Annotated in this window: 55 protein-coding genes (1 of these 55 running past the window's edge); 33 read left to right on the top strand and 22 right to left on the bottom strand. The window is 62.9% G+C overall.

Going from position 1 to position 56,135, the window contains the following annotated elements:
- Positions 1-1,260: the 3' portion of an MFS transporter gene (locus tag B0E42_RS03715; protein ID WP_077505729.1), read on the top strand. The gene continues 45 nt to the left of window position 1, outside the view; 1,260 of the gene's 1,305 nt are visible here — the last part of the coding sequence; the start codon falls outside the window, past its left edge; the stop codon is at positions 1,258-1,260.
- 48 nt (positions 1,261-1,308) lie between these two features.
- On the top strand, positions 1,309-2,478 hold the full coding sequence (locus B0E42_RS03710; protein WP_077505727.1) for a spermidine synthase: 1,170 nt from the start codon (positions 1,309-1,311) through the stop codon (positions 2,476-2,478).
- Positions 2,479-2,505: 27 nt separating this feature from the next.
- Here B0E42_RS03710 and B0E42_RS03705 read toward each other — a convergent pair whose 3' ends face one another.
- The 7 genes from B0E42_RS03705 to norR form a co-directional block, all read right to left on the bottom strand.
- Complete coding sequence (locus tag B0E42_RS03705) at positions 2,506-2,976, bottom strand: SCP2 domain-containing protein (protein WP_077505725.1); 471 nt, start codon at positions 2,974-2,976, stop codon at positions 2,506-2,508.
- A complete protein-coding gene (locus tag B0E42_RS03700; protein ID WP_077505723.1) occupies positions 2,970-3,860 on the bottom strand; it encodes a U32 family peptidase in 891 nt (296 codons plus the stop codon). Before B0E42_RS03700 ends, B0E42_RS03705 begins: the two co-directional genes overlap by 7 nt.
- A gap of 11 nt (positions 3,861-3,871) precedes the next feature.
- The gene (locus tag B0E42_RS03695) at positions 3,872-4,867 is read right to left on the bottom strand and encodes a peptidase U32 family protein (RefSeq protein ID WP_024616166.1); all 996 of its coding nucleotides are present in this window, start codon (positions 4,865-4,867) and stop codon (positions 3,872-3,874) included.
- A gap of 80 nt (positions 4,868-4,947) precedes the next feature.
- Complete coding sequence (gene glp / locus B0E42_RS03690; RefSeq protein WP_077505721.1) at positions 4,948-6,183, bottom strand: gephyrin-like molybdotransferase Glp; 1,236 nt, start codon at positions 6,181-6,183, stop codon at positions 4,948-4,950.
- Positions 6,180-6,734: a molybdenum cofactor biosynthesis protein B gene (gene moaB, locus B0E42_RS03685; protein ID WP_018613453.1), complete on the bottom strand. Its 555-nt coding sequence runs from the start codon at positions 6,732-6,734 to the stop codon at positions 6,180-6,182. Before moaB ends, glp begins: the two co-directional genes overlap by 4 nt.
- 228 nt (positions 6,735-6,962) lie before the next feature.
- Positions 6,963-7,610, bottom strand: coding sequence for a pyridoxamine 5'-phosphate oxidase (gene pdxH / locus B0E42_RS03680; RefSeq protein WP_053179498.1), 648 nt, complete (start codon positions 7,608-7,610; stop codon positions 6,963-6,965).
- Positions 7,611-7,825: 215 nt separating this feature from the next.
- Positions 7,826-9,358: a nitric oxide reductase transcriptional regulator NorR gene (gene norR, locus B0E42_RS03675; RefSeq protein WP_018613457.1), complete on the bottom strand. Its 1,533-nt coding sequence runs from the start codon at positions 9,356-9,358 to the stop codon at positions 7,826-7,828.
- A gap of 159 nt (positions 9,359-9,517) precedes the next feature.
- Between norR and ytfE the strand changes: the two genes are divergently transcribed.
- On the top strand, positions 9,518-10,192 hold the full coding sequence (ytfE, locus tag B0E42_RS03670; protein WP_077505719.1) for an iron-sulfur cluster repair protein YtfE: 675 nt from the start codon (positions 9,518-9,520) through the stop codon (positions 10,190-10,192).
- A 186-nt stretch (positions 10,193-10,378) separates the two neighbouring features.
- On the opposite strand, the gene B0E42_RS03665 is transcribed toward ytfE, so the two are convergent.
- Complete coding sequence (locus B0E42_RS03665) at positions 10,379-10,816, bottom strand: hypothetical protein (protein ID WP_053188061.1); 438 nt, start codon at positions 10,814-10,816, stop codon at positions 10,379-10,381.
- 25 nt (positions 10,817-10,841) lie between these two features.
- Positions 10,842-12,032 (bottom strand): NnrS family protein, encoded by a 1,191-nt coding sequence (locus tag B0E42_RS03660; protein ID WP_053179492.1) that lies wholly within the window; start codon positions 12,030-12,032, stop codon positions 10,842-10,844.
- A 555-nt stretch (positions 12,033-12,587) separates the two neighbouring features.
- Between B0E42_RS03660 and B0E42_RS03650 the strand changes: the two genes are divergently transcribed.
- Both B0E42_RS03650 and B0E42_RS03645 read left to right on the top strand, forming a co-directional pair.
- Positions 12,588-13,271, top strand: a complete 684-nt coding sequence (locus B0E42_RS03650; protein WP_003202487.1) for a Crp/Fnr family transcriptional regulator — start codon at positions 12,588-12,590, stop codon at positions 13,269-13,271.
- On the top strand, positions 13,268-13,468 hold the full coding sequence (locus tag B0E42_RS03645; RefSeq protein ID WP_077505714.1) for a protein DnrP: 201 nt from the start codon (positions 13,268-13,270) through the stop codon (positions 13,466-13,468). Before B0E42_RS03650 ends, B0E42_RS03645 begins: the two co-directional genes overlap by 4 nt.
- Before the next feature lie 5 nt (positions 13,469-13,473).
- On the opposite strand, the gene B0E42_RS03640 is transcribed toward B0E42_RS03645, so the two are convergent.
- From B0E42_RS03640 to B0E42_RS03615, 6 genes are all read right to left on the bottom strand, one after another.
- Positions 13,474-15,312: a nitric oxide reductase activation protein NorD gene (locus B0E42_RS03640; RefSeq protein WP_077505712.1), complete on the bottom strand. Its 1,839-nt coding sequence runs from the start codon at positions 15,310-15,312 to the stop codon at positions 13,474-13,476.
- A gap of 177 nt (positions 15,313-15,489) precedes the next feature.
- Positions 15,490-16,917, bottom strand: a complete 1,428-nt coding sequence (locus B0E42_RS03635; RefSeq protein WP_024616176.1) for a cbb3-type cytochrome c oxidase subunit I — start codon at positions 16,915-16,917, stop codon at positions 15,490-15,492.
- A 3-nt stretch (positions 16,918-16,920) separates the two neighbouring features.
- On the bottom strand, positions 16,921-17,361 hold the full coding sequence (locus tag B0E42_RS03630) for a cytochrome c (protein WP_003202495.1): 441 nt from the start codon (positions 17,359-17,361) through the stop codon (positions 16,921-16,923).
- Positions 17,362-17,589: 228 nt separating this feature from the next.
- Positions 17,590-17,835, bottom strand: a complete 246-nt coding sequence (locus tag B0E42_RS03625; protein WP_018613481.1) for a cytochrome C oxidase subunit IV family protein — start codon at positions 17,833-17,835, stop codon at positions 17,590-17,592.
- Between the two features lie 12 nt (positions 17,836-17,847).
- The gene (locus B0E42_RS03620; protein ID WP_077505710.1) at positions 17,848-18,432 is read right to left on the bottom strand and encodes a cytochrome c oxidase subunit 3 family protein; all 585 of its coding nucleotides are present in this window, start codon (positions 18,430-18,432) and stop codon (positions 17,848-17,850) included.
- Entirely contained in the window at positions 18,416-19,219 is an 804-nt protein-coding gene (locus B0E42_RS03615) for a CbbQ/NirQ/NorQ/GpvN family protein (protein ID WP_018613485.1), read from the bottom strand. Before B0E42_RS03615 ends, B0E42_RS03620 begins: the two co-directional genes overlap by 17 nt.
- A 198-nt stretch (positions 19,220-19,417) precedes the next feature.
- On the opposite strand from B0E42_RS03615, the gene B0E42_RS03610 reads away from it, so the two are divergent.
- The 11 genes from B0E42_RS03610 (at position 19,418) to B0E42_RS03560 (ending at position 29,130) form a co-directional block, all read left to right on the top strand.
- Complete coding sequence (locus B0E42_RS03610) at positions 19,418-21,097, top strand: cytochrome D1 domain-containing protein (RefSeq protein WP_077505709.1); 1,680 nt, start codon at positions 19,418-19,420, stop codon at positions 21,095-21,097.
- Between the two features lie 24 nt (positions 21,098-21,121).
- The gene (locus B0E42_RS03605) at positions 21,122-21,430 is read left to right on the top strand and encodes a c-type cytochrome (RefSeq protein WP_018613488.1); all 309 of its coding nucleotides are present in this window, start codon (positions 21,122-21,124) and stop codon (positions 21,428-21,430) included.
- A gap of 185 nt (positions 21,431-21,615) precedes the next feature.
- Positions 21,616-21,945, top strand: a complete 330-nt coding sequence (locus tag B0E42_RS03600; protein WP_024616180.1) for a cytochrome c — start codon at positions 21,616-21,618, stop codon at positions 21,943-21,945.
- The gene (locus B0E42_RS03595) at positions 21,942-23,120 is read left to right on the top strand and encodes a cytochrome D1 domain-containing protein (protein WP_077505707.1); all 1,179 of its coding nucleotides are present in this window, start codon (positions 21,942-21,944) and stop codon (positions 23,118-23,120) included. Before B0E42_RS03600 ends, B0E42_RS03595 begins: the two co-directional genes overlap by 4 nt.
- A 2-nt stretch (positions 23,121-23,122) precedes the next feature.
- Entirely contained in the window at positions 23,123-23,581 is a 459-nt protein-coding gene (locus tag B0E42_RS03590; RefSeq protein ID WP_018613493.1) for an Lrp/AsnC family transcriptional regulator, read from the top strand.
- On the top strand, positions 23,578-24,090 hold the full coding sequence (locus tag B0E42_RS03585; RefSeq protein WP_014339153.1) for an Lrp/AsnC family transcriptional regulator: 513 nt from the start codon (positions 23,578-23,580) through the stop codon (positions 24,088-24,090). Before B0E42_RS03590 ends, B0E42_RS03585 begins: the two co-directional genes overlap by 4 nt.
- Positions 24,083-24,526 (top strand): Lrp/AsnC family transcriptional regulator, encoded by a 444-nt coding sequence (locus tag B0E42_RS03580; protein WP_018613495.1) that lies wholly within the window; start codon positions 24,083-24,085, stop codon positions 24,524-24,526. The genes B0E42_RS03585 and B0E42_RS03580 overlap by 8 nt, the downstream gene beginning before the upstream one ends.
- Positions 24,501-25,070 carry an Lrp/AsnC family transcriptional regulator gene (locus tag B0E42_RS03575; protein ID WP_077505705.1) on the top strand — a complete coding sequence of 190 codons (570 nt, stop codon included), beginning with the start codon at positions 24,501-24,503 and terminating at the stop codon, positions 25,068-25,070. Before B0E42_RS03580 ends, B0E42_RS03575 begins: the two co-directional genes overlap by 26 nt.
- Before the next feature lie 505 nt (positions 25,071-25,575).
- The gene (nirJ, locus tag B0E42_RS03570; protein WP_077505703.1) at positions 25,576-26,754 is read left to right on the top strand and encodes a heme d1 biosynthesis radical SAM protein NirJ; all 1,179 of its coding nucleotides are present in this window, start codon (positions 25,576-25,578) and stop codon (positions 26,752-26,754) included.
- A 40-nt stretch (positions 26,755-26,794) separates the two neighbouring features.
- Positions 26,795-27,637, top strand: coding sequence for a uroporphyrinogen-III C-methyltransferase (gene cobA, locus B0E42_RS03565; protein WP_077505701.1), 843 nt, complete (start codon positions 26,795-26,797; stop codon positions 27,635-27,637).
- On the top strand, positions 27,634-29,130 hold the full coding sequence (locus B0E42_RS03560; RefSeq protein WP_077505699.1) for a nitrite reductase: 1,497 nt from the start codon (positions 27,634-27,636) through the stop codon (positions 29,128-29,130). The genes cobA and B0E42_RS03560 overlap by 4 nt, the downstream gene beginning before the upstream one ends.
- A gap of 237 nt (positions 29,131-29,367) precedes the next feature.
- Here the strand turns inward: B0E42_RS03560 and B0E42_RS03555 are convergent, their stop codons facing one another.
- The 3 genes from B0E42_RS03555 to B0E42_RS03540 form a co-directional block, all read right to left on the bottom strand.
- Positions 29,368-30,552 (bottom strand): porin, encoded by a 1,185-nt coding sequence (locus tag B0E42_RS03555; protein ID WP_053188023.1) that lies wholly within the window; start codon positions 30,550-30,552, stop codon positions 29,368-29,370.
- 383 nt (positions 30,553-30,935) lie between these two features.
- Positions 30,936-32,210: a glucarate dehydratase family protein gene (locus B0E42_RS03545; protein WP_077505697.1), complete on the bottom strand. Its 1,275-nt coding sequence runs from the start codon at positions 32,208-32,210 to the stop codon at positions 30,936-30,938.
- Positions 32,207-33,622: an MFS transporter gene (locus B0E42_RS03540; RefSeq protein WP_077505695.1), complete on the bottom strand. Its 1,416-nt coding sequence runs from the start codon at positions 33,620-33,622 to the stop codon at positions 32,207-32,209. Before B0E42_RS03540 ends, B0E42_RS03545 begins: the two co-directional genes overlap by 4 nt.
- A 90-nt stretch (positions 33,623-33,712) precedes the next feature.
- Here B0E42_RS03540 and B0E42_RS03535 point away from each other — a divergent pair, with 90 nt between their 5' ends.
- Positions 33,713-34,609, top strand: a complete 897-nt coding sequence (locus B0E42_RS03535) for a LysR substrate-binding domain-containing protein (RefSeq protein ID WP_077505693.1) — start codon at positions 33,713-33,715, stop codon at positions 34,607-34,609.
- A 120-nt stretch (positions 34,610-34,729) separates the two neighbouring features.
- Here B0E42_RS03535 and B0E42_RS03530 read toward each other — a convergent pair whose 3' ends face one another.
- Positions 34,730-35,092, bottom strand: coding sequence for a DUF6124 family protein (locus B0E42_RS03530; RefSeq protein ID WP_053119601.1), 363 nt, complete (start codon positions 35,090-35,092; stop codon positions 34,730-34,732).
- Between the two features lie 898 nt (positions 35,093-35,990).
- Here B0E42_RS03530 and B0E42_RS03525 point away from each other — a divergent pair.
- Complete coding sequence (locus tag B0E42_RS03525; RefSeq protein ID WP_003202535.1) at positions 35,991-36,425, top strand: nuclear transport factor 2 family protein; 435 nt, start codon at positions 35,991-35,993, stop codon at positions 36,423-36,425.
- A gap of 195 nt (positions 36,426-36,620) precedes the next feature.
- Here the strand turns inward: B0E42_RS03525 and B0E42_RS03520 are convergent, their stop codons facing one another.
- Positions 36,621-37,544, bottom strand: coding sequence for a LysR family transcriptional regulator (locus tag B0E42_RS03520; protein WP_018609616.1), 924 nt, complete (start codon positions 37,542-37,544; stop codon positions 36,621-36,623).
- Between the two features lie 128 nt (positions 37,545-37,672).
- Between B0E42_RS03520 and B0E42_RS03515 the strand changes: the two genes are divergently transcribed.
- Together B0E42_RS03515 and B0E42_RS03510 are read left to right on the top strand one after the other, a co-directional pair.
- Entirely contained in the window at positions 37,673-37,879 is a 207-nt protein-coding gene (locus tag B0E42_RS03515) for a 4-oxalocrotonate tautomerase family protein (RefSeq protein ID WP_003202537.1), read from the top strand.
- Between the two features lie 305 nt (positions 37,880-38,184).
- Positions 38,185-38,919: an SDR family NAD(P)-dependent oxidoreductase gene (locus B0E42_RS03510; protein WP_077505691.1), complete on the top strand. Its 735-nt coding sequence runs from the start codon at positions 38,185-38,187 to the stop codon at positions 38,917-38,919.
- A 66-nt stretch (positions 38,920-38,985) separates the two neighbouring features.
- Here the strand turns inward: B0E42_RS03510 and B0E42_RS03505 are convergent, their stop codons facing one another.
- Entirely contained in the window at positions 38,986-41,133 is a 2,148-nt protein-coding gene (locus tag B0E42_RS03505) for a TonB-dependent siderophore receptor (RefSeq protein WP_077505689.1), read from the bottom strand.
- A gap of 260 nt (positions 41,134-41,393) precedes the next feature.
- Complete coding sequence (locus B0E42_RS03500; protein ID WP_077505687.1) at positions 41,394-42,785, bottom strand: PLP-dependent aminotransferase family protein; 1,392 nt, start codon at positions 42,783-42,785, stop codon at positions 41,394-41,396.
- A 137-nt stretch (positions 42,786-42,922) separates the two neighbouring features.
- Here B0E42_RS03500 and B0E42_RS03495 point away from each other — a divergent pair, with 137 nt between their 5' ends.
- The 13 genes from B0E42_RS03495 (at position 42,923) to B0E42_RS03435 (ending at position 55,926) form a co-directional block, all read left to right on the top strand.
- Entirely contained in the window at positions 42,923-44,089 is a 1,167-nt protein-coding gene (locus B0E42_RS03495) for an MFS transporter (protein WP_077505685.1), read from the top strand.
- A 240-nt stretch (positions 44,090-44,329) separates the two neighbouring features.
- Positions 44,330-45,001, top strand: a complete 672-nt coding sequence (locus tag B0E42_RS03490; protein ID WP_077505683.1) for a GntR family transcriptional regulator — start codon at positions 44,330-44,332, stop codon at positions 44,999-45,001.
- Positions 45,002-45,113: 112 nt separating this feature from the next.
- Entirely contained in the window at positions 45,114-46,046 is a 933-nt protein-coding gene (locus B0E42_RS03485; RefSeq protein ID WP_077505681.1) for a 4-hydroxyproline epimerase, read from the top strand.
- Positions 46,043-47,158 (top strand): FAD-binding oxidoreductase, encoded by a 1,116-nt coding sequence (locus tag B0E42_RS03480; protein WP_077505679.1) that lies wholly within the window; start codon positions 46,043-46,045, stop codon positions 47,156-47,158. Before B0E42_RS03485 ends, B0E42_RS03480 begins: the two co-directional genes overlap by 4 nt.
- A gap of 191 nt (positions 47,159-47,349) precedes the next feature.
- Entirely contained in the window at positions 47,350-47,586 is a 237-nt protein-coding gene (locus B0E42_RS03475) for a 2Fe-2S iron-sulfur cluster-binding protein (RefSeq protein WP_014339133.1), read from the top strand.
- Positions 47,583-48,839 (top strand): FAD/NAD(P)-binding oxidoreductase, encoded by a 1,257-nt coding sequence (locus tag B0E42_RS03470; RefSeq protein ID WP_077505677.1) that lies wholly within the window; start codon positions 47,583-47,585, stop codon positions 48,837-48,839. Before B0E42_RS03475 ends, B0E42_RS03470 begins: the two co-directional genes overlap by 4 nt.
- A 292-nt stretch (positions 48,840-49,131) precedes the next feature.
- The gene (locus B0E42_RS03465) at positions 49,132-49,881 is read left to right on the top strand and encodes an AraC family transcriptional regulator (RefSeq protein WP_024616201.1); all 750 of its coding nucleotides are present in this window, start codon (positions 49,132-49,134) and stop codon (positions 49,879-49,881) included.
- 234 nt (positions 49,882-50,115) lie between these two features.
- Positions 50,116-50,934: a transporter substrate-binding domain-containing protein gene (locus B0E42_RS03460; protein WP_057452165.1), complete on the top strand. Its 819-nt coding sequence runs from the start codon at positions 50,116-50,118 to the stop codon at positions 50,932-50,934.
- A 10-nt stretch (positions 50,935-50,944) separates the two neighbouring features.
- On the top strand, positions 50,945-52,723 hold the full coding sequence (locus B0E42_RS03455; RefSeq protein ID WP_077505675.1) for an aconitase X: 1,779 nt from the start codon (positions 50,945-50,947) through the stop codon (positions 52,721-52,723).
- On the top strand, positions 52,716-53,381 hold the full coding sequence (locus B0E42_RS03450; protein WP_053179440.1) for an amino acid ABC transporter permease: 666 nt from the start codon (positions 52,716-52,718) through the stop codon (positions 53,379-53,381). Before B0E42_RS03455 ends, B0E42_RS03450 begins: the two co-directional genes overlap by 8 nt.
- Before the next feature lie 12 nt (positions 53,382-53,393).
- The gene (locus B0E42_RS03445; protein WP_003202560.1) at positions 53,394-54,044 is read left to right on the top strand and encodes an amino acid ABC transporter permease; all 651 of its coding nucleotides are present in this window, start codon (positions 53,394-53,396) and stop codon (positions 54,042-54,044) included.
- Positions 54,037-54,759, top strand: coding sequence for an amino acid ABC transporter ATP-binding protein (locus tag B0E42_RS03440; RefSeq protein ID WP_077505673.1), 723 nt, complete (start codon positions 54,037-54,039; stop codon positions 54,757-54,759). Before B0E42_RS03445 ends, B0E42_RS03440 begins: the two co-directional genes overlap by 8 nt.
- A 138-nt stretch (positions 54,760-54,897) precedes the next feature.
- Positions 54,898-55,926: a proline racemase family protein gene (locus tag B0E42_RS03435; protein WP_077505671.1), complete on the top strand. Its 1,029-nt coding sequence runs from the start codon at positions 54,898-54,900 to the stop codon at positions 55,924-55,926.
- Positions 55,927-56,135: the final 209 nt, after the last annotated feature.

Below are 56,135 nucleotides of genomic sequence, written 5' to 3'. Positions count from 1 at the left end.
GACCGGCGTCTTCTGAAAGTGCAATTCAGCTTTTTGTTGATGGTTTTGGGCGGGCGGTGCAATCAACTGGCGGTGGCCTGGTGGGCCTTGCAGGAAACAGGCTCTGCGCTCTATTTCGCCAACATGATTGCCTGTTCCATCGCGACGGAGGTGTTAGCCAAACCCCTGCTGGGATGGCTGGGGGACAAGTACAACAAAATCCTGATCATCAAGCTGGCCTCATGGATCAGCCTGCTGACAGCGCTGTTGATGGTGGTACTGTCCGCCACGGGGTCGTTCAACCCCTGGACGGTGGGCGCGCTGATGATGATCAGCAGTGCGATCGTCGGCGTACGCGACCCTCTCCAGGCTTCGATCATTCCTTTGTTTGCAGACGACGATAAAGTCTCCCTGGCCTTTCGGACCAAAAGCGTGATGTCGTCCTTTTCCATTCTGCTGGGACCGGTACTGGCCAGCGGGTTGATTTACGGATTCGGTATCACGTTCGCCTTTGCCGCCGATTTTTTTGCAATTCTCATCGCCGGGGCGTTGATCGCGACCATCCCGAGCCCCATCGGCGCCACTGACCAAGGCGAAAAAGCCCCGGGTGCCAGCGGCTTTAGCATGATCTATTCCGGCTTCAAAGTAGTTTACGGAGTGAAAGTCGAATTTTACCTGGCCATCATTGCAATGCTGATCAACTTTGCCCTGTTTCCGTTCTTCACCATCCTGATCCCATTGTATGTAAAGGACGTCATCCAATACCCGGTCACTTACATCGGTCTTCTGGATTCGTGCTTCGGACTGGGCATTCTGGCGGGCAGTTACAAGATCATCGGCTGGTTATCCGACCGGGTCCCCCGTGATATGTGTGTGTCCGCAGGTTTCGCATTGCTGGGGTGCAACCTTGTAGTGGTCGGGACCGTTTCATCGTCGTTCATCGTGCCCGCGGCCTTTTTCTGCGGCGGCGTCGGCCTGATGTTGATTAACATCCCCACTTCCGCTGTGAGGTTGCTGGCAACGCCAAAGCTCCATCGCAACCGGATTTTTGCAACGGTTTCATTTCTGTCTGCGGCGGCCAGCCCCTTGGGCAGTTTCGCGATGAACACCCTGATCGCCTCTTTGGGGGTTGCACTGACAATCACGCTGCTGGGCGCCATGGTACTGCTGTTGTCTTTGCTGGTCTTTCTGGTACCCGACTTTAAAACTTTCATGCGTTCCCAGGATACGCAGCTCAATGATGCCTATCTGGACAAATACCCTAAAGCGTTTGCGCACTGACGCGCCTCGCCGTACCCCAGCCTCTTACAAACGGAGTTGCCTTTCAATATGCTGGAATTCAAGGATCGACCTGAATCTGCTCGACATGAACAGATCTTCTGCGGCCAATATTATGACGACATGGGCTGTACCGGTTTTCTGGGCGACCCGTCCAAGGATCGAATCTCGGTGCTGATGCTGGGGCTTTCGGACGGTGTGGCGCTGGCGCCGATCGCAGCCAGCACCAGAGTGGCCAGTCTGTTGGCCGTTGATCTGGACGAGACCTCACTTGTGCGCAGCCTCGACAACCGGAACCGACTTTCAACGCATATCGACTTTGACAGCGTGGTCGCCGATGCCGCGCACTTCCTGGTCGTCACCCCCGACCGGTACGACGTCATTATTGTCGACCTCTACACCCAGAGCGGTTATGCCCCGATCGTGTTTGATCATGGATTCCACCAACTATTGAAGAGCCGCCTCAACCCTCTTGGTCACGTGGTGTTCAACGGTTTTGGCGTTCCCATGAACCTGGATCCGTTCAACGGCCCTACGCCCCAGGCTTGGCTCGCCCACTGCCTGAACGACAGCTGGGGCGATATTCATCACCTGCCCCATCGACGCAATGCGACGTTCATTATCGGCCCACCGCCATCAACCACACCGCGCACCGCACCTACTGCGGAGGTTTTATGCGCCAGTGACCGGCTCTTTATGGACATCATGAGCCTTCGCCTGCGCTACCTGACACCCACGGTTATCCGTCACGCTCCGATTGCGCCCCCTGCGCTGGACTTCGTCGGGATTGATCTGGAGGTGCAAAAACGCTGGATGGACTCGTTACCGGCCTTGTCTGCGCTGCTTCCGGCCTCACTGAAGCTGAGCAAGCCCAACGATCTTCGAGTGTTACTGGATAACCCGGACGCTTGCCAAGCGCTGCAAGAGCGATTATTGAAGGACAACTCGTCGCTGCGTACCACCCTGGCGTTACTGATAGCAGGCGAAGTCAATTTCTCGGACCGCGATATGTCATGGCTCCCCGACTGGGTCGTCGCGACACTGGAGAACAGCGTCGAGATCCACCCACGAGACTGGCTGGAGGGTTTATTCCCTTACGCCTATGGCGTCATTACCCACAGAACCCGGGGAGATGTGTCCAAAGTGGAAGGTTTTCGACGAGCGCTAGCCCGATTGTCACCGAGCGTTTCCCTGGGGCGTAGAGATTCAGACTTGATCTGACAGCTATCACAACAGCAACTCAACCTCTCAGCTCACCGCCAACCCCTTCCCTGCCCGCTCCAGATTGCGCCAGAGCCAAGGCGGCAGGACGTCCGGATCAAGACTGTCGATCAAATTCTTCAACGCCAGCCCCAACTCGGTATCCCCCTCGATCACCAACCGGCGACGGAAGAACAACGTGTCAGGATCCTCCTGCCGACTGGCCAACAACAGGAACTCGCGCCAGTTGCCGCTGATGGTGACCTGGGCCTCGGCCCGTTCGGCAATGCGCAATCCATCCCGCGCCAAGGTCAGGTACCAACACAACTTCAAGTCAGGCACGCGCAGGCACAACCATCGCCCACGCAGCACATCGAACCCGCCATCGCGCAACGGCTCGGCCAGGCAGCGATTGAGCGCCTGCTGCAACGCCAGTCGCTGCACCACGAACGGCACCTTGCCCACCAACGGCAGCAAGCGGTCGGCGCCTTTGAGCACCCACTTCTTCGGACTCAACACAGGCCCGCCTCCTCTACCTTCAACATGCCGGCATGGCCGTGCCAGTAACCATTGCAACCGTCCACGAACAGCGGCGGTGCCTCGCCCTGGCGAACTTTGTCGAAGGCCGTGACCACCTCGACCATGCCTTGGGCACGCGGACTCAGGCGCAGCACATCGGCGCCGCAGGCCATCAACGCGTTGTAGTCGGCCAGCAGGTTCGTCACCTCGCCGGACATCGTCTGGATGCCGTTGAGGGTGAACAACTGTTGGCCCTCCTGACTGCTCAACGCCAGGCCGTCGGGGTAGTTGATGCAGCAGAACTGACAGTCGTCCTTGGGGCGGTTTTCGGCTCGGGCGGTAAAGCAGCGCGCCGAGTACGCCAAGGGCAGATGACCGTAGGCGAAGATCTCCACCTCGGGCACCTCGCGGTCCATGTCCCGCACCTGCTCCAGCACATCGCCGATCAGCGCCGCGGAACACTCCACGGGCGGCACCCAACGGATCATGCCGCTGTCGAGCAATTGCCCCAGGGCGTGGCCGTTGTACAGATTCAGCGCCGGGCCGCCGACGAAAGGCAGCTTGCGTTCGGCCATGAACTGCACCGCGCCCATGTCATTGGCTTCCACCAACAACTGGCCGTTGTCACACAGGCGGCGCAGCGAGGACAGCTCCGAGGCCGCTTCGATCAGCGTCAGGCTCGACAACACAATCTGTGCCTGGCTACACGCTTGCAGCTCGCGCGCCAACCCCAGCCATTGATCCAGGGAGAACGCCCGGCGTTTCGAACACACGGTTTCCCCCAGGTAAATCACGTCCAGCGGCAATGCCGACATCTCGGCATAGAAATTCCCCAGTTGCGCTTTGTCCCAGTAAAACAGGACCGGTCCCAGGCTGAGTTTCATCTGGCCTCCCCTCATTGCCATGATCGATGGTAGGCACCCAGGGTGGTCTGGCTGCCTTCGGACAAGCCAGCCAGCGCCTGGCGCCATTCTTCCTGCACCCGGAACCGTTGCGGCGCGGCCTTATGGGCATCCAGTGCGGCGCGCCAGACCCGGGTCACTTGTTCAACGTAGGCCGGGCTGCGTTGGCGACCTTCGATCTTCACCGCTTCGACGCCAATGGCCGCCAGCTCCGGCAGCAGGTCGAGGGTGTCGAGGCTGGTGGGTTCTTCCAGCGCATGGAAGCGCTTGCCGCCGACCAGGAAGCGGCCTTTGCACAGGGTCGGATAACCGGCCGGTTCTTCGGGGGTGTAGCGGTCGATCAGCACCTCGCTCAGGCGTGCGCTGAGGCCTTGGGCATCCTCGCTCCAGCGCACCGCCTTGGCGGGCGAGCAGACGCCGCACAGGTTCGGCGATTCGCCGGTGATGTAGGAAGACAAGTGGCAACGGCCTTCAGCCATGATGCACAGGCTGCCGAAACCGAAGACTTCGATCGGCACCGGACTGCCCGCCGCCACCTGCCGCACCTGGGCCAGGGACAGCACCCGTGGCAGCACGGCACGGCGGATGTCATAGCGCTGCGCGTAGAACGCCAGGGCCGCTGCGTGTGTGGCCGAGCCTTGTACGGAAAGGTGCAGCGCCAACCGAGGATGGCGCTGGCTGGCATAGCTGAGCACGCCAGGGTCGGCGGCGATCAGGGCGTCCACGCCGAAGTCGGCGGCGCGGTCCACGGCCCGTTGCCAGCGCTCCCAGCCCTTGGGCTGCGGGTAAGTATTGACCGCCACGTACAGCTTGCGTTGATGCTGACGGATGTGTGCGACAGCCGCGTCGAACTGCTTGTCGTCCATGTTCAGCCCGGCAAAATGCCGGGCATTGGTGTCATCGCGAAAGCCGACATAGACGGCATCGGCGCCTTGGCGCACCGCCGCTTTGAGGGCAGGCAGATTCCCTGCCGGGCAAACCAGTTGCATGGGGCATCCTCATGAGAAAACTCAAGCGCCGCCAGTCTAGCCAGCCCTCGGCCGGCGACCTTGACGGCAATCAATTGCCGTCAATGCATCAGCTCGGCGAACGGCAGGTACAACACCTTGTCGTGCTTGTGCAGTTGCGCCTCACACTCCACCACCGCCAGCCCATCGGCCCAGCAAGCGGCCGTCAGCATCGCCGAACTTTGCTGAGGGTGCAGTTCCACACACAGGTGGCCGTTGGCATCCGGGACCAACCTGGCCCGCAGGTACTGCCGGCGTCGGTTGCGCTTGAGCCAGTCGAACCCGGCTGGCACCTGCAACGGCACCGGTAACACGTCGCCCATGCCCTGGGCCCGGAACAGGAACGGCCGCACGACGATCAGTGCGGTAATCAATGCCGCCGACGGGTTGCCCGGCAGCCCGATCCAAGGTTTTCCTTCCACATCACCAAAGGCCAGGGGCTTGCCCGGCTGGATGGCGAGACGCCAGAGGTCGATGCTGCCCAAGGCTTCGATAGCATGCTTGAGGTGGTCTTCTTCACCCACCGAGACACCGCCCGAGGTGATCAGCACATCGCATTCGGCGGCGGCCAGGCGCAACGCTTGTCGACTGGCCAATAACTGGTCGGGCATGACCCCGAAGTCATGCACCTCGACACCCCAACCGCGCAACAGTGCGGCGAGGCTATGGCGATTGCTGTTGTAGATCTGTCCTGGCGCCAGTGGCTCGCCCGGCTCGCGCAGCTCATCGCCGCTGCTGAGCAAGCCCACTTGCAAGGGGCGATAAACGTCCACCTGGCCGACGCCGGCACCGGCGAGCAAACCCAACTCCTGGGCGCGCAAGCGCGTGCCGGCTTCAAGCAGCCGGTCTCCTCGACGCAGTTCCTCGCCTTCCTTGCGAACATGGTCGCCGCCATTGACCGATGGCAACCAGACCCGCTCGCCATCGACGCGACAGCTTTCCTGCGGCACCACCGTGTCGGCACCCGGTGGCAGCGGCGCGCCAGTAAAAATCCGCACGACGTACCCGGCCTGCAACGGCTCGCCCGGCTCGTCACCGGCGGCGATCCGCCCGGCCAACGCCAGGTAGCCGCCGTCAGCCGGCAGGTCAGCGGCCCGCAGGGCATAGCCGTCCATTGCGCTGTTGTCCCAGGCCGGCAGGTTCATCGGGCACACAATGTCAGTGGCCAGCACACGCGCCAGGGCCTGGTCCAGGCCAACCCGTTGCACGGGCGGTGGCGGCGGTGCCTGGTCGAGCAGATGACGGATCGCCTCATCCACCGGCATCAGCACGCCGCTGTCGCACACCCGACCGCTCACGAGCGTGTCTCGCAAGCCGTTGGGGCGATGCCGTCCTGGGGCTTGAGGTGCGGGGTGAAATTGCACGGGCCGGTGCGGCTGTCCAATTGCCCGGCCAGGATCTGCTCCCACCCGGTCCGGCACGCCCCCGGCGAACCCGGCAAGCAGCACACCAGCACCCCATTGCTCATGCCCGCCAAGGCGCGCGATTGCAGGGTGGACATGCCGATCTCCGCCAGCGACACCTGGCGGAACAGCTCGCCGAAACCGTCCACCTGCTTGTCCAGCAGTGGCGCCACCGCTTGGGGGGTGTTGTCGCGCGGGGTGAACCCGGTGCCACCGGTCATCAACACCACCTGCACCTTGGGGTCGGCGATCCATTGGGAGACCTGGGCGCGGATCTGGTAGATATCGTCTTTCACCAGCCCACGGTCGATGAGCACGTGTCCGGCCGTTTGCAGCAGGTCCGCCAGGGTTTGGCCCGAGGTGTCGGTGTCGAAGGTGCGGGTATCGCTGATGGTAAGGACCGCGATGTTCAGCGGTTGAAAGAGGCGTTGCGTCAGATGGGCCATGATCAGCCGTCCTGTCAGAAAAGATGGCCCAGCCTGAACTGCAATCGTTGCCGGGCCTATTCCTCGTTGGAGGTACCTCCCTTGGCACCCCATGCAAGAACGATCCTGTCCCAGTAGGAGCTGACGAGTGAAGCGAGGCTGCGATCTTTCCCGGGCCACTTGAGTCTCAAGCGAAAGATCAAAAGATCGCAGCCTCGCTACGCTCGGCAGCTCCTACAAGGCATCCATTCAGGGTGCCAGGCGGCAACGCTGCCAGGCGTCATCCTGCAGGCGGTAGTCGAGGCGGTCGTGCAAACGGTCGGCGCGGCCCTGCCAGAACTCCATCCGTTCGGGCCGCAGGCAATAGCCTCCCCAATGGTCGGGGCGCCGCACGGGTTGATCGGCAAAGCGTTGTTCGGTCTGCGCCAGCAAGGTCTCGAGCGCGGCCCGATCTAACAGTGGTCGGCTTTGTGGCGACGCCCAGGCCCCCAGGCGACTGGCGACGGAACGGGATTCGAAATAGGCATCCGACAGCGCCGGATCGAGTTTGTCGACCGGCCCTTCGATGCGTACTTGCCGCTCCAGCCCCGGCCAGAAAAACGTCATGGCCGCCCAGGGGTTGGCCGCCAGGTCCTGGCCCTTTGCGCTGTCGTAGTTGCCGAAAAACGAAAAGCCCTGGGCGTCGAAGCCCTTGAGCAACAACACCCGGCAGTGAGGCCGGCCCTGCTCGTCCACCGTCGCCAGGGCCATGCTGTTGGCTTCCACGGGTGGGCTTTCGGTGTCGCGGGCCTGTTGCATCCAGAGCGCGAACAACGCCATGGGGTCGTCGGGGGCCTGGGCTTCATCCAGGCCATCGAGGGTGTACTGGCGGCGCATTTTGGCCAGGGAAAGGGGCATGACGGTAATCTCCACTGTGGGTTTGGGCCAGTGTGGATTCTGCGGCGGTGGCGGGCCTTGATCGTTGTCAATGCCGGTTCTTGCGTTGAAAGTGCCGGCCTCTTCGCGAGCAAGCCCGCTCCCACAGGGGATTGGGGGTGATCAGAAAACTGAAGACAATCACAGATCCAATGTGGGAGCGGGCTTGCTCGCGAAGGCGGCAACCCGGTCTGCCGCTACTTAAGCCCCAACCGCCGCGCCAGCTTATGCAGATTGCTCGGGTCAACCTCCAACAACCGCGCCGCCCCCGCCCAGTTCTGCCCGCAGCGTTCCAGGGCCTTGAGGATCGCCTGTCGCTGGCAGCCGTCGACAGCCTCGCTCAAGGGTTGCACGGGCGCATCCAACGCTTGCAGGGCTTGTTCCGGCAGCGCCTGCGCCGAAGCTGCGCTGGCGTTGACGTCAAGGTCCAGCACCTGCGGTTCCAGGGTCATGATCAGGCTGCGATTGGCGCCGCGGCTCAGTTGCTTGAGCGCCGCGCGACTGATCACGTGTTCCAGCTCCCGCACGTTGCCGGGCCAGGAGTACGCCAGCAGCGCCTGTTCGGCCGCCGGTGACAGGCGCAACCCACGCAAGCCCAGGCGCGTGCGGTTCAGTTCGAGAAAGTGCCCGGCCAGCATCAACACATCGTGGCCGCGCTCGCGCAGCGGTGGGATCGGCACCGGATAGACCGAGAGCCGGTGATACAGGTCGGCGCGAAACAGCCCGTCGCGAATGCTGTCGGGCAAGTGCCGGTTGGTGGCGGCGATGATCCGCACATCGACGTGCAGCGGCTTGTCCGCCCCCAGACGCTGGATCTCGCCGTTCTGCAGGGTGCGCAGCAACTTGGCCTGCACGCTCAACGGCAATTCACCAACCTCATCGAGAAACAGCGTGCCGCCATTGGCCGCATCGAAGCGCCCGGCGCGGTCGGTGGTCGCCCCGGAGAACGCGCCTTTGACGTGGCCGAACAACTCGCTTTCGGCCAGGGACTCGGGCAACGCCGCGCAGTTGACCTGGACCAGCGGCTTGTGACCGCGCCGGGACAAGCGATGCAGCCGCCGGGCGAACAGCTCCTTACCGACGCCGGTTTCGCCCAGCAACAGCACCGGCAGTTCGGAGTCCGCCAGCACATCCAGCTCGTTGAGCAACTGCTGCAACCCCTCGCTACGCCCGAGGATCTCGCCCTCTTCGGCGGGTAGCCGCAGGTCGGTCTGGTCGCTGCGCGATGCTCGCAGGCTACGGTTTTCCTGCTCAAGGCGAGTGACCCGCACCGCCGCCTCGATCTGCAAGGTACAGCGCTTGAGTTCCTCCCGGGCGCGGCTGTCGAAGGTGCCGGCGTGCAACGCATCCAGGGTGATCGCCCCCCAGAGCCGTCCTTCCACGTACAGGCTCACGCCCATGCAGTCATGCACCGGCAGCGGTTCGCCGACGTGGTTGTCGAGCAAGCCGTCATAAGGATCCGGCAAACGGCTGTCCGGCTCGAACCAGGTGGGTTCGCGCGACGCCATGATCGCCGCCAGGCGCGGGTGCTGGGCAATCACGAAGCGCCGTCCCAGCGCCTCGTGGACCAGGCCCACGGTGGCCACAGGCCTGAGACTGTCATCGTCCAGACGCAGCAGCCCCACGGCGCCACTGTTGAAGTATTCGCGCAGGGTCTGCACCAGGCGCTGCAATCGCACCGCATTGGGCAGCTCGACGATCAGGTCGGCGGCCAGGCTTTCACGCAGCATGGTAGTGATGACCCTCCAGGGTTCGTTTGACCCTTCACAATCAGGGTGACAATCACCCTGGCAAAAATTTAATGCTTTGTTTTCAATCAGTTGAATCTGGCACGTCGACTGCAAAGTTCGCTCATCTGTCCCTGCCGGGATTCAACCCAAGGAAACATGATGAGCCTCGATCTGTTGGAACAAAGCCTCGGCCAACTGGCCTGCGACATTCCCGGTGCTACCCGTACCTTCCATCATTACAACCTCGACTTCTGTTGCGGCGGGCGAAAATCCTTGCGCGAAGCCGCGCTGGGCAAAGGCCTGAACCCGCTGCTGATCGCCGACGCCCTGCGCACCCTGCAAGCCGCCGGGGAGCTGGGCCATGACTGGCGCGACGAGCCCCAGGCGACCTTGATTGCCCACATCCTGGAGCGCTACCACGCACGCCATCGCGAACAGCTGCCGGAACTGATCCGCCTGGCCCGGCGCGTCGAGCAGGTCCACGGTGCGCGCCCCAGTTGCCCCAACGGCCTGGCCGATCACCTGCAGGACATGTACCAGGAACTCGAAGGCCACATGCTCAAGGAAGAACAGGTGCTGTTCCCGATGCTGCAACAAGGCCTTGGCGAACGGGCCTCGGCGCCGATCCAGGTGCTGCGCTACGAACACGACCAGCACGGTGAAGCCCTGGAAACCATGCTCACCCTGACCGACCAGATCACCCCACCCGCCGACGCCTGCAACACCTGGCGCGCCCTGTATCGCGGACTGGTGGAGTTTCGTGATGACCTGATGCAGCACATCCACCTGGAAAACAATGTGTTGTTCGTCAATGCGATGAAGCCTGCCCGCTAACTCTCAAACATTGCCCATTACTTCTGTGTTACTCCTGTGGGAGCAAAGCTTGCTCGCGATGGCGTAGTGTCAGTCAATATCAATGTTGACTGATTCACAGCCATCGCGAGCAAGCTTTGCTCCCACAGGCATTTGCAGCTCTCATTTGCACATTTGCAGCTCTAATTTGCCGCCCTCATCCGCAGCTCAAAACTGCCAATAGAACATCGCCTTCGCCAACACCACGATCAGCACCATGTGCCCGAGGATACTGCGTCGCAACCAGCAGGCGCGGCTGGGCGTCAGGCGACCGCTCTTGAGCCAGTACGCCAGCCACAAATAGTGACCGATGATGCTCAGCGCCAGCAGGATCTTCAGGCTCAGCAGCAGGCCGAAGCTGTTGCTCAACGGCTGGCTCAATGCGCCACGATGCTGCCAGGCCAGGGCCATGCCGGCGCCGTACAGCACCAGCACGACGCCGTGCAGCACATGCCGCGAGCGCTGGGCGATGGCCTGGTCGGCAGCGTCCTTGACGCCTTGGGTCAAGGGTCGGCGGGCGCTATGCCAGATGAAGACCTCGAAAAACAGCGTGCCAATGAAAGCAATGGCCGCCAACAGGTGGGTAACCAGCAAGACCCCGTACATTATCGATTCCCTCTGCCCAACCGGCTCATCCCGGATGCCCATCCACCCGGGCCTTGAGCAGCATCGGCCCATAGCGCCAGGCGTATAGACCGAACGCCAGTGTCCAGCACAGCGCCGCCAGCCACAGCCCGGCCAACGGCAACAGCAGCACCAACAGCACGCGGCTCAGGCACGCCAGGTTCAACAGGATAAAGGCCAGGGTCATGCCCGCTGGTGGCTCAAGGGGGCGCCCGGTATGGCCCAGGCTGACGCGGGCAACCATCGCCAGGATCAACCCGGCCATGGCGCCGATGGTCAGGCCATGCACCGCCAGGCTCGGGTTCACCGGCACGCCGAAGTGCCACAGCGCCATGCCCAGGCAGGCCACCGCCAGCCAGGCGTAGGCCAGGTGCAACGACCACAGCAGTGGCACCCGCCACAAATCCCGATCATGCCAACGCACCAGTCGAATCCCGTGGCCCACCGCCAACGCGGCGAACAACAGGCCGACCCAGACGCTGGCCACCAGCGCCGGACCGAAGGCATACAACAACGCCACCAGCGCCGACCCTGCCAGCAACAGGCGATCAAGCCACGGCCACGGGGCAACGCCCTCGACCCGTCCGAGGCCGCGCTGGGTAAAGAATGGAATCACGCGCCCGCCGATCAACCCCATCATTGCCGCCACCAGCCACAGGCCGGTGAGCACGCTCTGGCGTTGCAAGCCCTCGTTGTGCTGCACCAGGCCGTATACGGATAACCCATCGGCGACGGCCAACAGCAGCAATACCAGCACAATCGGGTAATTGCGCTTCTGCCGCACACGCCACAACGTCACCCCCATCAACGCCGCGACCGCCAGGGCAAAACCCAGCTCCAGCAGCGTCAGCAATGGCCAGGGCGCATCGACCAGCCAGGCCAGCCGCGCGCCCAGCCACAACAATGCCAGGGTTGCCAGCCGCTTGCCGCTGAGGCCCGGGGTTCCGGTCCAGGTTTGCACTGCCGTCAGCAGGAACCCGGCGATGATCGCCAGGCCGAAACCGAACAACAGTTCATGCCGGTGCCAGGCCAACCAGCCGCCGGCCGGCTGCCAGGCTGACAAGCGCCCGGTAAACGCCGCGAGCCAAAAGGGAATGGCCAGCAGCGCCAACACACAACCGGCCAGAAAGAATGGCCGAAACGCCAGGCGCCACAGCGGCGCGATGGCCATGGCCTTGCGACGGTCAAGCACTTGCATACATCACTCCTTTTGCCTCGCTGAACCGCCAGCGAGGTACAACAAACCAGGGTTCGAATGATCGGCTATCGACGCCGGCGGGCCTTGTCTCAGATCAAGCCAGCTCATCGGCAACCTCCCGTCTCGAACAGGTACTTGCAAGGGGCTTGCCGTTGTGGGAGCAAAGCTTGCTCGCGATGAAGACGCCGCGGTCTACAGCTGGCCCGCGTTATCGTTCATCGCGAGCAAGCTTTGCTCCCACAACGGCTCGCGCCCATAGAGACTGTAGCTGAATGGGGTATTAGTTACCCTTTCATGGTTATTTTAACCCTGCCAGACCAGGGTCATTTTTACCCACCTCATCTTCAACACCCCAGGAATCAACGCCCGCAGGCATGGCCCGTCTCTTGCTCAGGCACGGCATCACCTTTCTTGTCGGGGTCATCCATGAAATCCGTCGTTCTGCCGCTTACCTGGTTCGTCTTGCTTTCCTGCGTCGTGGCGCTTGCCAGCGGCCTGTCCCTGAGCCTGGTCTGACCCCGATCACCTCTTTCGCCCTTACAAGGATTCCATGCCATGGTGCTCCACCGCGTCCATCACCAGATTCTGCGCAGCCATCACCTGTTCGAGCCTTTGAACGAAGAAGAGCTCAACGAATTGATGAGCAACAGCCAACTGCTGAACATCGACAGGGGCGATCCGCTGTTCCGCCAGGGAGAACCGGCGCAGGCGTTTTACTTCGTGATTTCCGGCGCCGTGAAAATCTACCGGCTGACCCCGGATGGCCAGGAAAAGGTCTTCGAGGTGATCGGCGAGCGCCAGACCTTCGCCGAAGCCATGATGCTGATGGACACACCCAACTACGTCGCGTCCGCCGAAGCCGTCGGCCCGACCCAGGTCTACCGGCTGTCCAACGCCACCTACATGCGTCTGCTGCAAAGCAACAGCCGGCTGACCTTCGCCCTGCTCGGCAAGCTCTGCGTGCGCCTGCACCAACGGGTCAACGAGATTGAAACCCTGTCGCTGAAGAACGCCACTCACCGCGTGGTGCGCTACCTGTTGACGCAACTGGTGCGCCTGCAAACCGTGGACAGCCAGTTCGAACTGCCGATGGCCAAGCAGTTGATCGCCGGGCACTTGTCGATCCAGCCGGAAACTTTCTCGCGGATCATCCGGCGCCTGATCGATGAAAAAATCATCACCCAGGACGGTCGCCAGATCGCCATTCTCGATCGCCTGCGCCTGGAGCAATTCGAATGAGCGCGCAGCCCACTTGCCTGTATTGCCAACAGACCCAACCCGGTGATGCAACCGAATGCCGCCAGTGCGGCATGCCCCTGCCGGCCGAGGCGGCGCTGGCCGGCGAGCGCAGGCTGCGGCGCTTCACCTGGTTCTGTGCCGGCTTGACGATCTTCTGCATCGTCATGTTCTTCTGGCTGCCTCGCAGCATCGTCTGACCCCCTCAATCCTGAGTCAACTGCCGGTACAACTGCGGTAAACGCAGCGGCAGTTGCTCGGGCTGGCGAATCAAGGTGTAGCCATTGGCCCCGAACATGTACGGCAGGTAATCCCCCGCTTCGCGATCAATGGTGATGCAGAACGGCGTCAGCCCTTGGCGCCGGGCTTCCAGCACTGCCTGGCGGGTGTCTTCCACACCGTAGCGTCCTTCATAGAGGTCCAGGTCATTGGGCTTGCCGTCACTGAGCAGCAACAACAATTTGCGCCGCCGCTTGCAACCCGCCAACCGTTGCGTGGCCTGGCGAATCGCCGCGCCCATGCGCGTGTAGTAACCGGGCTTGAGCCCCTGGATGCGTCCGCGGGTGTGGTCGTCATAACGCTGGTTGAAGGCCTTGAGTTCATGCATGCGCACCTGCTGGCGGCGCAAGGAAGAGAACCCGTACAAGGCAAAATCGTCTCCCAGTAGCGACAGGGTTTCGCCGAACAGCAACAGGCTGTCGCGGATCACGTCGATCACCCGGTGCTCATCATTGAGGTGGGCATCGGTGGACATCGACAGGTCGGCCAGCAGCAAGCAGGCCAGGTCGCGGCGAGTCTGGCGCTGGTCCATGAACAACCCGCGTTCGCAGCACTGCCCGTGCTGGCGCTCGACATGAAAGTCCAGCCAGGCTTGCAGGTCCAGTTCCGAGCCTTGGGTTTGCTGGCGCAACCATTGGCGATCGTTGCGCAGGTGTTCGAACTGGCGACGCAAGCGCTGGGCCGAGCTTCGCAGGCGTGCGGGCAACGGCTGGGGCTGGCAATCGCGAGGGGTGAAGGTTTGCAGGCTGACGAAGTCGTCCTGCAGGCGTTGTTTGCGGTAATCCCATTCCGGCAACAGGATGCCTGCTCCCAACGGGATGTCATCCACATCGGCCGGCGGCAGGTCCAGGTGCAGTTTCAAACCACCGCCCTTGCGCAAGCGGGTGCGCGACAGGGTCAATTGGTCCAGGTCTTCGGCGACGCGGGCAGCGTCCGGGTCTTCGCTGTCATCCGCCCAGCGATCCAGGTCCACGTGTTCGGTCCAGCTGAACAGGTTTTCCAGGCGCACGATCAGCAGCCCACCGTCACGGGTGGTGTCGTCGATTCGCTCGGCGCGCTTGCGCCCGCCCTGCTGTTCGCCGGGCGGCGTCGCCAGGTATTGCTCGGACTCCTCAAGGTTGGCGGCCTGGGGATTGGCCAGGTGTTGGGGTGGGTATAGCCACAGCGGCAACGGCCAGGCCGCCCGCTCGCTGCGGGGAAACTGTTCGACACTGCCCGGTTCGCGCAAGGCCTGGCACAACGCCCGCTCCAGGGCGGCTTCGGCCGGGTTGAGCGTGGCCGGATCGGGGCGCAGGGACAGGTGCGCCTCCACCAGTCGCCGGTAGCGCGGGCGCAGCGCCGGGTAGCGCTTCAACACCGCCAGGGTCCAGCGCTGATTGTCCCGCCCCCAGTGCTTCATAGGCCCCGACTGCGCGGCCAGCAAGGCGAGCCAGCGATACAGCTCTTCGTTGAGCCCGACATCAGGGAACGTCGCCAGGCTCGCCGGCAGCCGCAGATTGTCGCCATCGCAACAGGCCAGGGGCACTTGCTTGCAGGTGCCGGCGATCTGCTGCAACAGGTTGCGACGCAGTAGCAGGTCGCGGTCGCTGACCGCTTCCACCCCCAGGTGAGGTGCACCGCCGGTGGCGCGAAACAGCACCTGCAACGCGCGTTGCCGGGGGACCAGCTCGACCCGGGCCTCAGGAAAGTCAGCACTGGCCCGGCGGGTGATGAAACGGTGCCAGACACTGCCGACCCATTCTTCCAGCTCCAGGGTGAATGCCATGGTTATTTCCTCTTAAGCCGCCCCCATTGTGGCGAGGGGATTCATGTGGGAGCAAAGCTTGCTCGCGAAACAGGCGCCTTGATCTCTGGAAGACCGCATCGCCCCCATCGCGGGCAAGCCTTGCTCCCACATGAATCCTCTCACCCCAAATGAGTCCGGCTCAGTAGTTGTGGTGATTTACGAAGGCACCACCGCCGCCGGTGCGCGCAGGGCCGCACGGCCACGTTGACGGAAGCTGAACAGGTAGCAGAGCAACCCGGCCAGGAACCCGACGCCGCTGACCAGTCGCGCCCAGAACAGCGGCTTCAAATGATCCATCGTGGCCATGAATGGCAAGGCACTGCCATCCGTCATCCAGCGCTGCAACCACACCTGGACGACACCGGCCGCGGTGAGGAACAAGGTGATCATCACCATCGATAAGGTCATCAACCAGAAGCCCCAGATCTCCAGGCGCTGCGAACGCTCGTCCGCCGCTTCACCCAAGCCCCGCAAGCGTGGCATGGCGTAGCTGATCAGCGTCATCACGATCATTGCGTAGGCACCGTAGAAGGCCAGGTGACCATGGGCCGCGGTCAGTTGCGAACCGTGGGTGTAGTAGTTGACCGGTGCCAGGGTGTGCAGGAAACCCCAGACGCCCGCGCCGAAGAACGCGGTGACCGTGGTGCCCTTGGCCCACAAGGTAGCGGCACGGTTCGGGTGGTGCCGACGACGGTTCTTCACCATGCTGAAGGCGAAGACCACCATCGCCAGGAACGGCAGCGGTTCCAGTGCCGAGAAGATCGAGCCTACCCACAACCAGACCTCAGGCGCACCAATCCAGAAGAAGTGGTGGCCAGTGCCGATGATCCCGGTGATCAACGCCATGGCGATAATCACGTAGAGCCATTTTTCCACCACTTCGCGGTCCACGCCGGTGATCTTGATCAGGACGAAAGCGAGCATCGAACCCATGATCAGTTCCCAGACGCCTTCCACCCAAAGATGCACCACCCACCACCAGTAGTACTTGTCGCGAGCGAGGTTTTCCGGGTTGTAGAAGGAGAACAGGAAGAACACTGCCAGGCCGATCAGGCCGGTCATCATCACCATGCTGACCGTGGTCTTGCGACCTTTGAGCAGGGTCATGCCGATGTTATAGAGGAACCCCAGGCACACCACCACGATGCCCATCTTGGTGATGGTCGGCTGCTCCAGGAACTCGCGGCCCATGGTCGGCAGCAAGTCGTTGCCGGTGAACTTCGCCAGCGTCGCATAAGGCACCGAGAGGTAGCCCAGGATCGTCGCCACACCTGCGGCGGCGAACACCCAGAACAGCAACAGCGCCAGTTTCGGGCTGTGCAGTTCGCGATCGGCCTCCTCCGGTATCAGGTAATACGCCGCGCCCATGAAGCCGAACAGCAGCCAGACGATCAGCAGGTTGGTGTGGACCATGCGGGCCACGTTGAAGGGGATCAGCGGGAACAGGAAGTCGCCGACCACGTATTGCAGGCCCATGATCAAACCGAACAACACCTGCCCCAGGAACAGCATCAGGGCGAACACGAAGTAGGGTTTGGCGACGGCCTGCGAGGCGAATTTCAGATGCGGATTAGCCATGCTCATCTCTCAGCCCTCCTTGTTTGGCGGCCAGCCATTGGTATTGATTTTCGAGCTCCATTTGAGGAACTCGGCGATGTCGTCGACTTCCTGCTCGCTCAGGTTGAACTGCGGCATGGCCCGACGACCCGGAACGTTCAGCGGCTGCATTTTCATCCAGGCCTGCAGGAACGGCTTGAAGGCTTCATCGCCGCCGCGACGGTTGACCACGTTGCCCAGCTCCGGCGCAAAGTACGCGCCCTCGCCCAGCAGGGTATGGCAGCCGATGCAGTTGTTGCGCTCCCAGACGCCCTTGCCGCGTATCACCGATTCCGTCAATTGCGCCTGGTTGCTGCGTTCTGGAAAGGTCTGTTCCGTGTGGTAGGTCAGGGCCAGGAATATCAGGAAAAAGAAGATGCTTCCCCCGAAATAAATATTCCTGGCCATGCCTTTGGTGAAGGTATCTGACATGGTCACTTCCTCATTGCTTGGCGTGTTCATTCTAGGAAGCAAGGGGTCGGAAACCGCTTGATGGCGATCAAGAATCTCCGATGGTTTTGGTGGGTTGTTCCGGGCAGATGAGCTTCGATCGTTCCCACGCTCCCGCGTGGGAACGCCGCCAGGGACGCTCCGCGTTCCGCTTCAGGAAGGTGACGCAGAGCGTCACGGGATGCATTCCCACGCAGAGCGTGGGAACGATCAGATCGCGAGTGAGATCGCAATCGCCAGCAGCGCCGCCCAGCTCAACACCAACCACCGCCACAATCGCGGCGCGTGGCGCAGTTCCATGAAGCCGTCGGCGATCAGCCAGGCCTTGGTCACCGCGACCACCAGGATGGCGATGGACACCAGCCCGGTAGCCGCGATCTGGCCCAGGGCGACGGTGCCGGTGCTCAGCACCGCCAGCGTCATCCAGCATGCAATCAAGACACGGGAAGCCGACATGAGCACCTCCGCTCAATCAAGGATGTAGACGACCGGGAACAGCAGCACCCAGACCAGATCGACCATGTGCCAATACAGCACGCCGGATTCCAGCCCACTGTTGCGCTGCGCCCCATAACGACGTCGCCGACACCCTTCGGCCAGCCAGGCGAGGATCACCATGCCCAGCAACACATGGAGAAAATGAAACGCGGTGAGGATCCAGTACAAGGTGAAGAACGTGTTGCGCTCCATCCCCAGGCCGTTCGCCAACAGATGGGCGTACTCCGTGAGCTTGATCCCCACATAGCCGCAGGCGAGCAACAAGGCCACCCACAACAACAGTGCGGCTCGACGCGGTCGGTCCTGCCTGACTTGCTCCTGGGCCAGGGCGGCGAACAGGCCAGCGGTCAGCAGGCTGAGGGTCATCGCCAGGCCCGTGGAGCGGTCCAGCAATTGCCGGCCTTCGCTGAAAGTCTGCGGATGCAACGCCTGGGCAACGGTGAACGCCAGGATCAACAGCGCGAACACCGACAGCTCGGCGAGGATGAAAAACCACATCGCCAGGTCCCCGGGCAAGCGTCGGGGCACGGCAACGGTTTCAGCCAAAGTGGACATCGACCACATCCATCAACGCGGCAACGGTTTGCGGGTCGTCGCTCAACGGCTCGGCCAGGCATGCCAGGCAGGCTTGGCGCGGGTCCATGCCGGAGCCGATCATGCGCGCGGCGAAAATCAGCAGGCGCGTCGAGGCGACCTCCTCCAGGTCGTGCTGGTCGAGCCGGCGCAGCGCCTGCCCCAATCGCACCACCTGGGCCGCCAGGGCCAGATCCACCCCCGCCTCGCGGGCGACGATGCGCTCTTCATCGGCCACCGCCGGATAGCCAAAGCGCATCGCCACGAAACGCTGGCGCGTGCTGGGCTTCATGCCCTTGAGCAGGTTCTGGTAACCGGGGTTGTACGACACCACCAGCATGAAGGACGGCGGCGCCTGCAGTACTTCGCCAGTGCGTTCCAGGTACAACTGCCGACGATCATCGGCCAGCGGGTGCAACACCACGGCCGTGTCCTGGCGCGCTTCGACCACCTCATCCAGATAACAGATGCCGCCCTCGCGCACCGCCCGGGTCAAGGGCCCGTCCTGCCACCAGGTGCCCTGGGCGCCGATCAGGTGACGGCCCACCAGGTCGGCCGCGCTCAAGTCATCGTGGCAGGCCACGGTGTACAGCGGCAGTTTCAGGCGGTGAGCCATGTGCTGGACGAAGCGGGTCTTGCCGCAGCCGGTCGGGCCTTTGATCAGCACCGGCATGCCGTGATGCCAGGCCTGTTCGAACAGCGCCTGCTCGTTGTCCTGGGGTTGATAAAAGGGTTCGTCGGGGTGCTGCAAAGTGTGGATAGCGTTCATGGCAAGACCTGATCAGACAACACGATTGCAGGCCACGCTACGGTGCCCTGCGACAACCTGGCAAGGGCTGCGGCCGGCAAACTTGATCGCCGTCAAGCGGCTAACCACCGCCTCGGGCATAGCCTTGCAACGCACCAAGAACCTGCGCGCCGAACGTCAATTACAGCGCAGCGCGGGTCACGCCTGAGGAGAAATGGAATGCTGATCAGCCACAAAAAATCGTGGGCCCTGCGGGTCACGGCGCTGTGTACAGCGCTGGCCGCCCCCCACGCCTTCGCCGACCAAACCGCTGCGCCGGAACAACCCCGCGTGGTCAAGACCGAAGGCGCGCCCGACCTGAGCCAGGCCGACTTCGACTCGGCCAAGGAAATCTACTTCCAGCGCTGCGCCGGCTGCCACGGCGTGCTTCGCAAAGGCGCCACCGGCAAGCCGCTGACACCCGACATCACCCAATCGCGCGGCCAGGCCTACCTGGAGGCGCTGATCACCTACGGCTCGGCCGCTGGCATGCCGAACTGGGGCACGTCCAATGCCCTGACCAAAGACCAGATCACGGTGATGGCCAAGTTCATCCAGCACACCCCACCGACCCCTCCGGAATGGGGCATGGCCGAAACCCGCAAGACCTGGAAAGTGCTGGTCAAACCCGAAGACCGGCCGACCAGGCAACTCAGCACCCTCAACCTGCAGAACCTGTTCTCGGTGACCCTGCGCGACGACGGCAAGATTGCCCTGATCGACGGCGACAGCAAGAAGATCGTCAAGCTGATCGACACCGGTTATGCGGTGCACATCTCGCGCATCTCGGCCTCGGGTCGCTACCTGCTGGTAATCGGCCGGGACGCCAAGATCGACATGATCGACCTGTGGCCGAAAGAGCCGACCAAGGTCGCGGAAATCAAGGTAGGCATCGAGGCCCGCTCGGTGGAAACCTCCAAGTTCAAGGGCTACGAGGACAAGTACACCATCGCCGGTTCCTACTGGCCGCCGCAGTTCACCATCATGGACGGCGAGACCCTGGAGCCCAAGCAGATCGTCTCGACCCGCGGCATGACCGTCGACACCCAGCAATACCATCCCGAGCCTCGGGTCGCGGCCATCATCGCGTCCCACGAATGGCCGGAGTTCATCGTCAACGTCAAGGAAACCGGCAAGGTGATGCTGGTCAACTACCAGGACATCAAGAACCTCACCATCACCAGCATCGACGCCGCGCCGTTCCTGCATGACGGCGGTTGGGACAGCAGCCATCGCTACTTCATGACGGCCGCCAACAACTCCAACAAGGTCGCGGTGATCGACTCCAAGGAACGCAAGCTCACCGCCCTGGTGGACGTTGGCAAGACCCCGCACCCTGGACGCGGCGCCAACTTCAACCACCCCCTCTACGGACCGGTCTGGGCCACCAGCCACTTGGGCGATGCCGGGGTTTCGCTGATCGGCACCGACCCGGTCAATCACCCGCAATACGCCTGGAAACAGGTCGGTTCGCTCCAGGGCCAGGGGGGCGGCTCGTTGTTCATCAAGACTCATCCCCAGTCTCGCCACCTGTATGTCGACACCACCCTCAGCCCGGACGCCAAGCTCAGCCAGTCGGTGGCGGTGTTCAACATCGACAAGCTCGACGCCGGCTACACCGTGCTGCCGATTGCCGAGTACGCCGGTATCAAGAAAGGCGCGCTGCGTGTGGTGCAACCGGAATACAACAAGGCCGGCGACGAGGTCTGGTTCTCGGTCTGGAGTGGCCAGGAAGACGAGTCGGCGCTGGTGGTGATCGACGACAAGACCCTCAAGGTCAAGAACGTGATCAAGGACAAACGCCTGATCACCCCAACCGGAAAATTCAACGTCTACAACACCCAACACGACATCTATTGAGCCCCATCAATAAGAGGAAAAACCATGAAGCCTATTCTGATTGCCCTGGCCTTGACTGCCGCCTACAGCCTGCCGGCGTTGGCCCAAGACGGCCCGACGTTGTTCAAGAGCAAGCCCTGCGCGGCCTGCCACGCCATCGATACCAAGGTGGTGGGTCCGGCGCTCAAGGAGGTCGCGGCAAAAAACGCCGGCGTCGCCGGAGCACAGGATTTACTCGCCAAGCACATCAAGGAAGGTACGCAAGGCAACTGGGGACCGATGCCGATGCCGGCCAACCCCGTGACGGACGAGGAAGCCAAGATCCTGGCGGCGTGGGTCTTGACCCTTAAATAACACATCCCTGTAGCGAGGAAATTCATGTGGCATGGGATTGATGTGGGAGCAAGGCTTGCCCGCGATGGGGGCGATGCGGTCTTTCAGAAATCAAGGCGGCTGTTTCGCGAGCAAGCTTTGCTCCCACATAAATCCCCTCACCACAGGGGCCGCGCCCAACTTTATTTCTTGTTCAGGAGGACGTCATGGAACGACACAGCTCTGCAACCTTGATAACCACCCTCCTCTTTGTTTTCTCTTCCTGCGTGCTGGCCGCTCCCGACAGCCAGCGCCAGGCCCAATTGCAACACCTGCTGGACCAGGACTGTGGCGCCTGCCACGGCCTGTACATGACCGGCGGCCTCGGCCCGCCCCTGACCCACGAAGCCCTGGCCGGAAAATCCCGCGACAGCCTCATCGCCACCGTCACCCTCGGACGGCCCGGCAGCGCCATGCCCGGTTGGGCACCGTTGCTTGCGCCCGACGACATTCGCTGGCTGGTGGACCGGCTCCTTCAAGGAAAACCCGCCTCATGATCCGTTCTTTCCTCTCCTCCACCGCCATCGCCCTGCTGCTCTGCGGTTGCGCCCAGACACCGTTGCGCGGCACCGGCGATTTTGGCGTGGTGGTGGAGCGCGCCACCGGCAGCCTGCAAATCATTGAAAGCGACACCCGCACCGCCCTGGGCCGCGTCGAAGGCCTGGGCGACTTGTCCCACGCCTCGGTGGTGTTCTCCCGCGACCAGCGCTATGCCTACGTGTTCGGCCGCGATGGGGGCCTGAGCAAAGTCGACCTGCTGGGCGCACGCATCGAACGCCGGATCATCCAGGGCGGCAACAGCATCGGCGGTGCAATCAGCCAGGACGGCAAGCTGATCGCCGTCTCCAACTACGAGCCCGGCGGCGTCAAGGTGTTCGATGCCCAGACCCTGGAACAGGTCGCCGACATCCCCGCCACACCGTTGCCCGGCGGACAAAAGCGCTCACGGGTGGTCGGTTTGGTGGATGCGCCAGGGCAACGCTTCGTGTTCAGCCTGTTCGACACTGGCGAGATCTGGACCGCCGACTTCAGCCAAGGCCTCAGCCCGCGTATCGAACGTTTCACCGCCATCGGCCAGCAACCCTACGACGCCCTGATCACCCCGGACGGGCGTTATTACATGGCCGGGCTGTTCGGTGAAGACGGCATGGCCCAACTCGATCTCTGGCACCCGGAGCACGGGGTGAAACGGGTACTGGGCCATTACGGCCGCGGCCAGGCGCGGCTCCCGGTGTACAAGATGCCGCATCTGGAGGGCTGGGCCCTGGCCGACCAGCAAGCCTTCGTGCCTGCCGTCGGGCATCACCAGGTATTGGTGATGAACGCCCAGGATTGGCAACAGACCGACGCCATCGCCGTGGCCGGTCAACCAGTGTTCGTCACCGCGCGTCCGGACGGTCGGCAGCTGTGGGTCAACTTTGCCTACCCGGACAACGACCGCGTCCAGGTCATCGACACCCAGACCCACGCCATCGTCGCCGACCTGCGGCCAGGACCGGCAGTGCTGCACATGGAGTTCACCGCGCGGGGTGACCAGTTGTGGCTGTCCGCCCGGGATGGTGGTCAGGTGCAGGTCTGGGATCCTTATCGCCTCGAACGCCTGGGCAGCCTGCCGGCCCTGAGCCCGAGCGGCATTTTCTTCAGCAGTCGCGCGCACAAGCCGGGGTTCTGACCATGACTTCCAGCTCACTGGCCCGGCGCCTGATCGATCAATTCCAGCATGGCCTGCCGTTGTGCGCCGAGCCCTATCGGGCCATGGCCGAGACCTTGGGCTGCAGCGAAGCCCAGGTCATCGACTGCCTGCAACACCTGCAAGTGGCCGGGACCTTATCGCGGGTCGGCCCGGTGTTCGAACACACCCGGGCCGGGGCCAGCACCCTGGCCGCCCTGGCCGTGCCCGAAGACCGCTTGCACCAGGTGGCCGCACGCATCAGCCAATACCCGGAAGTCAATCACAACTATGCCCGCGAACATCGCTACAACCTGTGGTTCGTGCTGACCGGCCCCAACCGTGCCCACCTGGAAAACATCCTCCAGGAACTGGAGAACGACACCGGTCTCACGCCACTGGACCTGCCCATGCTGACCGCCTACCGCATCGACCTGGGCTTTGCCCTGGAGGCCACCCCATGAAAAACGCCCTGAGCGAACAACAGTCACTGGCACTGCGCCGTTTGCTGGAAACCGGCCTGCCCCTGACATCGCGTCCCTTCCAGGCCCTGGCCGAGCAGATCGAGGCCAGTGAGCCGCAGGTGCTCGAGCAGGTGCAGCATTGGCATGAACAGGGGCTGTTCCGCCGTGTCGGCCTGGTGGTCAACCATCGCGCCTTGGGGTTTGCCGCCAACGCCATGCTGGTGCTGGACGTGCCGGACGCCTTGGTCGATGAAGTCGGCCGACGCCTCGGACAAGCACCGGGCATCAGCCTTTGCTACCAACGCCCCAGGCGCCTGCCCCAGTGGCAATACAACCTGTTTTGCATGATTCACGGTCGCCAGCGTGACCGTGTCGAGACCCAGGTTCAGGCGTTGCTGGAAGAACACCAGTTGGACGACCTGCCCCACCAGTTGCTGTTCAGCACGCACCTGTTCAAGCAATGCGGCGGACGTTTCGCCGCCCCGGCCGGAGCCCGTATCGATGGATGACCTCGACCGTCGCCTGATCAATCGGCTGCAACTGGGCCTGCCGCTGGTGCGTCACCCTTGGCAGGCCCTGGCCCAGGAACTGGACAGCAGCAGCACCGAATTGCTCGACCGCCTGCATGAGTTGCTCAACGACGGGGTCCTCACCCGCTTCGGTCCGATGTTCGACATCGATCGCCTGGGCGGTGCGTTCACCCTGGCGGCGCTGGCGGTGCCCGAACCGCGCTTCGAGGCCATCGCCGAGCTGCTCGCGGACATGCCCGAGGTCGCCCACAACTACCGCCGCGAGCACACCTGGAACATGTGGTTCGTGCTCGCCTGCCCCAGCGAACAGGCGATCAACGACACCCTGCTGCACATTGAACACCTGACCGGCCTGGTGCCGCTGAACCTGCCCAAAGAGGAGACCTACCATGTCGGCCTGTATTTCCCCGTCTGAGTCTTTGTGGCAAGCGCCGCCACGGCTGGATGAAACACCGTTGGCGCTGCGCCTGGTGGAACTGACCCAGGCCGGCCTGCCCTTGCTCGAAGACCCCTGGGCCTGGCTGGCCGAACAACTGGAACTGAGCGTGGAATCCACCCTCGACCTGCTCAAGCGCCTGCAGGCCGAGGGTGCGATCCGCCGCATTGCCGCCGTGCCCAATCACTATCGCCTGGGCTATCGCCACAACGGCATGACGGTCTGGGACGTGGCCGATGCCGACATTTCGCGTCTCGGCGCCCTGCTGGGGGCTCAGCCCTTCGTCAGCCACTGCTACCGGCGCCCGCGCCGGCCCGGCTGGCGCTACAACCTGTTCGCCATGGTCCATGGCCGTAGCCGCGAAGAAATCGACAGCTACCGCGAACACCTGCGCTACCTGCTGGGGGACGCCTGCGCCGCCGACGACATGCTGGTGAGCAGCCGCATCCTGAAAAAAACCGGCCTGCGCCTGTCACCTGTGGGAGCAAAGCTTGCTCGCGAAACAGGGGCGTCGGTTTTATGAAGGACCGCATCGGTTTCATCGCGGGCAAGCCTTGCTCCCACCAAGCCTTGCTCCCACGGAGCGACTTATGTTGAGGATCAGCCGCATCCTGAAAAAAACCGGCCTGCGCCTGTCACCTGTAGGAGCAAAGCTTGCTCGCGAAACAAGCGCCTCGGTTCCTGAAGAACCCCATCGGCTTCATCGCGGGCAAGCCTTGCTCCCACGGAGCGACTTATGTTGAGACCGGCCTGCGCCTGGCGCCTGTGGGAGCAAAGCTTGCTCGCGAAACAAGCGCCTCGGTTCCTGAAGAACCATATCGGCTTCATCGCGGGCAAGCCTTGCTCCCACCAAGCCTTGCTCCCACATCAAAGGAGCACCTTATGTTGAGACCGGCCTGCGCCTGGCGCCTGTGGGAGCAAAGCTTGCTCGCGAAGCAAGCACCTCGGTTCCAGAAGGACCGCATCGGCTTCATCGCGGGCAAGCCTTGCTCCCACCAAGCCTTTCCCACATCAAAGGAGAGCGACTCATGTTGAGGATCAGCCATTACCTGCGAGCCCTGGCCGGGCATTGCCCCGCCCCACGTGTCGCGCCACCGGGCAGCTGCCGCCCGCCGGTGGTGATCTGGAACCTGCTCAGGCGCTGCAACCTGACCTGCAAGCACTGCTATGCAACGTCGGCCGACAGCGTGTTTCGCGATGAACTGGACACCGCGGCGGCGCTCCAGGTCATCGACGACCTGCACGATGCCGGCGTGCGCGTGTTGATCCTGTCCGGCGGCGAACCGCTGTTGCGCGAGGATCTGTTCCAACTCAGCGCCTATGCCCGCAACAAAGGTTTTTTCCTTGCCCTGTCCACCAACGGCACGCTGATCGACACGTCCAATATCGAACAGATTGCGGCGGCGAACTTCGATTACGTGGGCATCAGCATCGACGGCCTGGAAGCGACCCACGATGAATTCCGTCAGCTCAAGGGCAGTTTCGCCAGCTCCATGGCCGCCATCCGGCTCTGCCGTGAACAAGGTATCCGGGTCGGGTTGCGCACCACCCTCACCCAGCAAAACCATGCCCAGTTGCCGCGCTTGCTGGACTTGATGAATGAGTACGACGTACAGAAATTCTACCTGTCGCACCTCAACTACAGCGGCCGGGGCAAGCGCAGTCGCAAGCTCGATGCCCACCAGCAGATGAGCCGCGAGGCCATGACCTTGATCTTCGAACGGGCCTGGCGCGACATCGAACAAGGCCGCGACAGTGACTTCGTCAGCGGCAACAACGACGCCGACGCGATCCTGTTGCTGCACTGGGTATCCCGGCGCCTGCCCCAACACTACGCCGCACTGGAGCAGATGCTGCGGGCCTGGGGCGGCAACGCCTCGGGTAGCGGCATCGCCAACATCGACAATACCGGCGAGGTTCATCCCGACACGTACTGGTGGCAGCACTCGGTGGGCAATGTCCGCCAGACGCCATTCAAGACACTCTGGCTCGAGCGCCCCGATGCCCTGCTGCTGAAACTGCGCGAACACCCACGGGCCGTGGGCGGTCGCTGCGGGCAATGCCGCTGGCTGGCGATCTGCAACGGCAATACCCGCACCCGGGCCTGGGCCGACGGCGACCTGTGGGGCCAGGACCCCGGCTGCCACCTCAGCGACGAAGAAATCGGCTTGCACGCGATCCCCAGCGTTGCGATGCCCTGCGCCTGATCAACCGACGGCGAACCTGATACCGAACCAAGGAAGTCCCATGCCTGCCTCCATCGTTTTGCCCGCTGCCCTGCAAGCGTCCTTCAGACCGGGTGAAGTCGCCCTGGTCGGCGCCGGCCCCGGTGACCCGGGCCTGCTGACATTGCGCGCCTGGAGCCTGTTGATGCAGGCCGACGCGGTGGTCTACGACCGCTTGATCAGCGCGCAATTGCTCAGCCTGATCCCGCTGACCTGCGCCCGGCATTACGTCGGCAAGGCCGCCGGTTGCCACAGCCTGCCCCAGCCACAGATCAACGAACTGCTGGCCGACCTGGCCGACCAGGGACAACGGGTGGTGCGACTCAAGGGCGGTGATCCGTTCATCTTCGGTCGCGGCGCCGAGGAGCTGGAGTATCTGCTGGCCCGCGGCATCGATTGCCAAGTGGTGCCTGGCATCACCGCCGCGGCCGGTTGCAGCACCTATGCCGGCATTCCCCTGACCCATCGCGACCTGGTTAACTCCTGTCGCTTCATCACCGGTCATTTGCAACGCGAAGGCGACTTGAACCTGCCCTGGCAAAGCCTGGCGGATGACAGCCAGACCCTGGTGTTCTACATGGGTCTGTCGAACCTCGGCACCATCGCCGCACAACTGATCGCGGCGGGCCTGGCGGCTGATACGCCGGCGGCGCTGATCAGCAACGGCACGCGCCCCGACCAGCAGGTCCTGCGCGGCACCCTCCAGCAATTGCCGCAGATGGCACTGGCATGCACCGAGGGCCTGCCGACCTTGACGGTGATCGGCAAGGTGGTCGGTTTATTTGCCCATCAGGTATTGGAGCATCCGGCCCGCCTGCACCCGGCCCTACCGCTCCAGCCAAGTATCGCGAGGGTCGCCTCATGAGAATCGGCTGGCTTGCCCCATTGCTGTGGATCGGCGCTGTCCACGGCGCCACGGCGCCTGAACCGGACCTGACGTTGGCCGAACAGAACTACCAGCAACACTGCCAGCAATGCCACGGGGTGAATCGCATCGGCGGCGCCGGGCCGGCGCTGTTGCCCCAGAGCCTGAGTCGGATCAAGCCCGACGAAATCCGCCAGGTGATCGAAAATGGCCGCCCGGCCAGCCAGATGGCGGCGTTCGGTGCGGTGCTGGAGCCTGCGCAGATCGATGGCTTGACCCACTATCTCCAGCGTCCACCTGCGGTCGAACCGACCTGGAGCGAGGACGACACGCGCCGCAGCCATCGCCTGCTGGCGGATGTCGCCAGCCTGCCCGATAAACCCCAGCACCACGCCGACCCGCTGAACCTGTTCGTGGTGGTGGAGGCTGGCGATCATCACGTCGATATCGTCGACGGCGATCGTTTCGAGGTCCTGGCGCGCTTCGCCTCACATTTCGCGGTGCATGGCGGACCAAAGTTTTCGCCGGACGGACGCTTCGTCTATTTCGCCTCCCGGGACGGCTGGATCAGCCTGTATGACCTGCACAACCTCACGCTCATCGCCGAGGTGCGGGTCGGGCTCAATACCCGCAACCTGGCGGTGAGCAAGGACGGACACTGGGTGCTGGTGGGCAACACCCTGCCCGGCAACCTGGTGGTGCTGGATGCCCGCGACCTGTCACTGGTCAAGACCATTGCAACGGTGGGGCTGGATGGCCAGGCGTCGAGGGTCAGTGCGGTCTATACCGCGCCGCCGCGCAACAGCTTCATCGTCGCCTTGAAGGATGTGAAAGAGCTCTGGGAGCTGTCCACCGGCCCGAACCCGGACTTCGTGCCCCGGCGGATCGAGGCCGGGGATTTCCTTGATGATTTTTCCTTCTCGCCCGATTACCGGCAGTTGCTCGCCACCTCGCGCAAGGCCCAGGGCGGCCAGGTGATCGACCTCGACACGGGGCGGATCGTCACCGACATCGCGCTGCCGGGCATGCCGCACCTGGGCTCGGGGACCTATTGGAAACGCTATGGGCACTGGGTGTTCGCCACACCCAACATCAGCAAGGGGCTGATTTCGGTGATCGACTTCGACACCTGGAAAGTCATCAAGCAGATCCCCACGCTCGGGCCGGGTTTCTTCCTGCGCAGCCACGTCAACTCCCGCTACGCCTGGACCGACGTGTTCTTCGGCCCGGACAACGATGCCATCCACCTGATCGACAAACAGACCCTGGAAATCGCCCATACCCTGCGGCCCATGCCCGGAAAAACCGCCGCCCACGTCGAGTTCACGCGCGACGGCCGCTACCTGCTGCTGAGCATCTGGGATACCGATGGCGCGCTGATCGTCTACGACAGCAACACCCTCAAGGAAATCAAGCGCCTGCCCATGAACAAGCCTTCGGGCAAATACAACGTCGGCAACAAGATCGAGTTCGCCGAGGGGACGTCACACTGAAAAAAAGGGGGCTGATGCGCAGCCCCCCGGGAGCAAACTTCCCCGCCACAAAAGACTGAGACGGTGTCCTGTTGGAATGACTATTGTGGCGAGGGGATTTATCTGTGGGAGCAAGGCTTGCCCGCGATAGCCGCGCCGCGGTCGAACTGCTGGACCGCGTTATCGTTCATCGCGGGCAAGCCTTGCTCCCACAGGCCTTGCTCCCACAGACGGCGTCGGACCCAAAGGATCCAACTCTTACCAGGTGAGTACCGCCCCCACCGCAAAGGTGTCGGTGTCTTCGTTCTGGGCGCTGGTGTCGTGGCCGTTGATTTCGAACTGGTTGTACTCGGCCACGAGCTTGAGGTTGTCGTTGATGTCGTGGAACAGCGCGATGCCACGGGTTTCATAATCGGCGCCACTGCCCACCACGCCGTTGCCGTCGTCATCGGTCTTGCCGTAGGACAGCGCCAGGCGGTTTTTGCCCAGCTTGTAGGAGCCCTGCAACAGGTAGCCCTTGCTGTCGACATTGCGCAGGGTAGCTTCACCGGCGTTGTTGGTGAAGAACGGGTTGATGCCCTTGGCCTGGAACCCCGAGCCGGTCAGCGACAACCCGCCCATCTTGGCCTGCACGCCATACCCCAGGCCCTTGGAAGTGACCGATTCGACGCTGGCGTCGGTGTTGTCCGAGGTCTGGTAGCTGCCGTTGAGCCAGCTGTAGATCTTCGCCCCGCCCAGGTCGAACTGGTAGGTGATCTCGCTCTCGGTGCGCGGGTTTTCCTGATAGGCCTTGCCGGTGGCGCTGTTGTCGTTGGTGTCCACCGGGTCCATGATTCCCACCGCCACCCGCAGCCCCTCCATCACCGGCGTGCGGTAGGTGATCTGCGAGGTCGGGAACGGGTACGGATAACCGCTGCCGATGTTGCCAAACGACACGCCACCGCCGTCCACCAGCCCCAGGGTGTCGCTGACCTGGCCATAACCGGCGAGCAGTTCGTCCAGCAGGATGTTGGAGCGGGCAAACAGGCCGAAGTCCTTGCCGATCAGCACCTCACCCCACTCCGGGTTCGCCACGGTGCCGTAGAACTGGCGCACGTCGATGGCGGTGTCGGTGCCATTGGTTTCACTGTCGTTGATGGTCACCCAGAACGAAGCCCGGGCACCGAGCTTGAGGTCATCGACCTGCTTGCCCATGTTGAAGCCCAGGTAGTTGGGCAAGAAGCCCATCTTGACCCGCGCCTGCCGACGGTCGTACTGCTCACCCGCGCGGTCGACGTCGCTGTTGACGTAAAAGGCGTTGATGTAGCCGTCGGTGGAAAAGGTGGTCTGATCCTTGTCGTACAGCATGATTTCGGCGTTGGCCCAAGGCATCAGGCCCAGGCTCGAAACACCTACGATGACCGCAGGCAAAAAACGTTGGCGGGTATTTTTATTGTTGTGCATGGCGCGCTCCGCAACAGGGGACGGGATGTCGGAGGCGATTATCGAAAGGCGCCCGGGCGCGTCATACGCTGCCTTGGAGGCAATTGGCGAATGCTTTGGCAGCGCCGGCCCGGCGCGGCAGTTTGGGTGTAAGACTGCGATGCCGACGGGCGCGGTACTTTGGGTGTGGGCCGCAGGGCGGCCTAGGGATGTGGGAGGGATTTTTCTGTGAGAGCAAGACCTGTGGAGATACCTGTGGGAGCAAGGCTTGCCCGCGATAGCCGCGCCGCGGTCGAACAGCTGGACCGCGTTATCGTTCATCGCGGGCAAGCCTTGCTCCCACAGACTTTGCTCCCACAGACCTTGCTCCCGCTGGCCTGCGCAGCAGGCCCCTCGCCTTCGGCTCAGAACCGCGGCTTGACGGTCTTCCAGTCCGGACGGTAACGCTGCATCTGCCGCACATCGTCGCGCTGGCGGATGCCGCAACGGAGGAACTGCTCATGCAGCTTGCCCAGTTGATCCTGGTCCAGTTCCAAGCCCAGGCCCGGCGCGCGGGTGATCTTCACGCAGCCGTCGACAATCGGCAGCTTGCCGCCCTTGATCACTTCTTCATCCGGTTCCTGCCACGGGTAATGGGTGTCACAGGCGTAATCCAGGTTCGGCACCGCGGCCGCCACGTGGGCCATGGCCATGAGGCTGATGCCCAGGTGCGAGTTCGAATGCATCGACACGCCCAGGCCGAAGGTGCTGCACATTTTCGCCAAGGCCTGGGTGTCGCGCAGGCCACCCCAGTAATGGTGGTCGGCCAACACGATTTGCACACTGTCCAGCGCCACGCTGCGGCGAAACTCATCGAAATCGGTGACTACCATGTTGGTCGCCAGCGGCAGCCCCGTGCGTTTGTGCAGCTCGGCCATGCCTTCCAGCCCCGGCGTCGGGTCTTCGTAATACTGCAGGTCATCCCCCAGCAGCTCGGCCATACGAATCGAGGTTTCCAGGGACCAGTTGCCATTGGGGTCGATGCGCAACGGGTAGCCGGGAAAGGCCTGTTTCAGCGCCTTGATACACGCGACTTCATGCTCCGGATCGAGGGCGCCGGCCTTGAGCTTGATGCTCTTGAAGCCATAGTCCTGGATCATCCGCCGGGCCTGGGCGACGATCTGCTGTTCGTTGAGCGCCTCGCCCCAACTGTCGGGCGGGTACGGCGAATCGATGTGCTCGGCGTACTTGAAAAACAAGTAGGCACTGAACGGGATCTCGTCGCGAATCGCGCCGCCCAGCAGGTCCACCAGCGGCACGTTCAGGGAGTGGGCCTGCAAGTCCAGGCACGCCACTTCGAACGCCGAATAGGCATTGCTCACCGCCTTGCTCGCGTGGGAACCCGGCGCCAGTTCGGCACCGGCAACGCTGACCGGTTTCTGCGCGGCGACGGTCGCCTGGACGATAGCCCGCAACTGGTTGAGGTTGAACGGGTCCAGGCCGATCAACTGGCTTTGCAACTGCTGCTGGATCGCCAGGGCTGGTGCATCGCCGTAGCTCTCCCCGAGGCCGATGTAACCGTTGTCGCTCTCGATCTCGATGATCGAGCGCAACGCGAACGGCTCATGGATGCCGCTGGCGTTGAGCAAAGGTGGATCGCGAAAAGCGATGGGGGTGACGGTGACGCGTTTGATCTTCATACAGCGGCTCCCGATGGGCCAGGTTTCAAAGCTTGAGAGGTTTGCGACTGATCGGCTTCGACAACGGTTTCGGGCCGGCCGGAGCGTGAATTCGGGGTGTCGCGCTTCGGTGCGGTGCGGGCGAAAAAGATCACCACGGCGGCGACAAGCGACGTGGCGGCCAACCCATACAGCCCACCCTCGATGGAACCGGTGGTCTGCTCCAGGAAACCGAAGGCCGTGGGCGCGACAAAGCCGCCGAGGTTACCGATGGAGTTGATCAGGGCGATCACCGCCGCCGCGATGCGTGCATCCAGGTAACCCTGGGGAATCGGCCAGAACAACGCCGACGCCGCCTTGAAACCGATGGCCGCGAAACAGATCGCCACGAAGGCAAAGATCGGCCCGCCGGTGGTGGACATGAACATGCCGAACGCGGCGATCACCAGCGTCACCGCGACCCAGGCCTGCTGGAATTTCCATTTGCCGGCCAGGGCGGCAAACCCGTACATCGCGATGATGGAAATGATCCACGGAATGGAATTGAGCAAACCGACCTGGAAGTCCCCCAGGTTGCCCATTTTCTTGATCATGCTCGGGAGCCAGAACGTGGCGCCATAGATGGTCAGGGCGATGGAGAAGTAGATGAAACAGAACAGCGCGATCTGTCGGTCGGCCAGCAACTTGAACATCGACGGTTTGACCACCTGGGCCGCTTCCCGGGCCCGTTGCTCTTCGGCGATGGCGGCGATCAATACGCTTTTCTCGTCAGCCGTCAGCCATTTCGCCTGGCTCGGATGCGACTGCAACCAGAACCAGACAAACCCGCACAGCACGATGGAGGCGAAACCTTCGATCAGGAACATCCACTGCCAGCCATGCAGGCCCAACCCGCTGATGTGCAGCAAGGCGCCGGACACCGGGCCGGAAATCACCGAGGCGATGGCCGAACCGCTGAGGAAGATCGCCATCGCCTTGCCGCGCTCGCTGGCGGGCAGCCATTGGGTGAAGTAGTAAATGATGCCGGGAAAGAACCCCGCCTCCGCCGCGCCGAGGATGAAGCGCAGCACATAGAAACTGGTCTCGCCGCGCACAAAGGCCATGGCCATGGCGGCCGCGCCCCAGGTGAACATGATGCGCGTCAACCAGGCCCGCGCGCCGTAGCGTTGCAAGAGCATGTTGGACGGGACTTCGAACAGCGCGTAGCCGATGAAGAACAGCCCGGCGCCGAGCCCGTAGGCCGCGGCGCCGATGCCCAGGTCGGTTTCCAGGTGGCTGCGCACGAAGCCGATGTTGACCCGGTCGATGTAGTTGACGATGAACATCACCACCACCAGCGGCAGTACATGACGTTTGACCTTGGCCGCCGCGAGCGCCAGGGTGCTGTCATGGGTGGAGTCCGTTACGTTATTCAAGGGGTGCCTCCCGATCATTGTTTTTGTGGGGAACGGGCCGATGATGGACGCGGTGGATTGTTCCCGTCTAATCTAACTTGGCACTTGATTGATACCTGGATTGAATCAATGTTTGAACTGGCCCAGCTGCGCTGCTTCACCACCGTGGCGACCGAACTCAACTTCCGTCGCGCCGCCGAACGCCTGAACATGACCCAGCCACCGCTGAGCCGGCAGATCCAATTGCTGGAGCACCACCTGGGCGTCGAGCTGTTCACCCGCAGCACCCGCAGCGTGGCGCTCACCGCCGCCGGCCGGGCGTTTTTCATCGAAGCGCAGAACCTGCTGGAACAGGCGCAACAAGCCGCCGAGGCCGCCAAGCGTTTTGCCAAGGGTGACATCGGTTCGGTGACCATCAGCTTCGTCGGCAGTGCGGTGTACGAGTTCTTGCCCAAGGTGATTGCCGAGGCCCGGCTGAAACAGCCCCAGGTCAAAATCGTCCTGGCGGAGATGAACACCTACCAACAGCACGAAGCCCTGCGCGCCCGGCGCATCGACCTGGGCATCGTCCGCTCGCCGCTGCTGGAAACCGGCTACGCCACCGAATGCCTGGTGCGCGAACCCTTCGTGCTGGCGGTGCCTGCCGGACATCCGCTGGCCAGCGCTGAAACCGTCAGCGTCCAGGACCTGGACGGACAACCGTTCCTGATGTACTCCCACGCCGCCTACCCGCCCTTCAACGAACTGCTCACCGGCATGCTCCGCTCGGCCCGGGTCGCGCCGCAATTCGTGCAGTGGCTGGGGTCGTCGCTGACGATCCTGGCACTGGTCAACGCCGGCATGGGCCTGGCCCTGGTACCGCGTTGCGCCAGCAGCGTGGTGTTCAAGCAGGTGGTGTTTCGCGAGATCGACCTGGGCGAAGGGGTGCAAAGCGAATTGCACCTGGTGTGGCGCGAGGACAACGACAACCCGGCGTTCACCATGTTGCTGGAAGGGATTCGGGGGGCGGTTCGGGAAGGGTTGTGAAGGCGGAACAATAAGGCCCATGCGGCTGGCAGTGCCTGACGGAACCCAACATTCCACCGAGCTTCGTGGACTTAGGTTGTGAGGGCGCTTGCGGCGCCCCCCCACAACACTACCTGGCGACTACCCAGGCTTGTAGTTATCCAGTACTCGATTGACCGCTAACTCACCCAACATGATGATCCGTTGCAGCACCAGCATCGTTTGGCGCCTTGGGCCGTCCGTCAAATCGGTGAGGTCGCTGACCATCACGCTGGCGGATGCCAAGGATTCGCACGCCTCAACGAGCAACGTTTCGTCATCCACCGCTGCGTCGATGGTGAAGATCGTGCTGGGCTTGCGGGGCTGTATCTGCGTTTTCGTTGCCCCGGGGTTCAGGTAGTGCTTGAGCGCGCGGTCTGCCGCCTCTTTCAACTTTTCAGGGTCGAGAGAGTCGCCGTAGAGTACCGAATAGATATCCGGGGGGTTGGGCGTTACTTTGAACATAAATGACAATTCCTACATTGGAGCTGCAACCGTTCTCGACTAAAAGAAGGGTGGCGGCTGTACGCAGGTTAGTCGACCGGTAGGAATTGGTAAAACCCGGCGCGCCCGAGGACGCCCTGCGCACAACCACCATTTAGTGCAGGCATATAAATGACCTGACTGAACGGTGCTCAAGCACCTTACCAAACCTGATGGGCGACTAAACCCGACCACTGATGGGCAGTGGCAGGTAAACGATAGAAGCCAGGGGCAAAGCGCACAAGCCAGCGGATTCTGACGCATGCGTAAGTAAGGACGCAAGGTCTCGTAGCCTTTGGGGCGTTATGTGGAATGTATTTAAACGTGTCGCGCTGGATATGTTTTCTTAAATTAAACATGGCGACTTTTCTTCGTTATTTCTTGGGGCTGTATGGGTGTAAATACAGTGTCTTACGGGACGCTTTGGCCTCATCGATATTAAACGAGGTTATGCCGTAGATAATACGTTGGCGGATGCTTTGGGGAATTTTCCTACAGTTGACCGGCTACAACTTGTTGCGTTATCAAATGGCACCTTGCCCGATATTGACCTGCGGTTCCTCATAGACCGATCGATATGTATTTTCAGCCTTAAAAATCACATGGTTGCAATTTGTTCCATGAGAGCTTGCTCCCGCTGGGCTGTAGGAGCTGACGAGTGCAACGAGGCTGCGATCTTTCCTCTGTCCATTGAGTCCAAAGCGAAAGATCAAGATCAAAAGATCGCAGCCTTCGGCAGCTCCTACCGCAGCCCAGCGCGAGCTTGCTTCCTCGCCACATTGTCAGCGCCCTATTCCAGTCCCCCTCGACAAGTTGTACGATGACCGACGAGCATGCAACCGCTCGCGTTCCTGATACCTACAACAACAAGGAAATCCCCATGAAAAAAGCGACATTGGTCATCAGCTTCTTGTGCCTGTTCAGCGGCTACGCAGCGGCCGCCACTTCATCGGCCGAGCAGGAGGTGGCCCAGGCGGTCGATCATTTGACCCAAGCCATGCTGCACAAAGACATCCCACAACTTCAGGCACTGGCCGCCGAGAACCTGACCTACGGGCACTCCAGCGGCAACATCCAGGACAAGAAGGCCTTCATCGCCGACATCGAAACGGGCAAGAGCGCGTTCAAGACCCTGGAAATGCAGAACCAGAAAATCACCCTGTCCGGTGATGTGGCGCTGGTGCGCAATCACTTCTCGGCCCAGGCGCTCAAGGGCACTGAGGTGGTGCCAACGGAAATCGAGAACTTCCAGATCTGGCAGAAGCAGAAGAACGGCAAGTGGCTGCTGATCGGTCGTCAGGCGTTTCGGTTCTGACCTGAAAATCTACATGGGCGCCGCTAGTTGACTGAACCGCTGGGATTCAATGTGGCGAGGGGATTTATCCCCGCTGGGCTGCGAAGCAGCCCTGAAACCAGGCAACTCGGTGTATCAGTCTGATTGCATCGCTGCTGTTGGGACTGCTTCGCAGTCCAGCGGGGATAAATCCCCTCGCCACAGGTCACAGTGACTTCAATCCGTCGCCCACTGCTGGCGGTATTGCAACAGGAAATCCACAAAAGCGCGCACCCGCTGCGGTACGTACCGGCCGTGAGGATAGAGCAAGGTGAACGGCCGTGAGCGCCCCGCGAAAGGCGCAAGCACCTCCACCAACTGCCCGTTGGCCAGCTCCTGTTCGACGATGAATTTGTAAGTCTGGAACAAGCCCGCGCCATGCTTGGCCAGCGTCACGCCGCCGAGCACATCGTCCGAACAACAGTAACCCCCTTCGCCGAACACCTCCTTTTCCTTGCCCTCGACATTGAACAACCAGGAAATCCGTCGCCCGCTACTGGGCAATTCGAACTGGATGCACTCGTGATCGTCCAGGTCTTCAAGCACCTGCGGCGTGCCGGCCTTGCGCAGATAGTCAGGAGACGCGACCACCACCAGTTTCCCGTCTTCCAGCAGCCGGGCGATCAACGACGAGTCCGGCTGGGCCCGCACCCGGATGGCGAGGTCATAACCTTCGGCAACAAAATCGATGTTTCGATTGCTCAAGTGCAGGTCCACCGTCACTTGCGGGTACAGCGCCCGAAAGGCCGGCAGCAAAGGCAGGATGCGGTGATGCCCGTAGGTGGTGGGCAGGCTGATGCGCAGTTGCCCGGACGGCACCGATTGCGCGCCCATCATTTCCTGTTGCGCCTCGACCAGTTGCGTCAACGCCTGCCGACATTGCTCGAAATAGGTCTTGCCGGCTTCGGTCAGGCGAATACTGCGGGTGGTGCGCACGAAAAGCCGTGAGCCCAGGCGCTCTTCCAGGCGAAAGATCGAGCGGCTCACCGCCGCCGGGGTAACCCCCGCCAACTGCGCCGCCGCCGTGAAGCTGCCCGCCTCCGCCGCCAGGCAGAACAATTCTATGCTGCCCAACTGCAGGTCTTCGAAATGACGCTTCATGATTCATTACACCGCGTATCAACTGAAGTTTCCAAAGGCCTGTTTATCAGTCTGCGGCGTATAAATATAGTGGCCTCTCAACGGCGTGGGATTCTTCCTGCGCACTTTCTCAGCTGCTGGAGTGCAACATGCCTTTCGTCAATGTGCGAATTACCCGAGACGGCGTCACCCGTGAACAGAAAGCCCAGGTGATTTCCGAAATCACCGAAACCCTCCAGCGCGTACTGGGCAAGGACCCGCACTTGACCCATATCGTGATCGAGGAAGTCGACACGGATAATTGGGGGTACGCGGGGATGACGACGACGCAGTATCGAAGTCTTCCCAAGGAATAACGCTCTGCCCTTTCGAGCCCGGTCCAACTGACCGGGCTTTTTTCTTCGTGCCAACCCGACAACCTTGTGAGAGCGAGCCTGCTCGCGATAGCGGTGTGTCAGTCAACATCAATCCCGATTGGCCTGACGCCATCGCGAGCAGGCTCGCTCCCACAGGGATTTATGGGTATTTTAGATTGATTACATGACGTATCAACTCAAGTACCAGAAGCCTTATTTATCAAACCCTGAGGCATCAATACCCTGAGCTCAACCACCGCCGACACAGGCGCACCGGTTCAACTCAATGTGATCAGGAGTCAATCATGAGTCTCAAAAAAACCGTCATCATTACCGGCGCTTCCAGCGGGATCGGCCTGGGTTTGGTCAAGGCGTTCCTGGGTCGGGGTTATAACGTGGTGGGCAATGCCCGCTCCCCGTCCGGCCTAGAGGCTGCCGCCGCCGAGCTCGGTCACCCGGCCGGTTTCATCGGCGTGGCCGGCGACATCGCTGACCCGGCCACTTCAACCGCCCTCATCACTCAAGCCGTCAAGGCGTTTGGCGCCGTTGACGGGCTGGTGAACAACGCCGGTTTCTTCCTGCCAAAACCCTTCGTCGAATACAGCCCCCAAGACCTGGACGCGCTGCTGGACACCAACCTCAAGGGTCTGGTCTACGCCAGCCAGGCCGCTGCGGCGCACATGATCGGGCGCCAGCAAGGCTTCATCATCAACATTTCAGCCGCCGTGGCCCTGCAACCGAACATCCAGGTGCCGGCAGCACTGCCGGTGTTGATCAAGGGCGGCGTCAACCAGATGACCCGCGCCCTGGCCCTGGAACTGTCGCCCCACAACATCAAGGTCAACGCGGTCGCCCCCGGCATCATCGACACGCCCATGCACGACCCGGCTCACCGCGAATTCCTCGACAACCTGGCCCCCGCCGGTCGCGTGGGCACCGTCGAGGAAATTGCCGAGGCCGTGTTGTACCTGGCGGGCGCCGATTTCACGACGGGCGCGATACTGCCGGTGGACGGCGGGATGAGCACAGGCAAGTGGTAAACAGGCAAGTGGTAAAAAGAAAAACCCCGAAGGCAGGACCTCCGGGGTTTTCATGACGCACGGGGTTCAGAGCGTGTAGGAGATGCCGGCCTGCACGGTCCGCGGTGCGCCTGGGTAGGCGTAGACACCACCAAATGCGCCTTCCTCATAATCGGCGTCGAACAGATTCTTCAGGTCCAGGTTGAGGCGGATCCGCTCGTTGACCTTGTAGTAACCGAGCAGGTCCACGACGGTGTAGCTGTCCATGGTAAAGGTGCTGGCCGCCGTATTGCCGGCCCGCTCATCGATGTACTTGGCGCCCAGGCCCAGGCCGAGACCTTTGAGGCCACCGTCCTGGAACTCGTAGACGTTCAACAGGCTGAAGGAGTTCTTGGGCACGTTGAGCAGGCGGGTGCCGGACGGGATATTGATGTCTTTGGTCACTTCGGCATCCACATACGCGTAGCCACCGATCACGCGCCATTCTGGCGTCAAATTGCCCGCCACGTTCAAGTCAAAGCCACGGCTGCGCACTTCGCCGGCAGCCACGTTGAAGGTGGCGTCCAGCGGGTCGGGCGTGAGGACGTTGCGCTTTTCAATCTGGTAGATCGCCGCGTCAACGCTCAACTGGCGATCCAGCGCTTCCCACTTGACGCCCATTTCGTAGGACTTGCCCTCTTCCGGCTTAAACCCCTCACCCTGACCCTGGCGACTCGCTCCGGTGTTGGGTTTGAACGAGCGCGCGGTGTTGGCGTAGAGCGCAACGGTATCGGTCAGATCGTAGATCACCCCCAGGCGTGGGGTGACGGCATTTTCAGTCTTGTCCCAGTTACGGCTACCGGGCCGAGCCTGAGGGACGAAGGATTCGTACTCATGCTCGAAATGCTCGAAACGCGCCCCTGCCAACACCTTCAGGCGCTCAGTCAGCGCCACCTGATCCTGGACGAACACACCAAACGTCTTGAGGTTTTCCTGGTCATCGGTGGGCGTACGCGTCAACGCCGGGCGTGGCTGGCCATGCACCGGGTCGAAGATATCGATCGGGTAGGCACCGGCGGCGCCGGAGGAACGCTGGATGATGGACTGGTAGTCGTAGTCTTCATACTCGATCCCCGTCAACAACGTGTGCTCGAACCCTCCGGTGGAAAAATGCCCGGTGAGGTTGAGCTGGGTGTCGCGGTCGGTCCACTCCAGCTTGCGGTAGTTGAAGTTGCGACTCAGGGTACGCCCATCGGCGCCGATGCTGTTGCCCTCCACGGCATTGCCCTGCAAGGTGCCGTCGAGCCATTGAGTACCACCGGCCAGGGTCCAGTCGTCGTTGAGCATGTGCTCGAAACGCACCTGCAGCATGTTGTTGTCGTTGTGCAGCTTGCCGGCGTCTTTTTCGCCGAAGAACGTATCGCGCGACGCGGTGCCGCGCTGGCCGGCGTAATGGGTCAGGCCACGGTCCAGCGGCGCATTGTTGCGCATGAAATCGCCTTCGAAGGTCAGGCGCGTGGTGTCGTTGACCTGCCAGGTCACCACTGGCGCGATGCCGTAGCGCTCGGTCTCGACGTGGTCGCGGAACGTATCGCCGCCCTCGCCGACCACGTTCAGGCGATAAGCCAGACGCCCTTCTTCGTCCAATGGACCGGACGCGTCCAGCGTACCGCGACGCATCCCCTGGTCGCTGACCTGGCTGCCCAGGGTCACCGTGCGCTCGGCCAACGGCTGCTTGGACACCACGTTGAAGGTACCGCCCGGGTCGCCACGGCCATAAAGCATGGTGGCCGGGCCGCGCAGGACTTCCAGCCGCTCGATGGTGTTGGCGTCCGGCATGTTCGGGTAGCCACGGTTGATCGGGAAACCGTTGCGGTAGAACTCCCCAGTGGTGAAGCCGCGTACGGTGAAGGTGGTCAGGCCCTGGCCGCCGAAGTTGTTGCCCCGGCCTACGCCGCCAGCGTAGTCGAGGGCGTCTTGCAGGCGCGTGGCGCCGAGGTCTTCGACCACGTCGCGAGACACCACGGAAATCGATTGCGGGGTTTCATGGATCGCCGTGTCGGTACGGGTGGCGCTGGCCGAACGGGTGGCGTGATAGCCCTTCACTGGACCTTGTGCTGATTCATAGTCGGCGTTACCGACGATATCCGTGGCTTGCAACTCAAGGGAGGCCGGCTTGGCAGGGATTGGCTCTTCGGCCCAGGTGGGAATGGAATAAGCCTGGAGCACACACAGTGAAACGAGAATCCGACGCATCGATGCACAATCCTAATGGAAACAAGCCACCCACATCGGGAGGCTGACAAAAATGTGTCGCGAAAGATACAGTAACTCATTGTCGTTTGATATCTATTCCCATTAACACTGACGTTTTTTGTGACCGGTCAGTCCGTCATCGCGAGCAAGCTTTGCTCCCACAGGGATCTTCAGCGGGAACAAGTCTTGTGGTTGGCCCCTGCCTCACCCTGTGGGAGCAAAGCTTGCTCGCGATGGCGCCAGAACAATCACCCCCGACCCTATTGACCCGCCGCAATCGACTCCTGCTCCACCCGCTGGAAGAACACCTGCGCACGATGATCCTGGGTATAAGCCACGTTCAACCGCAACCAATCGCACGCCTCGCCCTGGGGCAGGAACGTCGAGCCCTGAGACAACTGGATTTGCAGCTCCCGGGCGATCTGCTGCACTCGTTGTGCCGCCAGCCACCGCGGCCTGGCCCAGACGAACAGGCCCCCCATCGGCTCGGCAAATACCTCCCAGTGGGCCGGGTCCAATTGGCGCAGCGTGCTCGCCATCTGCTTGTTCAGGCGCTGGCGCAAGCGCTGGATCAGCTTGCGATAAGCACCATTGGCCAGCAACGTCGCCACCACGTTTTCCGCCAGCAGCGAACAACCGATGCCGGTAATCATCTTGACTTCGGCCAGGCGCTGGATGATCTCGGGATGGGCGACCACGTAACCGATGCGCAGCGAACTGGACAGTGTCTTGGAAAAACTCGCCAGGTAGATCACCCGGTCCAGGGCATCCAGGGAGGCCAGGCGTGAGGTCGGACCGTTCTGGAAATCGGCGTAGATGTCGTCCTCGATGAGGCGAAAGTCATGGGCCGTTGCCAGTTGCAGCAGACGATAGGCCACGCTTGGCGCCAGGCTGGTGCCGGTGGGGTTCTGGTACATGCTGTTGATGAAGAAATACGAGGGTTTATGCTCGCCGAGAAGCTGTTCCAGGCGGGCGATGTCCGGGCCTTGCACGGTTCTCGGCACCGCCACGGTCTTGACCCCCTGCAGCTTCAGCAGATTGAACAGGTTGTAGTAGCCGGGGCTTTCCACCAGCACCAGGTCACCGGGCTTGAGCAGGGTTCGCACCAGCAGGTCGAGGCCCTGGCTGGCACCTTGGGTGGTGATGATTTGCGCCGGATCGACGTGAATATCGATCAGGCCCAGGCGCTTTTGCAGGTGCAGGCGCAGATGAGGCGAGCCCAACGGGGTGCTGTAGTTGAACAACGCGTGGTTGTCGCTGCGCACCACTTGGCGGATCGCCTGGCCCAGGTCGGTGTCGTCGCGCCAGGCATCGGGCAGCCAGCCACACCCCAGCTTGAGCTGCGTCGATTCATTGTCGAACAACCGCCACCGCGCGTTATCCGTTTCCGGCTCCGGCTCCACAGGTCGGGCCAACTGTTGCGCGACAAAAAAACCCGCGCCATGTCGAGACTCCAGCACCCCACCGGCAACCAGTTGGTCATAGGCCTTGATCACGCTCGACAGGCTCAGGCTGTTCTCACGGGCCAATTGGCGAATGGACGGCATGCGCGCGCCGGGGCGGATGCCATGGGCGTTGATCCAGCCCATGAGGTGCGTCACGAGTTGCCGGATCACGGGCTCGGCAACGTTGCGATCAATCTTCAGGTCCACGGCTGGCGCTCTTGGCTAAGTGTTCTCGATTTTTTAGCGAACAGTTAAGCACAAATGGCCTGGGTCTGTTCCTTGTTTGCGCTGTGCCCGGCAGTGATAGTCCCCGGGACTTCATGCACACCCTTTAAGGAACACCCTTGAACCCATCGCATCAACATTCCTGGGGGCTGGCTTTCGGCCTTTGCCTGATCACCCTTGCGGTCAACCTGCAGGCGCCGCTGTACACCACCTACGCGCAGTTGTCCGGCTACGGGGCCGGTGCCACGGCGGTGGCGTTTTCCGGTTATGTGCTGGGCGTGCTGCCGGTCCTGCTGGCATTCGGTGGGCTGGCCGACCGGGTGGGACGCAAGCCGTTGATCCTCGTCGCGCTCGGGCTGTCGATGCTGGCGACGCTGGTGACACTGCTCTGGCCGAGCCTGGAGGCGCTGGGCGTGGCGCGCCTGATGATGGGGATCGGCACAGGGCTGGCCTCGGCCACATCAACCGCCTATATGGCCGAGCTCATGGCAACCCGCGATCCCCGCTCGCCGGCCAACCGGGTCACCGCCAGCACCTCCCTGGGCTTTGGCCTGGGCGCGGCGTTGACCAGTCTGTTCCTGTTCGTCCATCACAGCGCCACACCCGGCAGCTTCTGGTTGCAGCTGATGTTGGCTGCCATGGCGATCGTCGTGGTCTGGCGATTACCGGACCCGGCGCTGAAAATCAAAGATGCACCGCTGCTGCGCCTGCCTTTGTTTCCCGCCGGCAGCCTGCCCTACAGTTTTTCCATGCTGCTGGCCTGGGCGACCTCGGGCCTGGTCATCGCCATATTGCCGTCAGTGCTGGCGACCCACGACTTGCAGCGTTGGTCTGGCCTGTCGACCTTCACGGTCATCAGTTGCGGCTTGCTCTTCCAGCCCTGGGTTCGGCGCATGCAACCGGCCAGGGCCACGGGCCTGGGCCTGTTGATCCTGCCCGCGAGCTACGCGTTGCTGGCCTGGGGCGCGAGCGCCGGCTCCCTGCTCGCCGTGCTGCTGGGGGCATTGGGCGCCAGCAGCGCTTGCTACGGCTTCCTTTACCTGGGAGGGTTGTCAGCCGTCACGGCCATGGCCGGCACGGAAAAGGCCCGGGTCAGCGCCGGGTTCTTCCTGTTCGCCTATGTCGGGTTCAGCATTCCGGTGGTGGTGACCGGGTTGTTGGCTGACGCTTTTGGCGCTGATGTGGCGTTGATCGTGTTTGGCCTGGCGTTGTTGGCGGGGGCGGTTGTCACGGGATGGCGCATAGTCCGGACGCAGGCGTATGTGGCCCATCTGTCCCACGGCTGAACACAAAACCTTGTGGCGAGGGGATTTATCCCCGCTGGGCTGCGCAGCAGCCCTAAACCTGACATTGCGGTGTGTCAGGCAGATAGGATCTGCTCATCTTGGGGGCTGCTGCGCAGCCCAGCGGGGATAAATCCCCTCGCCACAGTTTTCGTATCCTTGACGGCTTCATCGCCTGCTTCAAGGACCGCGCCCGGCAAAGTCGTATACCATATCCCCACCTAAGCCGAACGACCCGCCGCCGTGACTTTATCCAAGTTCAACCTGCCTGACCTGGGCAACACCCCTTCCACCTCGGAAATCATCACCCGCCACCTGCGCGATGCCATCGTGGCCGGGCATTTTGCCGAGGACGAGCCGATTCGCCAGGATGATATCGCCCGGCAGTTCAACGTCAGCAAGATCCCCGTGCGCGAAGCCCTCAAGCGTCTGGAGGCCGAGGGCCTGGTGATGTTCCAGCGCAATCGCGGGGCGATGGTCACGCGCATTTCCGAGGCGGAGCTGGCGCAGATGTTCGAGGTGCGGATGCTGCTGGAAGACAAAGTGCTGCGCCTGGCGATTCCCAACATGACCGAAGCCACCTTCACCCGCGCCGAAAGCATCTGCCGGGAGTTCATCGGTGAAGACGACGTCGGGCGCTGGGCGGAACTGAACTGGCAACTGCATGCCTGCCTCTACGAACCGGCGCAACGGCCCTTCATGGTGGGTTTGATCCGCTCGGTCCACGACAAGCTGGAGCGCTACTTGCGCATGCAGATGAGCCTTTCGGCGGGCAAGGAACGCGCCGATCACGAGCACCGGGAAATCATCAAGGCCTGCCGCGCCGGCGATGTCGAGCACGCGGTGAAGCTGCTGGACGAACACATCGCCGGGGTCTGCGAGACCTTGTTCAAGTTCCTGCCTTCCAGCCATTGATGGGCCTGCACTGTGCCGATTTCGTCATCGGCGACAGGTAAAACCATCAAGCCGTCGCCCCCTGGCGCGGGCCACGCTTGCCGTCACTCATCTGAACGGACGTGGCCCTCCCATGAAACGCATCACCGTGATCGACTCCCATACCGGCGGCGAACCGACCCGACTGGTCACCGACGGTTTTCCTGACCTGGGCCAGGGCAACATGGCCGAGCGCAAGCAACGGCTGGCCACGGAACACGACGCCTGGCGCAGCGCCTGCGTGCTCGAACCCCGGGGCAGCGATGTGCTGGTGGGGGCGCTGCTTTGTGAGCCGGTGGACCCCAGCGCCTGTGCCGGCGTGATCTTTTTCAATAACAGCGGCTACCTGGGCATGTGCGGCCACGGCACCATCGGCCTGGTGGCGTCACTGGCTCACTTGGGCAGGATCGGCCCCGGCGTGCACAGCATCGAAACCCCGGTAGGCACGGTACAGGCAACCTTGCACGAGGACCGCTCGGTGAGCGTGCGCAACGTGCCGGCCTACCGTTACCGCAAGGCACTGGCCCTGGAGGTGCAGGGCATCGGCCCGGTGGTGGGCGACGTGGCCTGGGGCGGCAACTGGTTTTTCCTGATCACCGAACATGGCCAACGCGTGGCCGGCGATAACCTCGACGCGTTGACCGCCTACACCTACGCCGTACAGCAAGCCTTGGAGCAGCAGGGTTTTCGCGGCGAGGACGGCGGCCTGATCGACCACATCGAACTGTTTGCCGACGACCCGCAAGCCGACAGCCGCAACTTCGTGCTCTGCCCGGGCAAGGCCTATGACCGCTCCCCTTGCGGCACCGGCACCAGCGCCAAACTGGCGTGCCTGGCGGCCGATGGAAAACTGCAACCGGGGCAGATCTGGCGCCAGGCCAGTGTCATTGGCAGCGAATTCGAAGGTTCCTACGAACGTTCGGGCGAGCGTATCGTGCCGACCATTCGCGGTCGCGCCTACATCAGCGCCGAAACCACACTGATCATCGAAGCGGATGACCCGTTTGCCTGGGGCATTCGTCCGTGAGCGAGGGCCATGTCGCCGACGTGATCATCATCGGCGCGGGCATCATCGGTGCGGCCTGTGCCCAGGCGCTGGCCCGACGCAACGTCAACGTGTTGGTGCTGGACGCCGGTTGGCACGGCGCGACGGCGGCCGGCATGGGGCACCTGCTGGTGCTCGATGACAACCCGGCGGAACTGGCCCTGAGTCAATATTCCCTGCAACGCTGGCGCGAGCTGGCCCCCGCCCTGCCCGACGGCTGCGCCTGGCGCAACAACGGCACCTTGTGGCTGGCGGCCAATGCCGAAGAAATGGCGGTGGCCCATAGCAAATACCTGAACCTGCTGGACCATGGCGAAGCCTGCGAACTGATCGGCCACGCCGCGCTGCATCAGCGTGAACCCGAGTTGCGCCCAGGCCTGGAAGGTGGGCTGCTGATCAAGGGCGACGGCATCCTCTACGCCCCGGCGGCCGCGCGCTGGATGCTGGACGCGCGCAACATTCGCCAGCAACGGGCGCAGGTCAGCGAAATCGACGGTCATCGCGTGCGCCTCGACGACGGTCGCTGGTTGAGCGCCGAAGCGGTGGTCCTCGCCAATGGCATCCAGGCCACTGAATTGTGCCCGGAACTGCCGATCGTGCCGAAGAAGGGCCACCTGCTGATCACCGACCGCTACCCCGCTACCGTCACCCACACCCTGGTGGAACTGGGCTACGTCACCAGCGCCCATAACGCCAGCGGACCGTCGGTGGCGTGCAATATACAGCCGCGCCCGACCGGGCAATTGTTCATCGGCGCCTCGCGGCAGTTCGACACCGTCGACCCGCAGGTGGAAGGCTGGATGCTGGCGAAGATGCTCAAGCGCGCCGTCGAATACCTGCCAGGATTGGCGCATCTGAACGGCATCAGGGCCTGGACCGGTTTTCGCGCAGCGAGCCCCGACGGCTTACCCCTGGTGGGCCAACATCCACAGCGCCAGGGACTGTGGCTGGCGGTGGGTCACGAAGGCCTGGGCGTCACAACGGCGCCGGCAACGGCCGACCTGCTCGTCGCGCAGTTGTTCGACGAAAACCCACCACTGGCCGCGCAGCCTTACCTGCCGCAGCGTTTCCTGGGAGAACCGGTCCATGCCTGAAGCCCGACACACTTCCCTTGTTTGCTTCGAGGATAGGGTTGCCCCCCTGTGGCGAGGGAGCTTGCTCCCGCTGGGCTGCGCAGCAGACCCGACATTTTTGCGATTGCTGCGCAATCGAGCGGGAGCAAGCTCCCTCGCCACAGGTTCTGGGTGTGCTCCTGACATCCACTTAGCCAAGGAGTATCGGACCCATGCCTGAATTATTCCTGGACGGCCGCCCACTGTCAGTCGCCAACGGCACCAGCGTCGCGGCGGCATTGGCGTTGGGCGCGGATGGTTGCAGTCGCACCTCGGTCAGCGGCCAGCGCCGAGCGCCGTTGTGCGGCATGGGTATCTGCCAGGAGTGCCGGGTGCTGATCGACGGCCGTCGCCGCCTGGCCTGCCAGACCCTGTGCCACGACGGCATGCAGGTGCAGACCCGACCATGAACGAAACCACCGACCTGCTGATCATCGGTGCCGGCCCCGCTGGCATGGCCGCCGCCCTCGCCGCCGCCAGCAGCGGCGCGCACATCGTGCTGCTGGACGACAACCCGCTGCCCGGTGGGCAGATCTGGCGCGACGGCCCCCAGGCCAACCTGCCCAGCGCCGCCCGACGCCTGCGTGATCAACTGCACACCTGCGCCAACGTACGCTGCCATGCCGGTACTCGCGTGATCGCCTGCGCGGCGGATAAAACCTTGCTGGTGGAAGATGCCGAACGCGGCTGGCAGATCAGCTACGAACGCTTGATCCTCTGCACCGGTGCCCGTGAGCTGCTGCTGCCGTTTCCCGGCTGGACACTTCCCGGCGTGACCGGTGCCGGCGGGTTGCAGGCGCTGATCAAAGGGGGCTTGCCGGTGCGCGGCGAACGGCTGGTCATCGCCGGCAGCGGCCCCTTGCTGCTGGCCAGCGCCGCCACGGCAAAGCATCAAGGTGCACAAGTGCTGCGCATCGCCGAGCAGGCCCGGCGCGGCGCCGTCGCCGGTTTCGCCGCACAACTGCCGCGCTGGCCGGGGAAGTTTTTCCAATCGTTCAGCCTGTTCGACCGGCACTACCGCACCGACACCCACGTGGTGGAAGCGCTCGGTCGGGAACGGCTGGAGGGCGTGCGCCTGCATCAGCAAGGCAAGACGATTGAATTGGCCTGCGACCGGCTCGCCTGTGGTTTCGGGCTCATTCCCAATACCCAATTAGGCCAGGCCCTGGGTTGCGCGGTTGAAGACCAGGCGCTTGCGGTTGACGCCTGGCAAGCGACCACTCGCCATGAACATTACGCGGCAGGCGAATGCACCGGTTTTGGCGGCAGCGAACTGGCGCTGGTGGAAGGCGCCATCGCCGGCCATGCCGCCGTCGGCAATAGCGCAGCTGCCCAGCAGCTGTGGTCGCGCCGCGCACGTTGGCAGGGTTTCGCCGGGGCATTGAACAAGGCCTTCGCCCTCGATCCACGGCTCAAGACCTTGGTCCGCAATGACACCCTGGTCTGCCGCTGCGAAGACGTACCGTACGGCGAACTGGTCGGCCACGAAAACTGGCGCGAAGCAAAACTGGCAAGCCGCTGCGGCATGGGCGCCTGCCAGGGCCGAGTGTGCGGCGCCGCCCTGGAACACCTGTTCGGCTGGACACCGCCCACACCCCGCCCACCTTTCAGCCCGGCGCGGATCGAAACCTTGCTGAACCTGGAAGAAACCCCACCCACCTGAACCCAACACACATCCCACTCTGACCTGCATAGTCATACAACCTGCACTCACCGCAATACCCTGTGGGAGCTGAGCTTGCTCGCGATAGCGGTGGGTCAGTTGGTAGAGATGCTGCCTGTGCCGCCGTCATCGCGAGCAAGCTCGGCTCCCACAGGGGATTGCCATAACCCCCAGATCTGTGAACACACCGGAACCCTGTGGGAGCGAGCTTGCTCGCGATAGCGGCGTGACAGCCAGCACATTTTCGACTGACACTGCGCCATCGCTCCCACAAAAAAAGACGCCGCCGGCCATGTACCCCTCCCTCACTTCCCTAGCCCCCTGCGACCTCGACACCCTGCTGCGCAGCCTGCAGCCCATCGCCCCGCTACTGGACACCCTCGCGGACGTGGTGTTTTTCATCAAGGACAAGCAAGCCCGCTACGCCTTCGTCAACCAGACCCTGGCCCGGCGCTGCGGTTTCAAACACAGCGGTGACCTGCTCGGCCTCACCGCCGACCAGGTGTTCCCCGAGCGCTTCGGCCCGCTGTACACCGAACAGGACCGCCGGGTGCTGGCCAGCGGGCGGGAGTTGGCCGACCAGCTCGAACTGCATTTGTATTACGGCAACCAGCCCGTCTGGTGCCTGACCCACAAGCTCGCCCTGCACGATCCAGACGGCCAGATCGTCGGCCTGGCCGGTATCTCCCGCGACCTGCAACTGCCGCAATCGAGCCATCCGGCGTTCCACAAACTGGCGGCGGTGGACGCCCATATCAAGCAGCACTTCGCCCGCCCCATCAGCCTTGCCGAGCTGACCGCCATTGCCGAATTGTCGGTGGCGCAACTGGAGCGGCACTGCAAACGCATCTTCCAACTCACGCCGCGGCAGATGATTCACAAGGCACGACTGGAAGAGGCCTCGCGGCTGCTGCTCGACAAAGACCTGCCGATCACCGAGATCGCCCTGCGCTGCGGTTACACCGACCACAGCGCCTTCAGCCGCCAGTTCCGGGCCCTGACCAGCCTGTCGCCCAGCCAATATCGCGAGAATCAGCGCTGATCCTTGTTCCCTGATGGGGCATCGGATCCTGTGGCTGCTCCCATCTGTAACACCCCGAATCCAACGTAGCACCCCGCGCTTATGTGTACCGCCCGTCAGGAACGCCTCTAGGTCAGCCCTCCAGCACGATTACTGCGCCCCAAGCAGAAACAGGCACGCCGATTGCTTATCTAATATCGTATACGAAATCCTCAATACGATATCTCACCGCATTTATTCGACAGCGAGGCATTTATGAAAAACCCTGCATTGGCCGTAGCCCTCAGCGTTGTCCTCACCCCGCTTTTCATCGCCCCCGCCCACGCCGACAAGCTCGATGACATCATCGGCTCCGGCAAGCTGCGTTGCGCCGTGACCCTGGACTTCCCCCCGATGGGCTTTCGCGATGAAAGCAACAAACCGGCGGGCTTCGACGTGGACTATTGCCACGACCTGGCGAAGGTCCTCGGTGTCGATGCCGAAGTGGTGGAAACCCCGTTCTCCGACCGAATCCCCGCGCTGCTGTCCGGCCGTGCCGATGTCATCGTCGCCTCCACCTCCGACACCTTGGAGCGGGCCAAGACCGTGGGCCTGACCGTGCCTTACTTCGCCTTCCAGATGGTCGTGCTGACCCGCGACAACACCGGCATCAACAGCTACGCCGACCTCAAGGGCAAGGCCCTGGGCAACACCAGCAGCACCTACGAAGCCATCGCCCTGGAGAAGGACCAGAAGAGCTGGGGCAGTGGCAGCTTCCGCGCCTACCAGTCGCAGAACGACACCCTGCTGGCCGTCGCCCAGGGGCACATCGATGCCACCGTGGTGACCAACACCGTGGCCGCCGCGACCATCAAGTCGGGCAAGTACAAGGGCCTGAAGATCGCCGGTGACGCGCCCTACGTCATCGACTACGTATCCCTGGGCGCCAAGCGCAGCGAATACGGCCTGCTCAACTACCTCAACCTGTTCGTCAACCAGCAGGTGCGCACGGGTCGCTACAAGGAACTGTTCGTCAAATGGGTGGGCACCGACATCCCGCCGGCCAACCTGACCGTTCCCCAGGTCTATTACTGAGGATCGGCGCATGCCAAGCACGCCTGTCCGTGTGAAAGGCCGCAGCCTGGTGGAGGGTGCCGCCCAGGGCGCCCTGCTGTTCGCCGAGGTGGGGCTGAGTTTCTGGGGCGGGGTCGATCCAGCCAGCGGCGAAGTCATCGACCGCCACCATCCCTTGAGTGGCCAGCGCCTGGCCGGGCGCGTGCTGGCGATCCCCAGCGGACGCGGTTCCTGCACCGGCAGCAGCGTCTTGATGGAGCTGATCAGCAACGGCCACGCGCCCGCCGCCCTGGTGCTCGCCGAAACCGATGAAATCCTGACCCTGGGCGTACTGGTGGCGCAGGTGATTTTCCAACGCTCGCTGCCAGTGGTGTGCGTGGGGCACGAGGCCTTCAATGGGCTGCGCGGCCAGGGTTTCGTGCGTCTGGAAGGCGACGTCCTGACACTGTCTGGCCGGCCCCCAAATGACGGTTGGCAAGGTTCTGACCCAGCGCCGCTGTCGCCCACATCCTCAACCCTGGCGCTGAGCGAACAGGACCGGGCGTTGCTCGACGGCACCTACGGCAAGGCCGCCCAAGTGGCGATGCAAATCGTGCTGCGCATGGCCGAGATCCAGGGCGCCACGCAACTGCTGGACGTGACCCAGGCCCACATCGACGGCTGTATCTACACCGGCCCGGCCAGCCTGCGCTTTGCCGAACAACTGGTGCAGTGGGGGGCAAAGGTTCGCGTGCCCACCACCCTCAATTCCATTTCCGTGGACCAGCGGCGCTGGCGGGAACTGGGCGTCGATCCGGCCCTGGGCGAGCCAGCCAGTGCCCTGGGCGATGCCTACATGGCGATGGGCGCGCAACTGAGTTTCACCTGTGCCCCTTACCTGCTGGACACCGCGCCCAAGGCCGGCGAACAAATCGTCTGGGCCGAATCCAACGCGGTGGTCTACGCCAACAGCGTGCTGGGCGCGCGCACGCAGAAGTACCCGGACTTCCTCGACATCTGCATCGCCCTGTGCGGGCGGGCACCGTTGACCGGCTGCCATCTCGACGGCCCACGCAAGGCCCGGCTGATCGTCGACGTGCCGGCGCTGGGTCCCGTGGATGACAGTTTCTATCCGCTGCTGGGCTATCACATCGGCAGCCTGGCGGGCCGGCGCATCCCGCTGATACGCGGGCTGGAACACGCCGCGCCCACCCTGGACGACCTCAAGGCTTTCGGCGCCGCGTTCGCCACCACCAGCGCCGCGCCGTTGTTCCACATCGCCGGGGTAACGCCGGAAGCCCTCGACCCGGCCGATGTCCTGGAGAGCGACGTCACCTTGCCCCAGGAAAGCGTCGATGCCGCCGGCCTGCTTGCCAGTTGGCGTGAGCTCAACAGCGCCCGGGACAACTGGGTGGACGTGGTGTCCCTGGGTAACCCGCATTTCTCCCTCAGCGAATTCGCCGCCCTGGCGACCTTGTGCGCGGGCCGGGTCAAGCATCCCTACGTGGTGCTGGCGATCACCTGCGGCCGGACAGTGCTGGAGCAGGCCCGCAAAGCCGGGTATCTGGCCGCCATCGAGACCTTCGGCGCGGTGCTGGTGACCGACACCTGCTGGTGCATGTTGGGCGAACCGGTGATCCCGCCCCACGCCACCACGCTGATGACCAACTCCGGTAAATACGCCCACTACGCACCGGGCCTGGTCGGGCGTGGGGTGCACTTTGCCGCCCTCGCCGAATGCGTCGAAGCCGCCTGCACCGCCTCGACCCGCGGCCAGCCGCCGGCATGGCTGCAACCCACCGCCCGCACGGGGAGCCCGACTCATGTTTGACTACAGCTTCCAATGGCGCCCGGCCTTGCGCGCCCTGCCCGACATGCTCGCCGGGGCCTGGGTGACCTTCGAGACGGCCGCGCTGTCAATGATTTTCGGCGTGCTGATCGCCCTGGTGCTGACGGTGATGCGCCAGGCCCCGAATCGCGTGTTGCGGGGCGTGGGCAATGGCTGGGTGTCCATCGCCCGCAACACGCCCTCGCTGTTCCAGATCTACATCCTCTACTTCGGCCTCGGCTCCCTCGGCCTGCACGTCAGTTCCTGGCTGGCCTTGCTGGCCGGGATCACCTTCAACAACGCCGGCTACCTGGCGGAAAACTTTCGCGGCGGCCTCAAGGCCGTGCCCAGTACGCAAATGCGCGCCGCCCGCTCCTTGGGGATGAGCGCCTTCCAGGCGTACCGGATGATCATCGTCCCGCAACTGTTGCGCATCGTGTTCTACCCGTTGACCAACCAGATGGTCTGGGCGGTGCTGATGACGTCCCTGGGCGTGGTCGTCGGCTTGAACAACGACCTCACCGGCGTCACCCAGGAATACAACGTCAAGACCTTCCGCACCTTCGAATACTTCGCCCTCGCGGCGGTGCTGTATTACCTGATCGCCAAGCTGATCGTCGGGCTGGCCCGGCTGTTGTCCTGGCGGTTGTTTCGTTATTGAGGAGGGTGGGTCATGTTTTCTACAAGCCTCAGCGTCAACGACCTGCTGTATTTGCTCGAGGGGGCCTGGGTCACGCTGCAACTGACCGTCTGGTCGATCCTTTTGGGCACCCTCGCCGGGTTGCTGTTCGGTCTGTTGCGGGCGTTGTTGCCGCGGGCCAGCCTGCCGTTGGCCTGGTTGCTGGACGTGTTCCGCAGCGTGCCGCTGCTGATCCAGTTCGTGCTGTTCAACTCACTCAAGAGCATCGCCGGCCTGAACCTCAGCGCCTTCGCCGTCGGCTGCATCGTCCTCGGCGTCTATGCCGCCGCTTACTTCACCGAGATCGTCCGCGGTGGCGTGCTGGCGGTGCCGTTGAGCACCCGCCGGGCCAGTCGGTCACTGGGCCTGAGCTATGTGCAGGACCTGCGGTTCATCGTCCTGCCGATTGCCACGCGGGTGGCCTTTCCCGGCTGGCTGAACCTGGTACTGGGCGTGATGAAAGACACCGCCCTGGTGATGTGGATCGGCATCGTCGAATTGCTGCGGGCATCGCAAACCATCGTCACGCGCATTCAGGAACCCCTGCTGGTGCTGTGCATCGCGGGCCTCATTTACTACGTCATGAGCCTGGTGGTCGCCCGCCTCGGCGCACGCCTGGAAAGAAGGTGGCAGGAAAATGATTGAGATCGAAAACGTGCACAAATCCTTCGGTGACCTGGAAGTGGTCAAGGGTGTGAGCCTGACCGTGGACAAGGGCGAAGTGGTGTCGATCATCGGCGGTTCCGGCTCCGGCAAGTCGACCCTGCTGATGTGCATCAACGGCCTGGAGCCGATCCAGAAAGGCAGCATCCGGGTGGACGGCATCGAGGTCCATGACCGCGCCACTGATCTCAATCGCCTGCGGCAGAAGATTGGCATCGTGTTCCAGCAATGGAACGCCTTCCCCCACCTGACCGTGCTGGAAAACGTGATGCTGGCGCCGCGCAAGGTGCTGGGCAAAAGCAAGCAGGATGCCGAAGCACTGGCGGTGCAACAGCTTGAACATGTGGGCCTGGGGGACAAGCTCAAGGCCTTCCCCGGCAAGCTTTCCGGCGGCCAACAGCAGCGCATGGCCATCGCCCGGGCGCTGGCGATGTCGCCGGACTACATGCTCTTCGACGAAGCCACCTCGGCCCTGGACCCGCAACTGGTGGGCGAAGTGCTGGACACCATGCGCATGCTCGCCGAAGACGGCATGACCATGGTGCTGGTGACCCACGAGATCCGCTTCGCCCGGGACGTGTCCGACCGCGTGGCGTTCTTTTGCAATGGCCGGGTCCATGAAATCGGGCCGCCGGACCAGGTGATTGGCAATCCGGTGCAGCCGGAGACGGCGGCTTTTCTCAGGTCGGTGAAATAGCCGATGGCCTCATCGCGAGCAAGCTCGCTCCCACAGGGGTTTTGTGTACACAGCCCAATCCATGTGTCCACCACAAAACCCTGTGGGAGCGAGCTTGCTCGCGATGAGGCCCGACCAGACAACACAAGGATTTGATCCATGCGCTCATCCAAAATCATCCATGTAGTCAGCTGCCACGCCGAAGGCGAAGTCGGCGATGTGATCGTCGGCGGCGTCGCCCCTCCACCCGGCGCCACGGTGTGGGAACAGTCACGCTGGATCGCCCAGGACCAGACCCTGCGCAACTTTGTCCTCAACGAGCCCCGCGGCGGTGTGTTCCGCCACGTCAACCTGCTGGTGCCAGCCAAGGACCCGCGGGCGCAAATGGCCTGGATCATCATGGAGCCGGCCGACACGCCGCCGATGTCCGGCTCCAACTCGTTGTGCGTCGCCACCGTGCTGCTGGACAGCGGCATCCTGCCGATAACCGAGCCCCAGACCCGACTGGTGCTCGAAGCGCCGGGCGGCCTGATCGAAGCCGTGGCCGACTGCCGCGACGGCAAGGTGCAACGGGTCGAGATCAAGAACGTGCCCTCCTTCGCCGACCGCCTCGATGCCTGGATCGAAGTCGAGGGCCTGGGCTCGTTGCAGGTGGACACGGCGTATGGCGGCGACAGCTTTGTCATCGTCGACGCCCAGCGCCTGGGCTTTGCCATCCGCCCTGACGAAGCCGCCGAACTGGTGGCCGCGGGCTTGAAGATCACCCGCGCTGCCAACGAACAACTGGGCTTCGTCCACCCGCTGAACCCCGACTGGTCGCACATCTCGTTCTGCCAGGTCGCCGCGCCCATCGTCCAGGAAAACGGCATCGCCACCGGCGCCAATGCCGTGGTGATCCAGCCCGGCAAGATCGACCGCTCGCCCACCGGCACCGGTTGCTCGGCACGCATGGCGGTGCTGCACGCCAAGGGCCTAATGCAGGTCGGCGAGGGTTTTATCGGTCGCTCGATCATCGGCTCCGAATTCCACTGCCGCATCGACTCACTGACCGACGTGGCCGGACGCCCGGCGATTTATCCATGCATCGCCGGACGGGCGTGGATCACCGGGACGCATCAGCTGTTGCTCGACCCGGCCGATCCGTGGCCCGAGGGCTACCGGCTTTCGGATACCTGGCCGGGCGCATGACTTTCAGATTCACCCAAAACCCTTGTGGCGAGGGAGCTTGCTCCCGCTGGACTTGTGTAGGAGCTGCCGCAGGCTGCGATCTTTTGATCTTTCGCTTGAGATTCAAGTGTCTGGGGAAAGATCGCAGCCTCGTTGCACTCGACAGCTCCTACACAGCTCCTACAGGCCCAGCGGGAGCAAGCTCCCTCGCCACAAAAGCACTATCAAAA

It is taken from the genome of Pseudomonas sp. A25(2017), assembly GCF_002001065.1.
In the GTDB taxonomy this organism is placed as follows: domain Bacteria; phylum Pseudomonadota; class Gammaproteobacteria; order Pseudomonadales; family Pseudomonadaceae; genus Aquipseudomonas; species Aquipseudomonas kilonensis.
Note: the sequence above shows the minus strand (reverse complement) of the source record. Positions and strands in the feature narration are given on the sequence as shown.

Coding starts and splice junctions, on each gene's coding strand:
- pdxH (WP_053179498.1), bottom strand. CDS start 7,610: ATGCCCCTTTCCCTGGCCAAAATGCGCCGCCAGTACACCCTCGATGGC.
- B0E42_RS03625 (WP_018613481.1), bottom strand. CDS start 17,835: ATGTCGGCTTCCCGTGTCTTGATTGCATGCTGGATGACGCTGGCGGTG.
- B0E42_RS03585 (WP_014339153.1), top strand. CDS start 23,578: ATGAAAAACGCCCTGAGCGAACAACAGTCACTGGCACTGCGCCGTTTG.
- B0E42_RS03580 (WP_018613495.1), top strand. CDS start 24,083: ATGGATGACCTCGACCGTCGCCTGATCAATCGGCTGCAACTGGGCCTG.
- B0E42_RS03440 (WP_077505673.1), top strand. CDS start 54,037: ATGATTGAGATCGAAAACGTGCACAAATCCTTCGGTGACCTGGAAGTG.
- B0E42_RS03660 (WP_053179492.1), bottom strand. CDS start 12,032: ATGCAAGTGCTTGACCGTCGCAAGGCCATGGCCATCGCGCCGCTGTGG.
- B0E42_RS03710 (WP_077505727.1), top strand. CDS start 1,309: ATGCTGGAATTCAAGGATCGACCTGAATCTGCTCGACATGAACAGATC.
- B0E42_RS03520 (WP_018609616.1), bottom strand. CDS start 37,544: ATGAAGCGTCATTTCGAAGACCTGCAGTTGGGCAGCATAGAATTGTTC.
- B0E42_RS03530 (WP_053119601.1), bottom strand. CDS start 35,092: ATGTTCAAAGTAACGCCCAACCCCCCGGATATCTATTCGGTACTCTAC.
- B0E42_RS03485 (WP_077505681.1), top strand. CDS start 45,114: ATGAAACGCATCACCGTGATCGACTCCCATACCGGCGGCGAACCGACC.
- B0E42_RS03575 (WP_077505705.1), top strand. CDS start 24,501: ATGTCGGCCTGTATTTCCCCGTCTGAGTCTTTGTGGCAAGCGCCGCCA.
- cobA (WP_077505701.1), top strand. CDS start 26,795: ATGCCTGCCTCCATCGTTTTGCCCGCTGCCCTGCAAGCGTCCTTCAGA.
- B0E42_RS03700 (WP_077505723.1), bottom strand. CDS start 3,860: ATGAAACTCAGCCTGGGACCGGTCCTGTTTTACTGGGACAAAGCGCAA.
- B0E42_RS03545 (WP_077505697.1), bottom strand. CDS start 32,210: ATGAAGATCAAACGCGTCACCGTCACCCCCATCGCTTTTCGCGATCCA.
- ytfE (WP_077505719.1), top strand. CDS start 9,518: ATGAGCCTCGATCTGTTGGAACAAAGCCTCGGCCAACTGGCCTGCGAC.
- B0E42_RS03560 (WP_077505699.1), top strand. CDS start 27,634: ATGAGAATCGGCTGGCTTGCCCCATTGCTGTGGATCGGCGCTGTCCAC.
- B0E42_RS03695 (WP_024616166.1), bottom strand. CDS start 4,867: ATGCAACTGGTTTGCCCGGCAGGGAATCTGCCTGCCCTCAAAGCGGCG.
- nirJ (WP_077505703.1), top strand. CDS start 25,576: ATGTTGAGGATCAGCCATTACCTGCGAGCCCTGGCCGGGCATTGCCCC.
- B0E42_RS03600 (WP_024616180.1), top strand. CDS start 21,616: ATGGAACGACACAGCTCTGCAACCTTGATAACCACCCTCCTCTTTGTT.
- B0E42_RS03450 (WP_053179440.1), top strand. CDS start 52,716: ATGTTTGACTACAGCTTCCAATGGCGCCCGGCCTTGCGCGCCCTGCCC.
- B0E42_RS03645 (WP_077505714.1), top strand. CDS start 13,268: ATGAGCGCGCAGCCCACTTGCCTGTATTGCCAACAGACCCAACCCGGT.
- B0E42_RS03460 (WP_057452165.1), top strand. CDS start 50,116: ATGAAAAACCCTGCATTGGCCGTAGCCCTCAGCGTTGTCCTCACCCCG.
- moaB (WP_018613453.1), bottom strand. CDS start 6,734: ATGGCCCATCTGACGCAACGCCTCTTTCAACCGCTGAACATCGCGGTC.
- B0E42_RS03470 (WP_077505677.1), top strand. CDS start 47,583: ATGAACGAAACCACCGACCTGCTGATCATCGGTGCCGGCCCCGCTGGC.
- B0E42_RS03650 (WP_003202487.1), top strand. CDS start 12,588: ATGGTGCTCCACCGCGTCCATCACCAGATTCTGCGCAGCCATCACCTG.
- B0E42_RS03525 (WP_003202535.1), top strand. CDS start 35,991: ATGAAAAAAGCGACATTGGTCATCAGCTTCTTGTGCCTGTTCAGCGGC.
- B0E42_RS03605 (WP_018613488.1), top strand. CDS start 21,122: ATGAAGCCTATTCTGATTGCCCTGGCCTTGACTGCCGCCTACAGCCTG.
- B0E42_RS03435 (WP_077505671.1), top strand. CDS start 54,898: ATGCGCTCATCCAAAATCATCCATGTAGTCAGCTGCCACGCCGAAGGC.
- B0E42_RS03635 (WP_024616176.1), bottom strand. CDS start 16,917: ATGAGCATGGCTAATCCGCATCTGAAATTCGCCTCGCAGGCCGTCGCC.
- norR (WP_018613457.1), bottom strand. CDS start 9,358: ATGCTGCGTGAAAGCCTGGCCGCCGACCTGATCGTCGAGCTGCCCAAT.
- B0E42_RS03595 (WP_077505707.1), top strand. CDS start 21,942: ATGATCCGTTCTTTCCTCTCCTCCACCGCCATCGCCCTGCTGCTCTGC.
- B0E42_RS03630 (WP_003202495.1), bottom strand. CDS start 17,361: ATGTCAGATACCTTCACCAAAGGCATGGCCAGGAATATTTATTTCGGG.
- B0E42_RS03455 (WP_077505675.1), top strand. CDS start 50,945: ATGCCAAGCACGCCTGTCCGTGTGAAAGGCCGCAGCCTGGTGGAGGGT.
- B0E42_RS03535 (WP_077505693.1), top strand. CDS start 33,713: ATGTTTGAACTGGCCCAGCTGCGCTGCTTCACCACCGTGGCGACCGAA.
- B0E42_RS03540 (WP_077505695.1), bottom strand. CDS start 33,622: ATGATCGGGAGGCACCCCTTGAATAACGTAACGGACTCCACCCATGAC.
- B0E42_RS03515 (WP_003202537.1), top strand. CDS start 37,673: ATGCCTTTCGTCAATGTGCGAATTACCCGAGACGGCGTCACCCGTGAA.
- B0E42_RS03620 (WP_077505710.1), bottom strand. CDS start 18,432: ATGTCCACTTTGGCTGAAACCGTTGCCGTGCCCCGACGCTTGCCCGGG.
- B0E42_RS03465 (WP_024616201.1), top strand. CDS start 49,132: ATGTACCCCTCCCTCACTTCCCTAGCCCCCTGCGACCTCGACACCCTG.
- B0E42_RS03445 (WP_003202560.1), top strand. CDS start 53,394: ATGTTTTCTACAAGCCTCAGCGTCAACGACCTGCTGTATTTGCTCGAG.
- B0E42_RS03510 (WP_077505691.1), top strand. CDS start 38,185: ATGAGTCTCAAAAAAACCGTCATCATTACCGGCGCTTCCAGCGGGATC.
- B0E42_RS03555 (WP_053188023.1), bottom strand. CDS start 30,552: ATGCACAACAATAAAAATACCCGCCAACGTTTTTTGCCTGCGGTCATC.
- B0E42_RS03615 (WP_018613485.1), bottom strand. CDS start 19,219: ATGAACGCTATCCACACTTTGCAGCACCCCGACGAACCCTTTTATCAA.
- B0E42_RS03475 (WP_014339133.1), top strand. CDS start 47,350: ATGCCTGAATTATTCCTGGACGGCCGCCCACTGTCAGTCGCCAACGGC.
- B0E42_RS03505 (WP_077505689.1), bottom strand. CDS start 41,133: ATGCGTCGGATTCTCGTTTCACTGTGTGTGCTCCAGGCTTATTCCATT.
- B0E42_RS03610 (WP_077505709.1), top strand. CDS start 19,418: ATGCTGATCAGCCACAAAAAATCGTGGGCCCTGCGGGTCACGGCGCTG.
- B0E42_RS03590 (WP_018613493.1), top strand. CDS start 23,123: ATGACTTCCAGCTCACTGGCCCGGCGCCTGATCGATCAATTCCAGCAT.
- B0E42_RS03640 (WP_077505712.1), bottom strand. CDS start 15,312: ATGGCATTCACCCTGGAGCTGGAAGAATGGGTCGGCAGTGTCTGGCAC.
- B0E42_RS03665 (WP_053188061.1), bottom strand. CDS start 10,816: ATGTACGGGGTCTTGCTGGTTACCCACCTGTTGGCGGCCATTGCTTTC.